Source organism: Bradyrhizobium monzae (assembly GCF_021458635.1).
Classification (GTDB): domain Bacteria; phylum Pseudomonadota; class Alphaproteobacteria; order Rhizobiales; family Xanthobacteraceae; genus Bradyrhizobium.
This window is the reverse complement of record NZ_JAIRDQ010000002.1, coordinates 915,646-972,854: the sequence shown is the minus strand read 5'-3', so window position 1 is coordinate 972,854 and position 57,209 is coordinate 915,646. Positions and strand designations below refer to the sequence as shown.

The 57,209-nt window shown below is 63.7% G+C and carries 49 protein-coding genes and 2 pseudogenes (1 of these 51 running past the window's edge); 33 read left to right on the top strand and 18 right to left on the bottom strand.

Annotated elements, in window-relative coordinates:
* Positions 1-61 precede the first annotated feature (61 nt).
* On the top strand, positions 62-1,135 hold the full coding sequence (locus K3F49_RS13520) for a tartrate dehydrogenase (RefSeq protein WP_234681404.1): 1,074 nt from the start codon (positions 62-64) through the stop codon (positions 1,133-1,135).
* Positions 1,136-1,376: 241 nt separating this feature from the next.
* Here K3F49_RS13520 and K3F49_RS13515 read toward each other — a convergent pair whose 3' ends face one another.
* The 4 genes from K3F49_RS13515 to K3F49_RS13500 are packed head-to-tail and all read right to left on the bottom strand — an operon-like array spanning position 1,377 to position 5,586.
* Positions 1,377-2,450: a malate/lactate/ureidoglycolate dehydrogenase gene (locus K3F49_RS13515; RefSeq protein ID WP_234681403.1), complete on the bottom strand. Its 1,074-nt coding sequence runs from the start codon at positions 2,448-2,450 to the stop codon at positions 1,377-1,379.
* Positions 2,451-2,461: 11 nt separating this feature from the next.
* Complete coding sequence (locus K3F49_RS13510; protein WP_234681402.1) at positions 2,462-3,373, bottom strand: NAD(P)-dependent oxidoreductase; 912 nt, start codon at positions 3,371-3,373, stop codon at positions 2,462-2,464.
* 12 nt (positions 3,374-3,385) lie between these two features.
* Complete coding sequence (locus K3F49_RS13505; RefSeq protein ID WP_234681401.1) at positions 3,386-4,636, bottom strand: Zn-dependent hydrolase; 1,251 nt, start codon at positions 4,634-4,636, stop codon at positions 3,386-3,388.
* 32 nt (positions 4,637-4,668) lie between these two features.
* The gene (locus tag K3F49_RS13500) at positions 4,669-5,586 is read right to left on the bottom strand and encodes a LysR family transcriptional regulator (protein WP_234681400.1); all 918 of its coding nucleotides are present in this window, start codon (positions 5,584-5,586) and stop codon (positions 4,669-4,671) included.
* A gap of 119 nt (positions 5,587-5,705) precedes the next feature.
* On the opposite strand from K3F49_RS13500, the gene K3F49_RS13495 reads away from it, so the two are divergent.
* The 6 genes from K3F49_RS13495 (at position 5,706) to K3F49_RS13470 (ending at position 11,316) form a co-directional block, all read left to right on the top strand.
* Positions 5,706-6,521 carry a putative hydro-lyase gene (locus K3F49_RS13495; protein ID WP_234681399.1) on the top strand — a complete coding sequence of 272 codons (816 nt, stop codon included), beginning with the start codon at positions 5,706-5,708 and terminating at the stop codon, positions 6,519-6,521.
* Between the two features lie 90 nt (positions 6,522-6,611).
* Entirely contained in the window at positions 6,612-7,856 is a 1,245-nt protein-coding gene (locus K3F49_RS13490; RefSeq protein ID WP_234681398.1) for an ABC transporter substrate-binding protein, read from the top strand.
* A gap of 182 nt (positions 7,857-8,038) precedes the next feature.
* A complete protein-coding gene (locus tag K3F49_RS13485; RefSeq protein ID WP_276575369.1) occupies positions 8,039-8,917 on the top strand; it encodes a branched-chain amino acid ABC transporter permease in 879 nt (292 codons plus the stop codon).
* Positions 8,917-9,900, top strand: coding sequence for a branched-chain amino acid ABC transporter permease (locus K3F49_RS13480; RefSeq protein WP_234681397.1), 984 nt, complete (start codon positions 8,917-8,919; stop codon positions 9,898-9,900). Before K3F49_RS13485 ends, K3F49_RS13480 begins: the two co-directional genes overlap by 1 nt.
* Positions 9,897-10,628 (top strand): ABC transporter ATP-binding protein, encoded by a 732-nt coding sequence (locus K3F49_RS13475; protein WP_234681396.1) that lies wholly within the window; start codon positions 9,897-9,899, stop codon positions 10,626-10,628. The genes K3F49_RS13480 and K3F49_RS13475 overlap by 4 nt, the downstream gene beginning before the upstream one ends.
* Positions 10,612-11,316, top strand: coding sequence for an ABC transporter ATP-binding protein (locus tag K3F49_RS13470; protein ID WP_234681395.1), 705 nt, complete (start codon positions 10,612-10,614; stop codon positions 11,314-11,316). Before K3F49_RS13475 ends, K3F49_RS13470 begins: the two co-directional genes overlap by 17 nt.
* A 158-nt stretch (positions 11,317-11,474) precedes the next feature.
* On the opposite strand, the gene otnC is transcribed toward K3F49_RS13470, so the two are convergent.
* Entirely contained in the window at positions 11,475-12,146 is a 672-nt protein-coding gene (otnC, locus tag K3F49_RS13465; protein WP_452101010.1) for a 3-oxo-tetronate 4-phosphate decarboxylase, read from the bottom strand.
* A gap of 126 nt (positions 12,147-12,272) precedes the next feature.
* Here otnC and ltnD point away from each other — a divergent pair, with 126 nt between their 5' ends.
* From ltnD to K3F49_RS13435, 6 genes are all read left to right on the top strand, one after another.
* Complete coding sequence (ltnD, locus tag K3F49_RS13460) at positions 12,273-13,190, top strand: L-threonate dehydrogenase (RefSeq protein ID WP_234681393.1); 918 nt, start codon at positions 12,273-12,275, stop codon at positions 13,188-13,190.
* Between the two features lie 12 nt (positions 13,191-13,202).
* Complete coding sequence (gene otnI, locus K3F49_RS13455) at positions 13,203-13,985, top strand: 2-oxo-tetronate isomerase (protein WP_234681392.1); 783 nt, start codon at positions 13,203-13,205, stop codon at positions 13,983-13,985.
* The gene (gene otnK / locus K3F49_RS13450) at positions 13,982-15,259 is read left to right on the top strand and encodes a 3-oxo-tetronate kinase (RefSeq protein ID WP_234681391.1); all 1,278 of its coding nucleotides are present in this window, start codon (positions 13,982-13,984) and stop codon (positions 15,257-15,259) included. The genes otnI and otnK overlap by 4 nt, the downstream gene beginning before the upstream one ends.
* A gap of 163 nt (positions 15,260-15,422) precedes the next feature.
* Positions 15,423-17,114 carry a methyl-accepting chemotaxis protein gene (locus K3F49_RS13445; RefSeq protein ID WP_234681390.1) on the top strand — a complete coding sequence of 564 codons (1,692 nt, stop codon included), beginning with the start codon at positions 15,423-15,425 and terminating at the stop codon, positions 17,112-17,114.
* 245 nt (positions 17,115-17,359) lie between these two features.
* Positions 17,360-20,539, top strand: a complete 3,180-nt coding sequence (locus K3F49_RS13440; protein WP_234681389.1) for an efflux RND transporter permease subunit — start codon at positions 17,360-17,362, stop codon at positions 20,537-20,539.
* Entirely contained in the window at positions 20,526-21,722 is a 1,197-nt protein-coding gene (locus K3F49_RS13435; protein WP_234681388.1) for an efflux RND transporter periplasmic adaptor subunit, read from the top strand. The genes K3F49_RS13440 and K3F49_RS13435 overlap by 14 nt, the downstream gene beginning before the upstream one ends.
* A gap of 103 nt (positions 21,723-21,825) precedes the next feature.
* On the opposite strand, the gene K3F49_RS13430 is transcribed toward K3F49_RS13435, so the two are convergent.
* Both K3F49_RS13430 and K3F49_RS13425 read right to left on the bottom strand, forming a co-directional pair.
* Entirely contained in the window at positions 21,826-23,337 is a 1,512-nt protein-coding gene (locus K3F49_RS13430; RefSeq protein ID WP_234681387.1) for an acetyl-CoA acetyltransferase, read from the bottom strand.
* Between the two features lie 167 nt (positions 23,338-23,504).
* Complete coding sequence (locus K3F49_RS13425) at positions 23,505-24,638, bottom strand: nitronate monooxygenase (RefSeq protein ID WP_234681386.1); 1,134 nt, start codon at positions 24,636-24,638, stop codon at positions 23,505-23,507.
* 221 nt (positions 24,639-24,859) lie between these two features.
* Between K3F49_RS13425 and K3F49_RS13420 the strand changes: the two genes are divergently transcribed.
* Together K3F49_RS13420 and yghU are read left to right on the top strand one after the other, a co-directional pair.
* Positions 24,860-26,518: a flavin-containing monooxygenase gene (locus K3F49_RS13420; protein ID WP_234681385.1), complete on the top strand. Its 1,659-nt coding sequence runs from the start codon at positions 24,860-24,862 to the stop codon at positions 26,516-26,518.
* Positions 26,519-26,629: 111 nt separating this feature from the next.
* Complete coding sequence (yghU, locus tag K3F49_RS13415; RefSeq protein WP_234681384.1) at positions 26,630-27,508, top strand: glutathione-dependent disulfide-bond oxidoreductase; 879 nt, start codon at positions 26,630-26,632, stop codon at positions 27,506-27,508.
* 123 nt (positions 27,509-27,631) lie between these two features.
* Here yghU and K3F49_RS13410 read toward each other — a convergent pair whose 3' ends face one another.
* From K3F49_RS13410 to K3F49_RS13400, 3 genes are all read right to left on the bottom strand, one after another.
* Positions 27,632-28,909, bottom strand: a complete 1,278-nt coding sequence (locus K3F49_RS13410; protein WP_234681383.1) for an acyl-CoA dehydrogenase family protein — start codon at positions 28,907-28,909, stop codon at positions 27,632-27,634.
* Between the two features lie 301 nt (positions 28,910-29,210).
* Positions 29,211-29,591, bottom strand: coding sequence for a VOC family protein (locus tag K3F49_RS13405; RefSeq protein ID WP_234681382.1), 381 nt, complete (start codon positions 29,589-29,591; stop codon positions 29,211-29,213).
* A gap of 111 nt (positions 29,592-29,702) precedes the next feature.
* Complete coding sequence (locus K3F49_RS13400) at positions 29,703-30,482, bottom strand: SDR family NAD(P)-dependent oxidoreductase (RefSeq protein WP_234681381.1); 780 nt, start codon at positions 30,480-30,482, stop codon at positions 29,703-29,705.
* Positions 30,483-30,711: 229 nt separating this feature from the next.
* Here K3F49_RS13400 and K3F49_RS13395 point away from each other — a divergent pair, with 229 nt between their 5' ends.
* The 3 genes from K3F49_RS13395 to K3F49_RS13385 are packed head-to-tail and all read left to right on the top strand — an operon-like array spanning position 30,712 to position 32,863.
* Entirely contained in the window at positions 30,712-31,500 is a 789-nt protein-coding gene (locus K3F49_RS13395) for an enoyl-CoA hydratase/isomerase (RefSeq protein ID WP_234681380.1), read from the top strand.
* Positions 31,497-32,483 carry a phosphotransferase family protein gene (locus K3F49_RS13390; protein WP_234681379.1) on the top strand — a complete coding sequence of 329 codons (987 nt, stop codon included), beginning with the start codon at positions 31,497-31,499 and terminating at the stop codon, positions 32,481-32,483. The genes K3F49_RS13395 and K3F49_RS13390 overlap by 4 nt, the downstream gene beginning before the upstream one ends.
* Positions 32,484-32,485: 2 nt before the next feature.
* Positions 32,486-32,863, top strand: coding sequence for a DUF6285 domain-containing protein (locus K3F49_RS13385; protein WP_234681378.1), 378 nt, complete (start codon positions 32,486-32,488; stop codon positions 32,861-32,863).
* A gap of 111 nt (positions 32,864-32,974) precedes the next feature.
* Here K3F49_RS13385 and K3F49_RS13380 read toward each other — a convergent pair whose 3' ends face one another.
* Positions 32,975-33,754, bottom strand: a complete 780-nt coding sequence (locus K3F49_RS13380; protein WP_234681377.1) for an enoyl-CoA hydratase-related protein — start codon at positions 33,752-33,754, stop codon at positions 32,975-32,977.
* Between the two features lie 211 nt (positions 33,755-33,965).
* On the opposite strand from K3F49_RS13380, the gene K3F49_RS13375 reads away from it, so the two are divergent.
* Positions 33,966-35,240, top strand: coding sequence for an acyl-CoA dehydrogenase family protein (locus K3F49_RS13375; RefSeq protein WP_234681376.1), 1,275 nt, complete (start codon positions 33,966-33,968; stop codon positions 35,238-35,240).
* Between the two features lie 89 nt (positions 35,241-35,329).
* Here the strand turns inward: K3F49_RS13375 and K3F49_RS13370 are convergent.
* Together K3F49_RS13370 and K3F49_RS13365 are read right to left on the bottom strand one after the other, a co-directional pair.
* Positions 35,330-36,909, bottom strand: a pseudogene (locus K3F49_RS13370) (fatty acid--CoA ligase).
* Between the two features lie 133 nt (positions 36,910-37,042).
* Positions 37,043-37,915, bottom strand: coding sequence for an SDR family oxidoreductase (locus K3F49_RS13365; RefSeq protein ID WP_234681375.1), 873 nt, complete (start codon positions 37,913-37,915; stop codon positions 37,043-37,045).
* 104 nt (positions 37,916-38,019) lie between these two features.
* Between K3F49_RS13365 and K3F49_RS13360 the strand changes: the two genes are divergently transcribed.
* Positions 38,020-38,829 (top strand): crotonase/enoyl-CoA hydratase family protein, encoded by an 810-nt coding sequence (locus K3F49_RS13360; protein WP_234681374.1) that lies wholly within the window; start codon positions 38,020-38,022, stop codon positions 38,827-38,829.
* Positions 38,830-38,966: 137 nt separating this feature from the next.
* A complete protein-coding gene (locus K3F49_RS13355; protein ID WP_234681373.1) occupies positions 38,967-40,511 on the top strand; it encodes an acyl-CoA synthetase in 1,545 nt (514 codons plus the stop codon).
* Positions 40,512-40,605: 94 nt separating this feature from the next.
* Here the strand turns inward: K3F49_RS13355 and K3F49_RS13350 are convergent, their stop codons facing one another.
* Positions 40,606-42,171, bottom strand: coding sequence for a winged helix-turn-helix domain-containing protein (locus K3F49_RS13350; RefSeq protein ID WP_234681372.1), 1,566 nt, complete (start codon positions 42,169-42,171; stop codon positions 40,606-40,608).
* A gap of 163 nt (positions 42,172-42,334) precedes the next feature.
* Here K3F49_RS13350 and K3F49_RS39405 point away from each other — a divergent pair, with 163 nt between their 5' ends.
* The 8 genes and pseudogenes from K3F49_RS39405 (at position 42,335) to ppc (ending at position 49,734) form a co-directional block, all read left to right on the top strand.
* Positions 42,335-42,589 carry a DUF1127 domain-containing protein gene (locus K3F49_RS39405; protein ID WP_346657316.1) on the top strand — a complete coding sequence of 85 codons (255 nt, stop codon included), beginning with the start codon at positions 42,335-42,337 and terminating at the stop codon, positions 42,587-42,589.
* 12 nt (positions 42,590-42,601) lie between these two features.
* A pseudogene (locus K3F49_RS39400) lies at positions 42,602-42,697 on the top strand (enoyl-CoA hydratase/isomerase family protein); the annotation flags it as partial.
* An 87-nt stretch (positions 42,698-42,784) separates the two neighbouring features.
* Positions 42,785-43,870 carry a rhomboid family intramembrane serine protease gene (locus K3F49_RS13340; protein WP_234681371.1) on the top strand — a complete coding sequence of 362 codons (1,086 nt, stop codon included), beginning with the start codon at positions 42,785-42,787 and terminating at the stop codon, positions 43,868-43,870.
* Positions 43,871-43,933: 63 nt separating this feature from the next.
* Positions 43,934-44,338: a YccF domain-containing protein gene (locus tag K3F49_RS13335; protein ID WP_234681370.1), complete on the top strand. Its 405-nt coding sequence runs from the start codon at positions 43,934-43,936 to the stop codon at positions 44,336-44,338.
* 100 nt (positions 44,339-44,438) lie between these two features.
* Positions 44,439-44,843 (top strand): VOC family protein, encoded by a 405-nt coding sequence (locus tag K3F49_RS13330; protein WP_234681369.1) that lies wholly within the window; start codon positions 44,439-44,441, stop codon positions 44,841-44,843.
* A 229-nt stretch (positions 44,844-45,072) separates the two neighbouring features.
* Positions 45,073-45,288: a hypothetical protein gene (locus K3F49_RS13325; protein ID WP_234681368.1), complete on the top strand. Its 216-nt coding sequence runs from the start codon at positions 45,073-45,075 to the stop codon at positions 45,286-45,288.
* A 176-nt stretch (positions 45,289-45,464) separates the two neighbouring features.
* Entirely contained in the window at positions 45,465-46,106 is a 642-nt protein-coding gene (locus K3F49_RS13320; protein WP_234681367.1) for a glutathione S-transferase family protein, read from the top strand.
* An 838-nt stretch (positions 46,107-46,944) separates the two neighbouring features.
* Positions 46,945-49,734 carry a phosphoenolpyruvate carboxylase gene (gene ppc, locus K3F49_RS13315; RefSeq protein ID WP_234681366.1) on the top strand — a complete coding sequence of 930 codons (2,790 nt, stop codon included), beginning with the start codon at positions 46,945-46,947 and terminating at the stop codon, positions 49,732-49,734.
* Positions 49,735-49,795: 61 nt separating this feature from the next.
* On the opposite strand, the gene K3F49_RS13310 is transcribed toward ppc, so the two are convergent.
* From K3F49_RS13310 to K3F49_RS13295, 4 genes are all read right to left on the bottom strand, one after another.
* Positions 49,796-50,965 (bottom strand): SMP-30/gluconolactonase/LRE family protein, encoded by a 1,170-nt coding sequence (locus tag K3F49_RS13310; protein ID WP_234681442.1) that lies wholly within the window; start codon positions 50,963-50,965, stop codon positions 49,796-49,798.
* Between the two features lie 117 nt (positions 50,966-51,082).
* On the bottom strand, positions 51,083-51,997 hold the full coding sequence (locus K3F49_RS13305) for an SDR family oxidoreductase (protein WP_234681365.1): 915 nt from the start codon (positions 51,995-51,997) through the stop codon (positions 51,083-51,085).
* Positions 51,998-52,002: 5 nt separating this feature from the next.
* Positions 52,003-53,142, bottom strand: coding sequence for a thiolase C-terminal domain-containing protein (locus tag K3F49_RS13300; protein ID WP_234681364.1), 1,140 nt, complete (start codon positions 53,140-53,142; stop codon positions 52,003-52,005).
* Positions 53,143-53,145: 3 nt separating this feature from the next.
* A complete protein-coding gene (locus tag K3F49_RS13295) occupies positions 53,146-53,559 on the bottom strand; it encodes a Zn-ribbon domain-containing OB-fold protein (RefSeq protein WP_234681363.1) in 414 nt (137 codons plus the stop codon).
* Positions 53,560-53,735: 176 nt separating this feature from the next.
* Between K3F49_RS13295 and K3F49_RS13290 the strand changes: the two genes are divergently transcribed.
* From K3F49_RS13290 to alkB, 4 genes are all read left to right on the top strand, one after another.
* Positions 53,736-55,085 (top strand): amidase, encoded by a 1,350-nt coding sequence (locus K3F49_RS13290; protein ID WP_234681362.1) that lies wholly within the window; start codon positions 53,736-53,738, stop codon positions 55,083-55,085.
* Positions 55,078-55,764, top strand: a complete 687-nt coding sequence (locus K3F49_RS13285; protein ID WP_234681361.1) for a DUF2848 domain-containing protein — start codon at positions 55,078-55,080, stop codon at positions 55,762-55,764. The genes K3F49_RS13290 and K3F49_RS13285 overlap by 8 nt, the downstream gene beginning before the upstream one ends.
* A 159-nt stretch (positions 55,765-55,923) precedes the next feature.
* Entirely contained in the window at positions 55,924-56,670 is a 747-nt protein-coding gene (locus tag K3F49_RS13280) for a 2OG-Fe(II) oxygenase (RefSeq protein WP_234681360.1), read from the top strand.
* A gap of 9 nt (positions 56,671-56,679) precedes the next feature.
* Positions 56,680-57,209, top strand: the 5' portion of a protein-coding gene (alkB, locus tag K3F49_RS13275) for a DNA oxidative demethylase AlkB (protein WP_234681359.1). The gene runs 124 nt beyond the window's last position; 530 of the gene's 654 nt are visible here — the first part of the coding sequence; it begins with the start codon at positions 56,680-56,682; its stop codon lies off the right edge, out of view.

Sequence of the window (57,209 nt, the reverse complement as noted above, 5' to 3'; positions counted from 1 at the left end):
TTAGTCCATTGCAGTGCGGTCAAAAAGACGGCGGCTGCCGGACCAACCAAGGACGTTCTCGATGAGCAAAAAACAATATCGGATCGCAGTCATCCCCGGCGACGGCATCGGCAAGGAAGTGATGCCCGAGGGCCTGCGCGTTTTGGAGGCAGCAGCGAAGAAGCACGGGGTCTCCCTGCATTTTGATCATTTCGACTTCTCGTCCTGGGACTACTACGAGAAGCACGGCCAGATGATGCCGGACGACTGGAAAGAGAAGATCGGCAAGCACGACGCGATCTATTTCGGCGCGGTCGGCTGGCCGGCCAAGATTCCGGATCACGTCTCGCTGTGGGGCTCGCTGATCAAATTCCGTCGCGAGTTCGACCAATATGTGAATCTGCGCCCGGTGCGGCTGATGCCCGGCGTGCCGTCGCCGCTGGCTGGCCGCAAGCCCGGTGACATCGATTTCTGGGTCGTGCGCGAGAACACCGAAGGCGAATATTCCTCCGTCGGCGGCCGCATGTTCCCGGACACCGACCGCGAGTTCGTCACCCAGCAGACGGTGATGACCCGCACCGGCGTCGACCGCATCCTGAAGTTCGCCTTCGAGCTCGCGCAATCGCGACCGAAGAAGCACCTGACCTCGGCGACCAAGTCCAACGGCATCTCCATCACCATGCCTTATTGGGACGAGCGCGTGGAGGCGATGGCGAAGAAGTTTCCCGGCGTGAAGTGGGACAAGTACCACATCGACATTCTGACCGCGAACTTCGTGCTGCATCCGGACTGGTTCGACGTCGTCGTCGGCTCCAACCTGTTCGGTGACATCCTCTCCGACCTCGGTCCGGCCTGCACCGGCACCATCGGCATCGCGCCGTCCGGCAACATCAATCCCGAAGGCGATTTCCCCTCGGTGTTCGAGCCGGTGCACGGCTCGGCGCCCGACATCGCAGGGCAGGGCATTGCGAACCCGATCGGCGCGATCTGGTCAGGCGCGATGATGCTCGAGCATCTCGGCGAGAAGGTCGCCGGCAAGTCGATCGTCGACGCGATCGAGCGCACGCTGGCCGAGCGCACGCTGCGCACCAAGGATCTCGGCGGCAATGCCGACACCACCGCCTGCGGCACGGCTGTCGCGGACATGGTTGATTAAGGCTCTGCTTTCCCTCTCCCCTTGTGGGAGAGGGTGGCTTCGATGCGAAGCATCGAAGACGGGTGAGGGGTTCTCTCCGCGGAGATGAGCCTCTCGGTTGAATTCTTTTCCCGGATAGAACCCCTTATCCGGCGCCATAGCCGAAGCTTCGCTTCGGCGTTCCTGAGAACGGCGGCCGAAGGCCGCCTGCGCCACCTTCTCCCGCAAGGGGAGAAGGGAAGAGCAGCGCGCTCTGCCTCGTTCACCCCGCGATCTTCTCGATCGCCGCCTGATCCAGCCCGAACTTCGTCCCGGCTTCCAGAATTTCCTGCCAGGTGGTCGGATCGACCTGAATGCCTTCGGCGAGCCGCTTCTTCTTGGTCTCACGCTCGGGCTCGCCGGCGATCCTGACCTTGTCGACGCCGGGGCCGGGCGGTGAGCCGGTGTGCCAGGCGACGAAGCTCTCGACTTCGCGCGCGAGGTTTTCACCGGTGCCCAGCTTGCCCGGATCGATGATGATCGAGAGCATGCCGTTGAGGACGTTGTACTTGCCGTCGGACGGGCCCTTGACCACTTGCCCGCCGGAGAGCGCGCCGCCGAGGATTTCGCACACCAGCGCGAGCCCCGAACCCTTGTGCTCGCCGAAAGGCAGGATGGCGCCGTGTGGCGGGATCACGGTGTAGCGCGGATTGACGGTTGGCTTACCTTCATTGTCGATAATGGTGCCGGGCTCGAGTTCGACGCCCTTGTTGTGCGCGACGCGGGTCTTGCCCTGTGCGATCCTGCTGGTGGCGAAGTCGAGCACGATCGGCTCTTTGCCCCTGCGCGGGATGCCGACGCAAAACGGGTTGGTGCCGTGGCGCGCGTCGCTGCCGCCCCAGGGCGCCACGATCGGGCGCGAGATCACGTTGACGAAGTGGATCGACACCAGCCCGTGCTCGATGCACTGCTCGGCCCAGTGGCCGATGCGGCCGATGTGGTGGGCGTTGGAAAGGCCGACGAGGCAGACGCCGTTGCTCTTGGCGCGTTCTGCCGCCAGCTCCATCGCTTCATGGCCGATCACCTGGCCGTAGCCGGTGAGGCCGTCGAGGGTGAGGAGCGGGCCGGTGTCGAGCACGATCTTGACATGCTGGTTCAACGCGAGGCCGCCGTTGGTGACACTCTGGACATAGCGCGGGATCATGCCGACGCCGTGCGAATCGTGTCCCTTCAGGTTGGCCTCGACGAGATTGGTGGACACGAGCTCGGCTTCGCGGTCCGTAGACCCGCCCGCCTTGACGATGGCGCGGATGACGTTGGTGAGCGGCTCTGCCTTGATGGTACGATAGTCGGCCATTGTTGTTGCTCTTATCCTTTCACGATCCGGCGGCAATGGACCCATGCCGCTTCAATCAGGTTCTCGCTGGCCTCCGGCGTGCGGAAGGCAGAATGCGCCGACAGCGTCACGTTCGGTATCTTGGTCAGCGGATGGTTGGCCGGCAGTGGTTCGATGTTGAAGACATCGAGGCCGGCGTGGCGGATGTGGCCCGACTTCAGTGCGTCGATCATTGCCTGCTCGTCGACGATCGCGCCGCGCGCGGTGTTGATGAAGACGACGCCCGGCTTCATCTTGGCGATTGTCTCGCGCGTGATCATGCCGCGCGTCTCGTCGTTGAGCAGCAGGTGCAGCGACACCACGTCGCTCCGTGCCAGCAGCGTGTCGAGATCGGTGAACTCGACGCCCGGATGAGTCTTCGGCGAGCGGTTCCAGGCAATCACCTTCATGCCGCTGCCGGAGGCAATGCGCGCGACTTCCGCGGCGATGCCGCCGAAGCCGATCAGGCCGAGCGTCTTGCCGGTGAGCTGCATGCCATCCTCGCGCAGCCAGTTGCCGGCGCGCATTTCGCGGTCCATCATCGCGATGACGCGCGCGGAGGACCACATCAGCGCGATCGCGGACTCCGCCACGGCTGTGTCGCCATAGCCCTTGATCAGATGCACGGAGATGCCGAGTTCGGCGAGCTCCTCCGGATTCATGTAGCTGCGCGCGCCGGTGCCGAGGAACACGACGTGCTTGAGGGCCGCGCACTTCTTCGCGACCTCGGTCGGCAGCGCGGTGTGGTCCACGATCGCGATCTCGGCGCCGTCGAGAATTTCGGGATATTGCTCGGGCTTGATATCGGGATCTCGGTGAATCCGCACCTTGGGATCACCGGGCTTCTCCAGCCGCTCCATGATCACGGCGAGTGCTTCGTTGGCGTCGACGAAAACTCCGCGCATGTCTGTCTCCGATCAGGATGCGACGCCAGCGATCGCCAGCACGGTGTGCATCAGCACGTTGGTGCCCGCGGCGCAGTCGGGCTGCGTGGCGTCTTCCAGCTCGTTGTGGCTGATGCCGTCCTTGCAGGGCACGAACACCATCGCCGCCGGCATCACCGTATTGAGGTTGCAGGCATCGTGGCCAGCGCCGGAGGTGATGCGGCGGGAGGAATAGCCGAGCGTCTTGGCTGCATTTTCGACTGCGGAAATCAGCTTGGGATCGAAATGCGTCGGCGGCTTGCGCCAGACAAGGTCAATCTTCACGTCAACCTTGCGGCGCGCCGAGATCTCGGCAATGGCAGCGCGCAAATCACGATCGAGCGCATCCATGATGGCGCCGTCAGCGCTGCGGCAATCCATGGTGAAGGCGATCTCGCCGGGAATGACGTTGCGCGAGGGATTTGCGATCACGGCCTCGCCGATGGTGCCGACCGCATTCGGCCCGTGCTTTTTCGCGATGGCCTCCATCGCCAGCACGATTTCGGACAGCGTTGCCAGCGCATCGCGCCGCAACGGCATCGGCGTCGATCCCGCGTGGCTCTCGAAGCCGGAAATCTTGCCGTCGTACCACAGCACGCCCTGGCCGGAATCGACCACGCCGATGGTCTTGCCCTCAGCCTCCAGGATCGGGCCCTGCTCGATGTGCAGCTCGACGAAGCAGCCGAGCTTCTGGAAGCCGACCGGCTTGTCGCCACGATAGCCGATGCTGTCGAGCGCCTGGCCGACGGTCGTGCCCTCGATATCCTTGCGCGAGAGAATGTCGTCCGTGGTGAAATCGCCGACGTAGGCTGCGGACGCCATCATCGCCGGTGCGAAGCGCGAGCCTTCCTCATTGGTCCAGTTGACGATGCAGATCGGCGCCTCAGTCTCGATGCCGGCATCGTTCAGCGTGCGGATCACTTCCAGCGCGCCGAGCGTGCCGAGAATGCCGTCATACTTACCGCCGGTCGGCTGGGTATCGAGATGCGAGCCGATGCCGACGGGCAGCTTCGACATGTCGCGGCCCTTGCGCAGGCCGAACTGCGAGCCGAGCGCATCGACATGCACGTCGAGGCCGGCTTCCTCACAGGCCTTCCGGAACCAGTCACGAACCTGCTTGTCTTCGCCACTCAGCGTCAGCCGCCGCACACCGCCCTTGGCCGTCGCGCCGAATTGCGCGGTCTCGTGGATGGAGCCCCAGAGGCGGGCGGAATCGATTTGTAGATTGGTGGCGGCTCGGCTCATGCGGTCGGTCTCTCGATTATCCGGCGCCTTTTTCAATGACCCGCCAGCGCGGGCGCGTCAACCGCGAGGCTGCTCTGCGCAATCTGACATGCCAGCTCGGCGACGCGCTCCACCGCGACGACGTCGGGCGAGGCGAGCCAGCTTGCCGTGAACGTCAGTGGCGCAATCTCCAGATCAGTGTCGAGCAATTGCAGCCGGCCATCGGCGAGCTCGTTCTCGACGATAGCGTCAGGGATCACGGCGATGCCGAGCCCTTCCACCGCCATGTGGATCACGGTGGCGAGCGAGGCCGAGGCGTGGAGACGGATCGGCGGCAAGTCCGGCCGGTCAAACACCTCTCGCACGACCTCGTAGGGCCTGGTCTTGCGCGGAAAAGTGATGATCGGAAACCGCGCGAGATCGGCGGGCGTCACCGGGCCGTTGCCGAGCCCGAGCGACGGGCTTGCGAGAAAGCCGATCGGATAATCGGCGAGCACGCGGTTGTGCACGCCCGAGGCCGACAGCGGTCCGACCACGAAGGCCAGCTCGATCTCCTGCGCCAGCAGGCGCGCGGTGAGGTTCGGCGTGATGTCGACCTCGATCTCCAGCGACAGGTTCGGATAGACCTCGTTCATGCCCTTCACCAGCCGCGGCAGCCAGGTGTGCACGATGGTCTCGGCAACGCCGAGCCGCATCACGCCGCGCATCGCCGAGCGGTCGCCGATCTCGGCCATCATCTGGGCGCGGAGGCCGATCAGCTTTTCCGCATAAACCATCATCTGGCGGCCGCTCGGGGTGGGCGACGCCACGCGATGATCGCGGTTCAGAAGCTTGACGCCCATCTCGCGCTCGAGCTGGGCGATGCGCTGGGAGATCGCCGGCTGGGTCGTATTGAGCCGTGCTGCGGCGCCACGGAAGCTGCCGAGCTTCACAACCCAGAGGAAGGTTTCGATCGATCTGAAGTCCAGCATTGGAAGGATTTTCCTGATCGATAAAATAGATTTATCGATATCGATTAGAAAGGACGATTAGACTTTATAGTATGCTTGATGTTGGCTACGCTTGTCGAGTTCATAGGCAGGTCGATCACATGACTGTTTTGGTGGCAGCGCAGCAAACTGAAACGCCCGACACTCTCCCGAGCCGCCAGGCGCGGCTCGCCTATCGTGGCGGTGAGGTCGGTTCCACCGCGGGGGTCGCACCCGGCTTCGTCCAGGGCAATCTGGCGATCCTCCCGGCGGAATTTGCCGGGGCATTTCACCGCTTCTGCCAGCTCAATCCGAAACCGTGCCCGATCATCGGCATGTCCGACGTCGGTAGCCCGCACATCCCGGCGCTCGGCGCCGATCTCGACATTCGGACCGATGTGCCGCGCTACCGCGTCTGGCGCGACGGCGAAGTCGTGGACGAGCCGACCGACGTCACCAAGCACTGGCGCGACGACCTCGTGACCTTCGTGCTCGGCTGCTCGTTCTCATTCGAAGAGGCACTGCTCGACGAGGGCATGCCGATCCGGCACATCGAGCAGAACGTGCGGGTGCCGATGTACCGCACCAACATCCCCTGCGGCGAGGCTGGTCCGTTCGCGGGGCCGATGGTGGTGTCGATGCGCCCGTTCAAGCCGGCGGATGCGATCCGTGCGGTGCAGATCACCTCGCGCTATCCCGCCGTCCACGGCGCGCCCGTGCATCTCGGCCATCCGCATCTGATCGGCATCAAGGACATCGCCAAGCCCGACTATGGTGATCCCGTAGCTGTCGCCGATGACGAGATCCCGGTATTCTGGGCCTGCGGCGTGACGCCGCAATCGGTCATCAATGCCGCCAAGGTCCCGTTCGCGATTACGCATTCGCCCGGCCTGATGCTGGTGACAGATCTGAAGAACAGGAACATGGCCGTGATTTAGTGGGCAGCATTTGCTGCTTCTTCAGGCTTTACGCTCTCCACCAATCGCTTCATTCGATACGCGCAAAATTCAGTAACAGGGAATTCACCGATGACGATCACTCGCCGCGACGTTCTGCTCGGAGCCACTGCAACCGCCGCGCTTGTGCCGCTAGCCGCGCGGGCGCAGACATCGGAAGTCGTGATCGGCGTCATCTATCCCTTCTCGGGCGGCAGCGCCCAGCAGGGGGTCGACGCGCAGAAGGCCTATGAGACCGCGCTCGAGGTCATCAACAAGGACACTGATTTCGATCTGCCGCTCGCGAAGGGCGAGGGTCTGCCGGGCCTCGGCGGCGCCAAGGTGCGTCTCGTGTTCGCCGACCACCAGGCCGATCCGCAGAAGGGCCGCGCCGAGGCCGAGCGCCTGATCACGCAGGAGAAGGTCTCCGCCATCATCGGCACCTATCAGAGCGCGGTCGCCGTCACCGTCAGCCAGATCTGCGAACGCTACCAGATCCCGTTCGTCTCCGCGGACAACTCCTCGCCGAGCCTGCACCGCCGCGGCCTGAAATATTACTTCCGGGCCGCGCCGCACGACGAAATGTACTCTGCCGCGATGTTCGACTTCTTCGATGCCTTGAAGAAGAAGGGCACCAAGATCGAGACGTTGTCGCTGTTCCACGAAGACACCATCTTCGGCACCGACTCCGGCAACGCCCAGGCCAAGATCGCCGGTGAGCGCGGCTACAAGATCGTCTCCGACATCAAGTACCGCGCCAACTCGCCCTCGCTCTCGGCCGAGGTGCAGCAGCTCAAGACCGCCAACGCCGACGTGCTGATGCCCTCGAGCTACACCACCGACGGCATTCTGCTGGTCAAGACCATGGCCGAACTCGGCTACAAGCCGAATGCGATCGTGGCGCAGGACGCCGGCTTCTCCGAGAAAGCGCTGTACGACGCCGTCGGCGACAAGCTCGAAGGCGTCATCTCGCGCGGCACCTTCTCGCTCGACCTCGCGCAGAAGCGTCCGATGGTCGGCAAGGTCAACGACATGTTCAAGGCGAAGTCGGGCAAGGATTTGAACGACCTCACCTCGCGCCAGTTCATGGGCCTGATCATCCTTGCGGATGCCATCAACCGCGCAAAGTCGGCCGATGGCGAGAAAATTCGCGATGCGCTGGCTGCGACCGATATCCCGGGCGAGCAGACCATCATGCCCTGGAAGCGGGTCAAGTTCGACGAGATGGGCCAGAACAACGACGCCGACCCGGTGCTGCTGCAATATATCGGCGGCAAGTTCGTCACCATCTTCCCGCCGCAGGCTGCGATCGCGGAAGCGACCTGGCCGATGAAGTAAGCGCTGCGCGGTCGGGGGACCAGGCGCGGTGAGAGTAGGACGACCAAGCTGCCCTCACACCGTCATTGCGAGGAGCAAAGCGACGAAGCAATCCAGACTGCTTCCTTGAAGACATTTCTGGATTGCTTCGGTTCGCGCGCAATGACGGAGCAGACGATGACGGTTCGAACGGGGGACTAGAGTTGACAGCCCAAGCCATTATCCAGAGTCTCGCGAGCGGCCTCCTGATGGGCCTGCTCTACGGGCTGATCGCGGTCGGCCTCGCGCTGATCTTCGGCCTGATGGACGTCGTGAACTTCGCCCATGGCGAGTTCCTGATGATCGCGATGTATGTGAGCTTCTTCCTGTTCACGTTCCTCGCGATCGACCCGTTGCTGTCAGCGCCGCTGGTCGCCGCCGCGCTGTTCGTGCTCGGAGCCGTGGTCTACCTGTTGGTTGTACGCTTCGCGATGCGGGCCAAGGCCAACGCCGGCATGGTGCAGATCTTCTCCACCTTCGGCCTCGCCATTGTGATGCGCGGGCTCGCGCAGTTCTTCTTTACCCCCGACTACCGAAGCATCCCGCACTCCTGGGCCGGCGGTAAGACCATCTCCGTCGCCGGCATCTTCCTGCCGGAACCGCAGCTGATCGGTGCGCTGGTTGCGATCGCGGCCTTTGCCGGTCTCTACTTCTTCATCCACCGCACCGATTTCGGCCGCGCGCTGGAGGCGACTCGTGAAGATCCCGGCGCAGTCGCGCTGGTCGGCATCGACAGGAATCGCGTGTTCGCGCTCGGTTGGGGCCTCGGTGCCGCGCTGGTCGGTCTCGCCGGCGCGATCATGGCGGTGTTCTTCTACATCTATCCCGACGTCGGCGCGTCCTTTGCGTTGATCGCCTACGTGACCGTCGCGCTCGGCGGCTTCGGCAGCGTATTCGGCGCGTTCGCCGGCGGCATCATCGTTGGTCTTGTCGAAGCGACCACCGCCTTGGTGCTGCCGCCGTCGCTGAAATCGGTCGGCATCTATGCGGTGTACCTATTGGTCGTCTTCATCCGGCCGCGTGGCCTGTTCGGGTCGATGTAATGGACAAGGATTTTGCAGCGCGGCGCCGCCGCGATCTCATCATCGCCGCGGTCCTGGCCGCGCTGGCGGCGCTCGCGCCGCTATTCGTCAAGGACGTCTACGTCCAGAACATCCTGATCCTGACCCTGATGTATGCGGCGCTGTCGCAGAGCTGGAACATCCTGTCGGGCTATTGTGGGCAGATCTCGCTGGGACACGCGCTCTATTTCGGTATCGGGGCCTACACGACCGAGCTGCTGTTCACCAAGTTCGGCGTGCTGCCCTGGTTCGGCATGCTTGCCGGCGGCGTCATCGCAGCTGTGATCGCGATGGGGCTTGGCTATCCCTTCTTCCGCCTGCGCGGCCATTACTTCGTGATCGCGACCATCGTCATCGCCGAGATCGGGTTGTTGCTGTTCCAGAATTGGGAATGGGCCGGGGCTGCGATGGGGATCACCATTCCTGTGCGCGGCGACAGTTGGGTAAAATTCCAGTTCCTGCGCAGCAAGCTGCCTTACTTCTATTTCGCGCTGGCGCTGTGCAGCCTCGCCTGGTTCGTCACCTGGTGGCTAGAGGACTCCAAATGGGGGTTTTGGTGGCGCGCGGTGAAGGACAATCCGGAAGCGGCTGAGAGTCTCGGCGTCGTCGTGTTCAATTCCAAGATGGGCGCGGCCGCCGTCTCCGCTTTCCTCGTTGCCGTCGGCGGCGCGTTCTATGCGCAGTTCCTCGCTTATATCGATCCCGAAAGCGTCATGGGCTTCCAGTTCTCGCTGCTGATGGCGCTGCCGGCTGTGCTCGGCGGCATCGGCACTCTCTGGGGTCCCGTGCTAGGGGCGGCGATCCTGATCCCTATGACCGAGCTGACGCGCTCCTATATCGGCGGCTCCGGCCGCGGCGTCGACCTCATCGTCTATGGCGCGCTGATCGTGGCGATCTCTCTCGCTCTGCCGCAAGGCTTGGTGAGCCTGTTCTCCCGTTCGAAGGCAAAAGGAGCCACGCGATGACCGCGCTCCTTGAAACCCGCGGCGTCTGGCAGCGGTTCGGCGGCCTCGTCGCCAACAGCGATGTCTCGATCTCGGTCGGGCGCGGCGAGATCGTCGGCCTGATCGGCCCCAACGGTGCCGGCAAGTCGACGCTGTTCAATCTCATCGCCGGCGTGTTGCCGCCGACGCAAGGTTCGATCTGGTTCGACGGCGAGGACGTGACAAGGCTGCCGGCGGCCGAGCGCTGCCAGCGCGGCGTCGGACGCACTTTCCAGGTGGTCAAGAGCTTCGAGACCATGACTGTCATCGACAATGTCATCGTCGGTGCACTCGTGCGCAACACCGTCATGCGCGTGGCGCGCCGCAAGGCGCATGAGGTGCTGGAGTTCACCGGCCTTGCCGCGCGCGCCAACGTGCTCGCGAGCGACCTCGTGCCGGCCGAGAAGCGCCGTCTCGAGGTTGCCCGCGCGCTCGCGACCGAACCGAAACTGTTGCTGCTCGACGAGGTCCTCACCGGCCTCACACCGACCGAGGCACAGACCGGTGTGGCGCTGGTGCGAAAAGTACGCGATGCCGGCATCACCGTTCTGATGGTCGAGCATGTGATGGAGATCGTGATGCCGCTGGTCGATCGCGCCATCGTGCTCGACCTCGGCAAGGTGCTGGTCGAGGGCAAGCCCGCCGACGTGGTCCGCGATCCCAAGGTGATCAGCGCATATCTGGGAGATCGTCATGCTGTCGGTGCATGAAGTCACGACCGCCTATCAGGGCCTGGTCGCGATCTCCGCGGTCTCGATCGAGGTTCAGAAGGGCGAGATCGTCTGCGTTGCCGGCGCCAACGGCGCGGGCAAGTCGACACTGCTGAAATCCATCGCCGGTGCCGAACGTCCGCGCTCGGGCACGGTCACGTTCGACGGCAAGCGCATCGATGGCATGGCGCAGCATCACATCACCGCCACCGGCATCGCCTATGTGCCGGAGAACCGCCGCCTATTCCCGCGCTTGTCGGTGCGCGACAATCTCCGCCTCGGCAGCTATCTCTATCGCGGCGAGGCGGATCGCGAGGGGCCGCTCGATCTCGTCTTCAGGCTGTTCCCGCGTCTTTCGGAACGTCTGGAGCAGCGCGCCGAGACGCTCTCCGGCGGCGAGCAGCAGATGCTCGCGATCGGCCGCGCCCTGATGACGCGTCCGCGGCTTCTGATGCTCGACGAACCCTCGCAAGGCATCATGCCAAAACTGGTCGATGAAATCTTCCAGGCGGTGAAAACCATCCGCGACGCCGGCATGACCGTGCTGATCGTCGAACAGCGCATGGCCGAGTGCCTCGAGATCGCCGACCGCGCCTATATCCTGCAGACCGGCCGCGTGCTGATGCAGGGCCCGGCGGCGGAGATCAGGGGCAATCCGGACGTGCGGAAGGCGTATCTGGGGCTGTAGGCGTCGCCGCGAGCTCAGCCGTCATCCTGAGGTGCGCGCCTTTGCGCGCCTCGAAGGATGAGCCGCAGGCACGCCTAGCTAGCACATCCTTCGAGGCTTCACCTTGCGATGCAGGCATCGCAAGGCTCGCACCTCAGGATGACGGCGGTGCATGCGGCTCAATGTCCGTGATCATGCCCATGCTCCGGCAGCGTGACCCCGAACACCTTCACCAGATCCTTGACCTGCTCCGGCGACAGATACCGCGGGTTCATCCCGCGCAGCAGCAGATAGAGCTTCGCCGTCTCTTCCAGCTCCTCCGTTGCGAACACGGCGGCTTCCAGCGTGTCGCCGGCGACCACCGGGCCGTGATTGGCGAGCAGCACGGATGAATATTTTCCCGCCAGCCCCTTGATCGCGTCCGCGACCGCGGGATCGCCAGGGCGGTAATAGGGCACGAGCGCGGTGGCGCCGCATTTCATCAAATAATAGGCCGTCATCGGCGGCAGAGCGGCGCGCGGGTCGATCTCAGGCAACATCGAGAGCGCGACCGAATGGGTGGAGTGCAGATGCACGATCGCCCGCGCGTTTCCGCGCGTATCGTAGAGCGCGGTGTGCAGCGGAACTTCCTTGGTGGGCGCATCGCCGGAGATGAGCCGGCCCTGGTCGTCCAGTCGTGACAGCTTTGCCGGATCGAGGAAGCCGAGCGAGGCGTTGGTCGGCGTCACCAGCCAGCCGCCGCCGTCCAGTCTGACACTGATATTGCCGGAGGAGCCCGGCGTCAGCCCGCGCTCGAACAGGGACCGTCCGAAGCGGCAGATATCCTCACGCAGCCTTGTCTCGTTGCTCATGGCCGTCATGCCCGCTTGTCTCACGCTTTGGCAGCGCGGCCAAGCCGTGTTATTCGAGATCACGAGCCGCCGCAAAGGCCAGCCGTCCGGGAAACGTTCGCAAGAATAAGTTGAAGGGTTAGTTGCATGTCCGCCTCCAATTCACCAAATCAGCGCATCGCCGTCATCGGGCTCGGCTCGATGGGGTACGGCATGGCGACCTCGCTGAGGCGCGCCGGCCATACCGTGACCGGCTGCGACGTTTCGGCTGATGCGGTGGCGCGTTTTGTCAAGGACGGCGGTGCCGGCGCCGCAACGCCGGCCGAGGCGGCGAAGAGCGCGGACATCGTCGTCAGCGTCGTCGTCAACGCCGCGCAGACCGACGCGATCCTGTTCGGCAAGGACGGCGCCGCGGAGACCCTGCCGAAGGACAGCGTCTTCATCTCCTCCGCCACGATGGATCCCGACGTGGCGCGGCGCCTGGCAAAACAGCTGGAAGCGACCGGCCGAAATTACCTGGACGCGCCGATCTCTGGCGGTGCGCAACGCGCGGCGCAAGGCGAGCTGACGATCCTTGCCTCGGGCAGTCCCGCAGCGTTCGCCAAGGCGCGCCCCGCGCTCGATGCCATGGCCGCAAAGCTTTACGAACTTGGCGACGCCGCAGGCCAGGGCGCGGCATTCAAGATGATCAACCAGCTCCTTGCCGGCGTGCATATCGCGGCCGCCAGCGAAGCGATGGCGTTCGCCGCCAAGCAGGGCCTCGACATCCGCAAGGTCTATGAGGTGATCACGGCGTCTGCCGGCAATTCGTGGATGTTCGAGAACCGCATGCCGCACGTGCTCGACGGCGACTACACGCCGCGTAGCGCGGTGGAAATCTTCGTCAAGGATCTCGGCATCATCCAGGACATGGCGCGCAGCGCCAGATTCCCGGTGCCGGTTTCCGCCGCGGCTTTGCAGATGTTTCTGATGACGGCTGCCGCGGGCATGGGCCGCGACGACGACGCGTCGGTGGCGCGAATGTATGCGCAGGTCACCGGCGTAAAACTTCCCGGCGCCAAGTAGAAGAGGATTCCAATGCCCCGTTTCGCCGCCAACCTCTCGATGATGTTCACCGAGGTGCCGTTCCTCGATCGCTTCGACGCCGCAGCGGCAGCCGGCTTCACCGCTGTCGAGTTTCTCTTTCCCTATGAGCATCCGGTCGAAGCGGTCGGCGAGCGGCTCAAGCGCAACGGCCTCACACAGGCGCTGTTCAACCTGCCGCCGGGCGACTGGAATGCCGGCGAGAAAGGTTTCGCCGCACTGCCGGCGCGCTTTGCCGACCTCAAAGCGAGCCTGGAGACGGCGTTGCCTTACGCCAAGGCGACCGGCGTCAAGCGACTACACTTGATGGCGGGCATCGCCAACCGCGGCGAGCGGGTCGCCATCGAGGCTTTCTACAAGTCGGTGGCCTGGGCTGCGGAATTCTTCGCGCCGCATGGCATCGACATCGTGCTCGAGCCGATCAATGCGCGCAACGTGCCCGGTTATTTCCTAAACGATTTCGGCTTTGCGCGCGATCTGATCCAGGAGTTGCGGCTTCCGAACCTGAAGCTGCAGTTCGACATCTATCACTGCGGGATCATCCATGGCGACGTCACCATGCGGCTGCGCGAGATGATGCCGATCATCGGCCATATCCAGATCGCCAGTATTCCATCGCGCAACGAGCCCGATGGTGAGGAGCTCAATTATCCGTTCCTGTTCGAGGAGCTCGACCGCCTCGGCTATGCCGGCTTCGTCGGCTGCGAATACAATCCGCGTGGCAAGACCACAGACGGGCTCGCCTGGTTCAAGCCCTATGCGGGAGTGAAGCCGTGACACTTGCGCTGGGCTGCATCGCCGACGACTACACAGGCGCCTCGGATCTCGCCAATACGCTGACGCGCGCCGGCCTGCGCACGGTGCAGACCATCGGCGTGCCCGCTGACGATCTGAAGCTGCCGGAAGTGGACGCCGTCGTGGTGTCGCTGAAAAGCCGATCGATCGAGGCGGAGCTTGCGATGTCGCGCTCGCGCGCGGCCGAGAAATGGCTGCGCGGGCGCGGCGCGAGCCATGTGCTGTTCAAGATCTGCTCGACCTTCGATTCCACCGATGCGGGCAATATCGGTCCGGTGATGGATGCGCTGCGCGCCGATTGCGGCGAGTCCGTCGTGCTGGTGACGCCGGCTTTTCCTGAAACCGGCCGCACCGTCTACCAGGGCAATCTATTTGTTGGCGCCGTGCCCTTGAACGAGAGCCCGCTCAAGGACCATCCGCTCAACCCGATGCACGATTCCAACCTGGTGCGCGTGCTGGCGCGCCAGAGCAAGACGCAGATCGGTCTCGTCGACCTCGCGACCCTTTCACGTGGAGCGGAGGCCGTGCGGGCTCGGCTCGCTGAATTGTCAAGCAAGGGCATCGGAGCCGCGATCATCGACGCCGTGTTCGACCGCGACCTCGAGACCATCGGCCTTGTCGCCGCGGCGCACCGGCTATCGGTTGGTGCCTCCGGTATCGGCCTGGGCCTCGCCCGCGCACTGGTGTCGACCGGCAAGGTCAGGTCAGCCCCGGCCAGCAGTGAGCAGGGCGCCGCCGTCGGCGGGCAGGTGGCGTGCCTCGCCGGAAGCTGCTCGCAGGCCACCTTGCAGCAGATCGCGAAGGCGGAATCCGTCATGCCGGTGCTCCGTCTCGACCCCGACCGTATTCTTACGGGCGCGAACGAAACGCAGCGTGCGCTGGACTGGGCGAAGGATCGATTGGCCCACGGTCCCGTGCTGATTGCTTCGAGCGCGACGCCGGCTGATGTCGCTGCGCTCCAGGCGCGTCATGGCCGCGACGCTGCTGGTCACGCGATCGAGCAGACGATGGCCGACATCGCCGAAAACCTAGTGAAATCAGGCGTACGGCGATTGATCGTCGCAGGCGGCGAGACGTCCGGGGCCGTCGTCGACCGCCTCAAGATTCCCGGCTTTCTCGTCGGTGCGGAGATCGCTGCGGGCGTGCCGGTGCTTCGGGCCGTCGGTGCTGAGGCAGGCGACATGTTGCTCGCTTTGAAGTCGGGCAATTTCGGTGGACCGGAGTTTTTTGTCGACGCGATGAGGCTCATGCGCTGAGCGCAGAGCATTTTTAGTCCCTCGTTCACTTCTTTAAGGTTCCGTACTCGTACGGAGTCGTAGTTAACAACTGCTCAGTCGCTTTGTTGTTGGATGTCGGCGCCGCCGCTTTTGGTTGATCCATTCCGGGCGCATCACTGTGCCAACGCAAAGAGACCCGATTATGCTCGCCACCATCTCCATCCGCGCCAAGATCATCAGTGTCGTGGCGTTCCTGCTGGTCGCGATGGCCGGCATGGGCCTGCTCGCCGTCATGAAGATGCGGACGATCAACGCCAACACCGTCGACATCACCACGAATTGGATGCCGAGCGTGCGCGTGATCGGTGATCTGCGCGCCGGCGTCATCACATATCGCAACGTCATTCGCGAGCACATGCTGGCGGAAACGCTGGAGGAGAAGCTCGCAGCGGAAAAGACGCTAGCGACCGTGGTCGAGGCCAACACCAAGTTCCGCAAGTCCTATGAGGCGATGATCACCTCGCCGGAGGAGAAAGCTCTCTATGGCCAGTGGTCCCAGACCTGGGAAAACTACAAGAAGGGCACCCAGGAAGTCATGGCGCTGTCGCGTCAGGAGGCTGGCAAGATCCCGCATGAAGCGCACGAGCTGAACACCAAGACGGTCAACAAGATCGGGCTCGAGGCCGACGCAATCCTGGCCAAGGACATCGAGCTCAACACCAAGGGCGGCGATCAGGCGTCCGCGGACGCCTCCGACACCTACTACTATGCCTTCGTGCTGGTCGCGATCATCCTCGGTGCTGCCGTCGTCGCCGGCATCGGCGTCAGCTTCTATCTGGTCCAGGACGTCTCCGCCGGCATCAACTCGATCATCCAGCCGATGCAGGCGCTGGGTCGTGGGGACCTCTCCGCTGAAGTGCCGCACCGCGGCGAGAAGACTGAGATTGGTTCGATGGCCGACGTGCTCCAGGTCTTCAAGGAGGCGCTGATCGCCAAGAAGGCCGCCGACGAGGTTGCGGCGGCCGACGCCGAGGCCAAGATCGAGCGCGGCCGCCGCGTCGACGGCATTACCCGTGACTTCGAGACCATGATCGGCGAGATCGTCCAGACCGTGTCGTCGGCCTCGACGCAGCTCGAAGCCTCGGCCTCGACGCTGACCTCCACCGCCGACCGCTCGCAGCGGATGGCGACCACGGTTGCCGCTGCTTCGGAAGAAGCCTCCACCAACGTCCAGTCGGTGGCCTCTGCCACCGAAGAGATGGCCTCTTCGGTCGGCGAGATCAGCCGCCAGGTGCAGGAATCGGCGCGGATGGCGGGCGACGCCGTCGGTCAGGCCCGTGCCACCACCGAGCGCGTCAGCGAGCTGTCCAAGGCTGCCTCCCGCATCGGCGACGTCGTCGAGTTGATCAACACCATCGCCGGCCAGACCAATCTGCTGGCGCTGAACGCGACCATCGAAGCGGCGCGCGCCGGTGAGGCGGGCCGCGGCTTCGCGGTAGTCGCCTCCGAAGTGAAGGCGCTTGCCGAGCAGACCGCCAAGGCGACCGGCGAGATCGGCCAGCAGATCTCCGGCATCCAGGCGGCGACCAACGACTCGGTCGGCGCGATCAAGGAGATCTCCTCGACCATCGAGCGGCTCTCGGAAATCTCCTCGGCCATTGCCGCGGCGGTGGAAGAGCAGGGCGCCGCGACCCAGGAAATCGCCCGCAACGTCCAGCAGGCGGCTCAGGGCACCCAGCAGGTCTCGTCCAACATCACGGATGTGCAGCGCGGAGCCACCGAGACCGGCACGGCCTCCTCGCAGGTGCTGTCGGCGGCGCAGATGCTGTCCAACGACAGCACCCGGCTGAAGACTGAGGTCAGCAAGTTCCTGACCAACGTCCGCGCGGCCTGAGCCGGCACGCGATAGCAGTTCGGAAAGCGGCGCCTCCGGGCGCCGCTTTTTTACGTGGTTGAAAGCCGCCTCTGTCATCTTCCCGTTAGAGGCTGCATATCTGGAATGCGATTTCGCTGTGCGATAGCAGGGAAGTGACCGCACGTGACGTGCTGCCATTAGCCATTTCGGCGGTGTTCGGGTAAATCAGCCGAGGAACCCGCGGGGGCGGTTTCCCTGTCCCCTGATTTGGATTTGCCTGACGAATGATTGCTCTGGTTCGTATTGCCCTGAGCCGACCCTACACGTTTGTCGTGCTGGCGCTCCTGCTTCTGATCATTGGACCGTTGGCGGCACTACGAACGCCGACCGACATCTTTCCGGATATCCGGATCCCCGTGATCGGTGTGGTCTGGCAGTATACCGGTCTGCCGCCCGACCAGATGTCCGGCCGCATCACCACGCCGTTCCAGCGGGCGCTGACGACGACGGTCAACGACATCGAGCACATCACCGCCAATTCCTATAACGGCTTTGGCATCATCAAGATCTTCTTCCAGCCCAATGTCGACATCCGCACCGCCAATGCGCAGGTCACCGCGATCTCGCAGACGCTGCTGAAGCAGATGCCGCCGGGCGCGACGCCGCCATTGATCCTGAACTACTCCGCCTCGACCGTGCCGATCATCCAGGTGGCTCTGTCGGGCGATGGCCTGACCGAGCAGAACCTCGCCGACATCGGCATCAACAATCTGCGTACCCCGCTGGTCACCGTGCCCGGCGCGGCGATTCCCTATCCGTTTGGCGGCAAGCAGCGCCAGGTCCAGATCGACCTGGACCCGACCGCGCTGCAAGCCCGCGGCCTGTCCGGCCAGGACGTCGCCAATGCGCTCGCGGCTCAAAACCTGATCACGCCGGTCGGCACCCAGAAGATCGGCACCTTCGAGTACAGCATCCAGCTCAACAACTCGCCGCTCAAGATCGACGAGCTCGGCAATCTGCCGATCAAGACCGTCAACGGCGCGATGGTCTATGTGCGCGACGTCGCCACCGTGCGGGACGGCAATCCGCCGCAGACCAACATCGTCCACGTCGACGGCAACCGCTCGGTGCTGATGATGGTGCTGAAGGCGGGCGCCACTTCGACGCTCGATATCATCGCCGGCATCAAGCAGAAGGTCATCGACGTCAAGGATCAGTTGCCGGATGCGCTGAAGATCGGCTTCATCGGCGACCAGTCGGTATTCGTCCGCGGCGCGATTCAGGGCGTCGCCTTCGAGGGCGTGATCGCCGCGCTGCTCACCAGCGTGATGATCCTGCTGTTCCTCGGCAGCTGGCGCTCGACCGTCATCATCGCGGTCTCGATCCCGCTGTCCGTGCTCGGTGCCATCGTCATGCTGTCGGCGATCGGCGAGACGCTCAACATCATGACGCTCGGCGGCCTTGCGCTCGCAGTCGGCATCCTCGTCGACGACGCCACGGTGACCATCGAGAACATCAATTACCATCTCGAGCAGGGCAAGCCGGTCGAGCAATCGATCCTCGACGGCGCCAACCAGATCGTGACGCCGGCCTTCGTCTCGCTGCTCTGTATCTGCATCGTGTTCGTACCGATGTTCTTCCTCACCGGCGTCGCGCGCTTCCTGTTCGTGCCGATGGCCGAAGCGGTGATGTTCGCGATGATCTGGTCGTTCATCCTGTCGCGCACGCTGGTGCCGACCATGGCGAACTTTCTGCTGCAAGCGCACGTTCATCATGAGGGCGAGCCACCGAAGTCGCGCAATCCCTTGGTCTGGTTCCAGCGCGGATTCGAGACGCGGTTCGAGCGCATTCGCGGCGGTTACCACAACTTCCTCGGGCTCGCGCTGGCGCATCGCGCAGTGTTCGTGATCGGGTTCCTCTGCGTCGTCGGTGCGTCCTTCGCGCTGGTGCCGTTCCTGGGGCGCAATTTCTTCCCTGCCGTCGATGCCGGCAACATCCTGATGCATGTGCGCACCCAGGTCGGCACCCGCGTCGAGGAGACCGCCAACCAGCTCGCGGATGTGCAGAAGGCGGTGCGCAAGCTCGTTCCCGGCGAGATCGAGACCATGACCGACAACATCGGCATGCCGATCTCCGGCATCAACATGACCTACAACAACACCGGCGTGATCGGTCCGCAGGACGGAGACATCCAGATCAAGCTGAAGGAAGGTCACAAGCCGACCGAAGAGCATGTGAAGGTGCTGCGAGAGCAGCTGCCACGGCTGTTCCCGGGCGTCAGCTTCGCCTTCCTGCCGGCGGACATCGTCAGCCAGATCCTGAATTTCGGGGCACCGGCGCCGATCGACCTGCAGATCCGCGGCGCCAATCTCGACGGCAATTTTGCTTATGCCAACAAGTTGCTCGCCAGGGTCCGCCGGATTCCAGGCATTGCCGATGCACGTATCCAGCAATCGCCGAACCTGCCAACCTTCAACATCGATGTCGATCGTACCCGCGCGCAATATGTCGGCCTGACCGAGCGCGACGTCACCAACAGTCTCGTGGTCAATCTCGCCGGCTCGTCACAGGTCGCGCCGACCTACTATCTCAACCCGGACAACGGCGTGTCCTATTCGATCGTGATGCAGACGCCGCAATATCAGATCGATTCGCTCAGCGCGTTGCAGACGCTGCCGATTACCGCCGCCGGCGCCTCGCAGTCGCCGATCCTCGGCGGCATCGCCGACATCAAGCGTGCGACCTCGAGTGCCGTGGTGTCGCAATACGACATTCAAAACCTCGTGCAGATCTTTGCCACGACGTCGGGCCGCGATCTCGGCGCGGTCGCGACCGACATCCGCCAGGCCATCGCCGACACCGCCAAGGACGTGCCGAAGGGCTCCTCCGTCGCATTGCTTGGTCAGGTGCAGACCATGAACAGCGCCTTTACCGGTCTGCTGTTCGGCCTGCTCGGCGCCGTCGTGCTGATCTATTTCCTGATCGTCGTGAACTTCCAGTCCTGGTCCGATCCGTTCGTGATCATTACCGCGCTGCCGGCCGCGCTTGCCGGCATCGTCTGGATGTTGTTCACGACCCAGACCACGCTGTCGGTGCCGGCGCTCACCGGCGCCATCATGTGCATGGGCGTGGCCACCGCCAACAGCGTGCTGGTCATTTCCTTCGCCCGCGAGCGCTATGAGGAGCTGGGTGACCCCATCGCTGCCGCCCTGGAAGCCGGCTTCGTCCGATTCCGGCCGGTGCTGATGACCGCGCTCGCCATGATCATCGGCATGGCGCCGATGGCGCTCGGGCTGGGCGAGGGTGGCGAGCAGAATGCGCCACTTGGCCGCGCCGTGATCGGCGGCCTGATCTTTGCAACTTTCGCCACGCTGATGTTTGTTCCCGTGGTGTTCAGTATGGTACACAAGAAACAAGGCGCCAAAGCCGCCGCCCCATTGGAGACTCCGCATGTCGCCCACTGAACCCCGCTCCCCGGTGTCGCACCGGAAACTGGGCATTTTCAGCGTGGTGGCGCTGATTGCGGCAGGCCTCGTGGTCGGCACCGGTATCCGGGCCCGCGAGGACCAGGGCTCCAAGCTGAAGGAATGGACCGACGACCAGGCCGTTCCCAGCGTTGCAGTGACGCTGCCCAACGCGAAATCGCTCAACTCCACCATCGACCTGCCGGGCCGGCTCGAGGCCTATTACCGCGCGCCGATCTTCGCCCGCGTCTCCGGCTATCTCAAAAGCTGGAGCGCCGACATCGGCGCCCGCGTGAAGGCCGGCCAAGTGATCGCCGAGATCGAGGCGCCCGACCTCGATCAGCAGCTCCTGCAGGCCCGCGCCGACCTCGCCAGCCAGCAGGCCAGCGCCAGGCTGTCGGAAGCAACCCTGAACCGGCGCAAGACGCTGGTCGCCTCCAACTTCGTCTCGGCGCAGGAGATCGACGAGCGCACCGCCGACCTCTCCAACAAGAACGCCGCTGTCCATTCCGGGCAGGCCAATGTCGAGCGGCTCGAGGCGCTTGCCGGCTACAAGAAGATCACCGTGCCGTTCGACGGCGTGGTCACGGCGCGCGACACCGACGTCGGCGCGCTGATTAACGCAGGCGGCGGCTCGGGGCCGGCGATGTTCGTGGTCTCCGACATCACCAAGCTGCGCGTCTACGTCAACGTCCCCCAGAACTACGTGCCGGCGATCAAGATCGGCGCCAAGGCGACGATGGTAATGCCGGAATACCCGAACCGGACGTTCCAGGCGACCGTGGAAGCATCCTCGCAGGCCGTCGACGTCGCCTCGGGCACCACGCGCATGCAGCTCGGCCTGGACAATTCGAGCGGCGAGCTGATGCCCGGCGGCTACGCCAGCGTGAAACTCAATTTGCAGCGCGACACCGCGCCGCTGAGCATTCCCGCCAGCGCTTTGATCTTCAACAGCAACGGTCTGCGCGTTGCAACGGTCAGCCCGAACGACAAGGTGCAGTTCAAGACCGTGACCATCGCCCGCGATCTCGGCAAGGAGATCGAGCTCGCCTCAGGGATCGCGCCGGATGACCGCGTCATCACCGCGCCGCCGGACGGTCTGTCCGACGGCGATGCGGTTCGTGTGGTCGGTGCCGGCGGCAAGCCGGCGACGGCGTCGGAGAAGCAGGCGCCAAAGAGCTAAGACGGTCTCGTAGGGTGGGCAAAGGCGCCTTGCGCCGTGCCCACGTCTTCTCATCAAATAGGCAAGACGTGCGCACGCTTCGCTTTGCCCACCCTTGAGCGACCTACGCCACGCGCCACTCCGGTACGCCATCCGCGGCCATCGTGATCTCACCGAGTGAACCCACCGGCGTACGATTCATGTCAAGCAAGCGCGCCAGCGTCGCATGATCGCTCGCCGGGATTCGCGCCAGCGTGCGCCGGTCATCCACCGTGCGCAACATCACCACGCCGTGTTCGGCATCGCCGCCACGGCCGTAGAGCACCGTAAAGCTCTCGACCTTCCCCTTGCCTGAAGCCTCCGCGACGAACTCCGGCACCGCACGCTTGTTGCGGTCGGCCTCGCCTTGCACGCTGGTCTCCTGCGCCAGCGCATCCGGCCGCGGTGTCTTCGAAACGACCAGAGCGTGATGCTTGGTGACGAAGCCGCCCTGGCCGTAGAGCAGGCCGAGCTTGTCGCCACCGCGCAGGCGCCGCACCATCGCGCAGGCTGCATGCGTCATGTAGGTGTTGAGCGGCGCGCCGAAGAAGGTGAGCCCGCCGTTCACGGTGGGCTGCACGTCGGCGCCGAGACCCAGCGTCCGCCGCGCCATCTTCGGTACGCAGGGGAAGCAGCTATAGAGCTCGATCGCGTCGAATTTTTTGCCGCCACCGGCGATGTCCATCACGGCCTTCAGCACCGCGTTCTGCGGATGGCTCTCGTAAAACTGGTCGCGCACGAGATAGTCGGGCGGCTCCTCGGCCGAAGCGCCACCGAGCGGATAGACCAGCCTGTCCTCGGGAATCCCGGCCGCGCGTGCCTTGGCAAGGCTGGTGAGCAACAGCGCGCCGCCCATGTTGACGCTGGGGTTGGCGACCATGAGCTTGTTATATGGCCAGGCAATGAGCCGGTTGTCCGCGGTTGGTGTCGTGATCTCGTCCGGCGCATGGCGCCGCTTCAGCCAGGAATTGGGATTTTGCGCGGCGGCCTCAGAATAGCGCGACCACAACGTGCCTGATTCCGCCATCGCCTCGCGCGGCGTCTGGCCCCAATGCGCGGACGATGCCGCTTCATAGAACGGATAGACCGTGACCGGGCGGAACACGCCGAGCTTCACGGCGAGCGGCTTCTGGAACGCCGCGCCGCGCTTCGGCTCCGGGGCATCGTGAGCGAACGGTGTCCATGGCAGCTCGACGCCCGCGCGCTCGGCCTTGGTTGCCGTCGATTGCGCTTCAGCGCCGCAGACCGCGGCGACGGTACATTCGCCGCGCGCGATGCGCTTTGCGGCTTCATGAATGAAACGGATCGGGCTCTCGCCGCCGACCGGCCCGTAATAGCAATGCGCGGGCGAGATGCCGAGCCGTTGCGCCAGCAGCTTCTCCGGATTGCGATAACGCCAGCTCAGGAAGTTGACGACGTCGAGCGACTGTACGTCGCCGAGCAGTTTTGCGCCGGCATCTCGCTCTGCACGTCGCAGTGCCTGTTCGAGCAGATCGAGCGGCTCAAGGCCCTCGGTGATCTCCCTGGGGCGATCGACGATCTCGCCGATGCCGACGATGACGGGGATGCGGTCTTCGGGGGTAGTTGTCTTGGTCATTTCTTCTTGCTTCACGTTTCAGATTTTTGGCACGCCGTCGTCCTTCGAGGGCCGCTGAAGAAGCGGCCACCTCAGATGACGGCTACGGGTACAGCGTCATCCTGAGGTGCGAGCCGAGTGACGCTTGCGGCGCTTGGCGAACCTCGAAGGATGGGCCGCACATACCTCTACTCCGCCACCAGAGCATTCATGTGCTCGACGGCTTCGGCAAACTCTTCCTTGAACTCCTGCACCACGGCGCCCGCCGACTTCACGCTATCGATCAGGCCGACGCCCTGGCCGACGAAATAGCTGACGAGGTCGCGCGCTTTGGCGTTGCCGGCGGCGGCGGCGCGATCAATGGAGTTGAAGGCATCGCGGCTGATGATGCTCTGCAGCGGCATCGGCAGGGCGCCGGGGCTCTCTGGCGCGCGATCCCAGGCATCGGTCCAGACCGAACGGAGCTGTCGCGCCGGCTTTCCGGTGCGGCCCTTCGAGCGGATCGCATCACGGGAGGATGCAGCGATCATCTTCTCGCGAAAGATCTCGGACGTTTCGGACTCGACGGTGGCAAGCCACACCGAGCCGGTCCACGCACCGGCGGCGCCCATGGCCATGCAGGCCGCCATCTGCCGTCCCGTCATGATGCCGCCGGCTGCCAGCACCGGCACGTCGCGAATCGGCTTGATCGCCTTGATCACCTCCGGCACCAGCACCATGGTCGAGACCTCGCCGCAATGGCCGCCGGCTTCGGTGCCCTGCACCACGAGGATATCGACACCGGCTGCGACCTGGCGCAACGCGTGCTCCTTGGCGCCGACCAGGGCTGCCACCGGCACGTTGTGCTTCTTGCCCATCTCGATCATGGCTTTCGGCGGCACGCCAAGCGCGTTCGCGATCAGCCGGATCGGATGATTGAACGAGACTTTCAGCAGCTCCAGGGCGGTCTCGGCGTCGAACGGCTGCGGCTGGTTGTCGCCCACATCGGTTGTGGTCAGCTCGATGTCGTACTTCTTCAGGAGGTCGCTCGTGTATTTGCGGTGCTCCTGCGGCACGCGCGCTTCCAGGCTCTTCCAGGTGACGTCCTTCTCGCCCGCGGTCGAGATATTTTCGGGGATCAGCACGTCGATGCCGTAGGGCTTGCCGTCGACATGGTCGTCGATCCATTTCAACTCGCGTTCGAGCGTATCGGGCGTGTGCACGGTGGCACCGAGCACGCCAAAGCCGCCAGCACGGCTGACGGCAGCAACGACATCGCGGCAATGGCTGAAGGCGAACAGCGGGAACTCGATGCCCAGCATGTCGCAGATCGGCGATCTCATGGTTCTCTCCCGGCGGCGTTCGATGACGCTAGCCTATCGTCATTTGCGATGCCATGCCGGATTCCCGCGCGCATCTTGCGTGCAGGCGTTACGTCATTCGCGGAGCCATTCCGTCGCGCAAAATAAGCGGGAGAGGGGCTGCGGATTAGCCTCTTGCACTTTCGCTGATGTCAGAGAATGCTGGATCACAACAACAGAAAACAATCAGGGAGCGCCAACCGATGTCGCCAGCGCAAGCAAGCCAGGCTCAAGCCGCCGAGGCCTACGATGTGGTTGTCGTCGGCGCAGGCTTTGCCGGCATGTACATGCTGCATCGTCTGCGCGGGCTGGGTTTCTCGGCACGGGTCTACGAGCAGGGCGGCGGCGTCGGCGGCACCTGGTACTGGAATCGCTATCCCGGTGCGCGCTGCGATGTCGAGAGCATGCAATATTCCTATTCGTTCTCGGAAGAGCTCCAGCAGGAATGGGACTGGAGCGAGCACTATGCGCCGCAGGCAGAGATCCTGAAATACGCCAATCACGTCGCCGACCGTTTTGATCTGCGCCGCGACATCCAGTTCAGCACCCGCGTCGAACGCGCCGTATTCGACGAACGCGCGAACAGATGGTCGGTCACGATATCCGAGGGCGGGCCAGTTCAAGCGCAATTCGTCGTGCTCGCAACCGGCTGCCTCTCGAATGCACGCAAGCCCGACATCAAGGGCCTCGAGAATTTTAAAGGTCCCGTCTACCACACCGGAAACTGGCCGCATGAAGACGTCGACTTCACGGGCTTGCGCGTCGGTCTGATCGGGACGGGATCGTCAGGCATCCAATCCACACCTGTCATCGCCGAACAGGCCAGACATCTCACAGTGTTCCAGCGTACGGCGAACTTCTCGATTCCTGCCCGCAATGCCGCGCTGACGGAAGAGGAACGCGACGCGTTCCGCAAGAAGTATCCGGAGATCCGTCAGTTTGCCCGTGAGGTCGCGCGCAACGGCATCTATGCCGAGCAGCCCGATCGCGGTGCGCTCGACGACGGCGACGAGACCAGAAACGGAAAGTACGCCTCGCGTTGGGAGCGCGGCGGACTCACGTTCATGTATGTCTACAACAATCTCGGTCTCGACCGGACCGCCAACGACACGGCCGCCGATTTCGTCCGCGGCAAGATTGCCGAGATCGTCAAGGATCCCACGACGGCAAAGCTGCTGCAACCGCACAACCATCCGATCGGCACCAAGCGCATCTGCATCGACACCGATTATTTTGCGACGTTCAACCGGCCGAACGTCTCGCTGGTCGACATCAAGACCAATCCGATCGAGGAGATCACGGCGAACGCGGTGCGTGTCGCCGGCAAGGACCACGAGGTCGATGCGCTGGTGATGGCGACGGGTTTCGACGCCATGACCGGATCGGTGGCGAAGATCGACATCAGCGGCCGCGGCGGTGAGATGCTGAACCAGAAATGGGCGGAGGGCCCCAAGACCTATCTCGGGCTGATGAGCGCAGGTTTTCCGAACCTCTTCATCATCACTGGTCCCGGCAGCCCGTCCGTGCTCTCGAACATGATCGTGTCGATCGAGCAGCACGTTGACTGGATCGCCGATTGCCTCGTGCACATGCGCAAACAGGGCCTCGCAACCATGGAGGCGGGCAGGGACGCCGAGGAGAAGTGGGTGGCGCATGTCAACGAGGTCGCCCATGGCACGCTCTATCCGCAGGCCAATTCCTGGTACATGGGCGCCAACGTCCCCGGCAAGCCGCGCATCTTCATGCCCTATATCGGCGGAGTCGGCGTCTACCGGCGGATCTGCGACGAGGTCGCGGCGAAGGGATACGAGGGCTTTGTGATGGAGGCCGAAGCGCGGCCGCGCAGTCTGGTGCCGGGCTAGGTTGCATGACGACGGCCTGAGGCCCGCGCGGGACGCAGAGCCGGCAGGGCTTGCCATCGGCCGTCAGCGGGCTAATTAATGCAGGCGCATCTTTTTCGCCGGAGCCTCCCCATGACCGATACCCCTTACGTGCCGCCCAAAGTCTGGACCTGGAACAAGGAGAATGGCGGCCAGTTCGCCAGCATCAACCGACCGATTGCCGGCGCGACCCACGACAAGGAGCTGCCGGTCGGCAAGCATCCCTTCCAGCTCTATTCGCTGGCGACCCCGAACGGGGTGAAGGTGACGGTGATGCTCGAGGAGCTTCTGGCGCTTGGCCACAAGGGCGCCGAATACGACGCCTGGCTGATCAAGATCGGCAATGGCGACCAGTTCGGCAGCGGTTTTGTCGACATCAATCCGAACTCGAAAATCCCGGCGCTGATGGACCGGTCCGGCCCCGAGCCGATCCGCGTGTTCGAATCCGGCTCGATCCTGTTCTACCTCGCCGAGAAATTCGGCGCCTTCCTGCCGAAGGAGATCAAGGCCCGGACAGACGCCATGTCCTGGCTGTTCTGGCAGATGGGCAGCGCGCCCTATCTCGGCGGCGGGTTTGGCCATTTCTACGCCTACGCGCCGTTCAAGATCGAATACGCGATCGATCGCTTCGCGATGGAGGTCAAGCGCCAGCTCGACGTGCTCGACCGGCGCCTTGCGGACCACGAATACCTCGCAGGCAAGGAGTACACCATCGCCGACATGGCGGTGTGGCCCTGGTACGGCGCACTCGCCAAGGGATTGGTCTATGGCGCCGGCGAGTTCTTGTCGGTGCAGGACTACAAGAATGTGCAGCGCTGGACCGACCAGATCGCGCAGCGGCCCGCGGTGAAACGCGGCCGCATGGTCAACCGCGTCTCCGGCGACCCCGCCAGCCAGCTCCACGAACGCCACGATGCGTCCGACTTCGAGACCAAGACCCAGGACAGGATCGAGTCGGCGACGACTGCGTAAAGTCGCTCGCGGATATCGCAGGGTGGGCAAAGCGAAGCGTGCCCACCACTTCTTTTGCAGGCCATGACGGTAGGCACGGCGCACGAAGAGCGCGCCTTTGCCCGCCCTACGGCACCTCGGAGGTTACGCCATGCTCAGCTCATGGCGTCCCACCACCATCCAGTGCACCTCGTCCGGACCATCGGCAAAGCGCAGGTGGCGAACGTCCTGGTACATCTCGGCAAGCGGGGTCCAGTGCGAGATGCCGGTGGCGCCGTGCATCTGGATCGACTGGTCGATGATCTTGCAGGCCCGCTCCGGCACCATGGCCTTGACCATGGAGACCCAGACGCGAGCCTCCTTGTTGCCGAGCACGTCCATGGCCTTTGCCGCCTTCAGCACCATCAGCCGCATCGCCTCGATCTCGCAGCGCGCCTGCGCCATGATCTGCATGTTGCCGCCGAGATGCGCGATCTTCTTGCCGAACGCTTCGCGCGTGAGGCCACGCTGCACCATCAGGTCGAGCGCCTTCTCGGCCTTGCCGATGGTGCGCATGCAGTGATGGATGCGGCCGGGTCCGAGGCGGAGCTGGGAGATCTCGAAGCCGCGGCCTTCGCCGAGCAGCATGTTCTCCTTCGGCACGCGCACATTGTTGAAGCGCATGTGCATGTGACCACGCGGCGCGTGGTCCTGACCGAACACGTACATCGGCCCGAGTACCTCGACGCCGGGCGTGTCGCGCGGCACCAGGATCTGCGACTGCTGCTTGCTCGGCGCCGCATCCGGATTGGTCTTCACCATCACGATGAGGATCTTGCAGCGGGGATCGCCGACGCCGGAGATGTAGTATTTCTCGCCGTTGATGACCCATTCGTCGCCGACGAGCTTGGCCGTGGTCGAGATGTTCTTGGCGTCGGAGGAGGCGACGTTCGGCTCGGTCATGACATAAGCCGAGCGGATCTCGCCGTTCATCAGCGGCTTCAGCCACTTTTCCTTCTGCTCCTTGGTGCCGACGCGCTCCAGCACCTCCATGTTGCCGGTGTCGGGCGCCGAACAGTTCATGGTCTCGGACGCGAGCGGGCTCTTGCCGAGCTCGGAGGCGATATAGGCGTAGTCGAGATTCTTCAGGCCTTGGCCGGTCTCGTCATCGGGCAGGAAGAAGTTCCAGAGGCCTTCCTTCTTGGCCTTGTTCTTGGCCACTTCCAGCACCTCGAGCTGCTTCGGCGTAAAGCTCCAGCGATCCTGTTTGCCTTCGCCGGCCTTGGCGAACTCGATCGACATCGGCTCGACCGTCTCGCGAATGAATTTCCTGACGTGATCGTAGAGCGGCCGGACCTGGTCCGACATGCGGAGGTCGTTGAGTTCGTCGCCGGGATTGAGCGTGTAGTTGGTGGTGCGGGGAATGTAGGTGTGCTTTGTCATTGTTCCTCCCGGGGGTCACTGAGATCGCGTTGGGTCGGAGAATAGTCGCAGCGCGCACAAAGTGCGAGCGCGCATTTTCTCACGCGAGCCATGCCATGCGATGGAATCTCGCAAGAGCGTTTGAAATGTTGTTTGAATGGTGTGGGCGCGCTGGTAACGCTCGCACCACACTCTGCGCTGTCATCGCCCGGCGAAGACCGGGCGATCCAGTATTCCAGAGACAGCGATGATTGAATCGAGAGGCTGCAGCATACTGGATTCCCCGCTTTCGCGGGGAATGACAGCGATGGATGCTGCTAGCTCAGTTCGGCATCCGGTGCATCGCGCAGATCTTGTTGCCGTCGAGATCGCGCAAGTACGCCAGATAGAGCTTGCCGCCCGGGCCCTGGCGCGCGCCGGGCGGGTCTTCGCAGGTCTTGCCGCCAGCGGCGAGACCGGCCGCGTGCCACGCATCCACCTGCTCTGGCGAGTTTGCGGCAAAGCCGATCGTGCCGCCATTGGCGTGCGTTGCCGGCTCGCCGTTGATCGGCTTCGACACCGAGAATACGCCGGTCTTGGTGAAGTAGAAAATGCGATGGCCGTCGACCTTGGCAGGCCGCACCTCGAGCGTGTTCAGCAGATTGTCGTAGAACGACTTAGCCTTATCGAGGTCGTTGGTGCCGATCATGATGTGTGAGAACATTGCCCATTCCCTCAGAGTATGTAACCCGGATGGAGCGCAGCGAAATCCAGGTCTGTTGCTTTTGGTGGTCCCGGATTGCACTGCGCTCCATCCGGGCTACGAACCAGAAAATCAAAACGCCGTATAGCCGCCGTCGATCACGAACGTATCCGCAGTGTGATACGACGACGCCTTGCTCATCAGGTACACCGCTATGCCGCCGAAATCGCTGGCCTCGCCGAAACGCCGCATCGGAATCCGTGGCATCACGTTGGCGACGAATTTTTCGTTGGCCATGATGCCCGCGGTCATGTCGCTCTTGATCCAGCCGGGCAGGATTGCGTTCGCTGTCACGCCGTGGCGGGCGAGCTCGACGCCGAGCGCGCGCACCAGCGCGTTGATGGCGGCCTTGGTCGCAGCGTAATGCTCGTTGCGCGCAGTGCCGAAGATCGAGGCGAGGCTCGAGGTCGCGACCAGACGGCCGAAGGGATCGCCGGCATTGGCGCGATCGGTCATGTGTTTTGCGGCGGCCTGGAAGGCGTGGAACACGCCGTCGAGATTGGTCGCGAACATCGTCCGCCATTCCTCTTCGGTGCGCTCGATGAAGGACCTGCGGCCGCCGCCGCCGATGCCCGCATTGGCGAAGCAGCCGTCGACGCGGCCGAAGGTATAGAGCGTCGCCTTCATCGCGGCATTGACCGAGGCCGGATCGGTGACGTCGCAGACGCGGCTGTCGACCTTGCCGGAGAGGCCCGCCATGCTCGCGGCAGCAGCCTTGTTCTTGTCAGCATTGCGGCCCCAGATCGAGACGTTGCAGCCCTGGCCGGCGAGCGCTTGCGCGATGCCGAGCCCGATACCGCCATTGCCGCCGGTGATCACCGCGACGCGGCCGGTGAGGTCGAAAAGGTTCATGGCGCGTTTCCTGTTTTTGGCAAGGTTTCTTGGTAGGGTTTCTTGGCAAGTTTCTTGGCAAGGTTTCTTGGTATGCCGCGCATCAGCCGGTGCGCGCAAGATCATGCGATATGGCGGTGGGGTATGCTTTCGCCACCATGGACAAGACCGCGCCAAAAATCAAATATGCGCCCCGGCAAACAAATTCCGGTCTGCGAAACTGACGCAGGCGGCAACTGACGAGGAAACGATGCAGTTCAAACACGTCACGCTCGAAGTCGATGGTTCGGTCGCGATCCTCAGGCTCGACCATCAGGAGGTGATGAACGCGGTCTCCATGGACATGCTCGGCGGGCTCTCCGATGCGCTCGACGCGATCGAGGAGAAGAGGGACGAGGTGCGCTGCGTCGTGCTGACCGGCGCCGGGCGCGCGTTCTGCACCGGTGCCAACCTCCAGGGCCGCAACAACCAGTCGAAGAAGACCAGGGCAGGCCTGACGCTCGAGACCGGGTTTCATCCGTTCCTGCGCCGCATCCGCAATCTGCATTGCCCGATCGTCACCGCGGTCAACGGCCCGGCCGCCGGTGCCGGCATGAGCTTCGCGCTGCTCGGCGACATGATTTTGTGCGCGCGCTCCTCCTACTTCCTTCAGGCATTCCGGCGCATCGGTCTGGTGCCGGATTGCGGCTCGACCTGGCTGCTGCCGCGCCTGATCGGCAAGGCGCGTTCGGTCGAATTGTCGCTGATGGGCGAGCGGCTGCCGGCCGAGAAAGCGCTGGAGTGGGGCCTGGTCAACCGCGTCTATGACGACGGCGTGCTGATGGAAGAGGCGATGAAGCTCGCACGCGACCTCGCCAGCGGCCCCACGATCGCGCTGTCGCTGATCCGCAAGCTCTACTGGGACAGCCCCGAAAACTCCTTCGAGGATCAGCTCAATCTCGAATTCCAGTGCCAGATCCGCGCCGGCGATACGCAGGATTTCCGTGAAGGCGTCGGCGCCTTCCTGGAGAAGCGGCCTGCGCAGTTCAAAGGCAAATGATCGAGGCGGAGCTTTCCCGCAGCGTCCAGCGCTGGTGTCCCGGTGCGACCGGCGTCACCGGCGCGGCCAAGCTTTCGGGTGGCGCCAGTCAGGAGACCTGGCGCTTCGACATCATGCATCCCGATGGGCCGATCGGCGCGATCCTGCGCCGCTCGCCGAAAGGCTATGGCGCCGCGCCAACGCGCGCGGCGGGTCTTGCCGCGGAGGCCCAGCTGATGCAGCTTGCCTATGAGGCGGGCGTGCCGTCGCCGCGTGTGATGCATGTGCTGACGCCGGACGAAGAGCTCGGCACCGGCTTCATCATGCAGCGGGTCGAGGGCGAAACCATCGCGCGCAAGATTCTTCGCAACGAGGAGTTCGCAGCGGCACGGCCGCTGCTCGCGCGGCAGATCGGCGGCGTGCTTGCGGGCTTGCACAGGCTGCCGCAGGACAAATTGCCCGAGCTGCGCAGCCGCTCCGCGACCCAGGAGATCTCCGAGTTCGATCGCGACTATCGCAGCCTGAACTGGCCAAAGCCGGTGTTCGAGCTGGCGCTGCGCTGGCTGCGCGACCACGATCCGGGCCTCTCGGCCGAGACCACGCTGGTGCATGGTGATTTCCGCAACGGCAATCTCATCATCGGCGCCGACGGCGTTCGCGCGGTGCTGGATTGGGAGCTCGCGCACCTCGGCGATCCCATGGAGGATCTCGGTTGGGTCTGCGTCAATTCCTGGCGCTTCGGCGAGATCGACAAGCCCGTCGGCGGCTTTGGTTCGCGCGAAGAGCTGTTTGCGGGCTATGAGGCTGCGGGCCGCAAAGTCGATCCCGCGCGCGTCAAATTCTGGGAAGTGATGGGCACGTTGCGCTGGGGCATCATGTGCGGCGGCATGATGCAGCGGTTTCGCGAGGGGCCGGATCATTCGATGGAGCGCGCCATGATCGGTCGCCGTGCGTCCGAGACCGAGATCGATCTGTTGCGCCTGCTTGCGCCGCGGGGGAGTTGACGATGCAAGACGAACCGACACCGATCGAGCTGACCAGGGCGGTCGCCGATTTCCTCCGCAACGACATCACGCCGCTGATCTCCGGCCACCAGGCTTTCAAGCTGCGCGTCGCCATCAACATCCTCGACCTCGTCACGCGGCAGCTGACACGGGAGGAGGGGAGCGATGCGAACGAAGTGGAGCGGCTGCGCGCGCTGCTCGGCATGGATGGCTCGGTGACCGATCTCAACCGCGCGCTAGCGGAGCGTATCGCCAAGGGGGAGGTTGATCTCGCAACGCCGGGGCTTGCGGGGCACCTGTGGGCAACCACGATGGACAAGCTCGCGGTCGATCAGCCGAATTACGCGTCGTACAAGCGAGAGATGGGGCGAGGCGAGTAGCTCTCCCCCCATCATTGCGAGGAGCCCTTGCGACGAAGCAATCCAGACTGCTTCCGCGGATGCATTTCTGGATTGCTTCGCTGCGCTCGCAATGACGGGCGGAGAGAACGTCTACTTCCCCACCCATTTCGGCGGCCGTTTCTCGGAAAACGCCTTCGGGCCCTCGATGTAATCCTGCGACGCCACCATCGCCTTCACCGCCGGATACTCGCGCTGCTCCTCGATCGCCTGCTCCAGCGACACGGCAAGTCCCTTCCGGATGGTCTGCTTCGATGCCCGGATCGACATCGGCGAGTTCTTGGTGATCATCTCCGCCCAGCGCAGCGCGCCCGCAAGTGCCTCGCCCTGCGGGACCACCTCGTTGACGAAGCCGAGCTCAAGACCCTCCTTGGCGCTGACATGGCGCGCGGTGAGGATCATGCCCATGGCGCGCTTCAGGCCGATCTGCCGCGGCAAGCGGTGCAGGCCGCCGGCAAGGGCAGCGAGGCCGACGCGCGGCTCGGGCAGCGCGAAGGTTGCATTCTCGGACGCGATGATCAGGTCGCAGGCGAGCGCGATCTCGAAGCCGCCGCCCATGGCGACGCCGTTGACCGCCGCGATGATCGGCTTGTCGCAATCGAAGCGCGCAGTGAGGCCGGCAAAGCCCCCGTTGTCCCAGCCGCGCTTGCCTCCCGCCGCCTGCCATTTCAGATCGTTGCCGGCGCAGAACGCCTTGTCGCCGGCGCCGGTGACGACCGCGACCCATTGCTCGGGATCGGCGGCGAAATCGTTAAACACCTTGTTGAGCTCGAAATGCGCATCGATATGCAGCGCGTTGTAGACCTCCGGCCGCGACAACGTGATGATCGTGATCGGCCCCTTGCGTTCGACCTTTGAGAATTTCAGCTCCATCGCGCGCTCCCGCAGTTTCTCGTGAAGGAATATTGGCGTCATACTACCGCGCGTCAGCGCCGGAGCACCATCGAATTGCGCGGGCGCGCCTTGCGCCTCTCACACGCCTCGCGTTGCTTGACTCGCGCGCGCTCTTCTCACCTTAATCGTGCGAAGCAAAATGCGCCTAGCGCCTTAACGCAAAACGATAAAATCAACCCGGGAGAGAACCGTGGATTTCTCATTGCCTGCCGATCTCGTCGCCTATCTCGGAGAGCTCGATCGTTTCATCGAACGCGAGATCAAGCCATTGGAACAGGCGGACGACAACATCCGCTTCTTCGATCATCGCCGCGAATGGGCGCGTACCGATTTCGAGAATGGCGGCCTGCCGCGTCACGAATGGGAAGCGCTGCTGCGCAAGGCAAAAGACCTTGCGGATGCCGCCGGCCATTTGCGCTTTCCGGTGTCGAAGCAATATGGCGGCAAGGACGGCTCCAACCTCTGGATGGCCGTGATCCGCGAGCATTTTGCAGCAAAAGGCCTCGGCCTGCACAACGACCTCCAGAACGAGCACTCCATCGTCGGCAATTTCCCCGTCGTGACCATGCTCGACCGCTACGGCCGCGACGATCAGAAGGCGATGATCGACGGCTCGATCAAGGGCAAGTACCGCATCACCTTCGGCCTCACCGAACCGCATCACGGCTCGGACGCCACTCACATGGAGACGCGCGCGGTGCCGGCGACCCGCGACAACGTCAAGGGTTGGATCATCAACGGTGAGAAGATGTGGACCACCGGCATGCACGTCGCCACGCATTGCGCGCTGTTCGCGCGCACGTCGGGCAATGACGGCGATGCCCGCGGCATCACCTGCTTCCTGGTGCCGGCCAAGAGCCACGGCGTGAAGGTCGAGGAGTACATGTGGACCTTCAACATGCCGACCGACCATCCCCGCGTCAGTTTTACGGATGTGTTCGTGCCTGAGGACGCGCTGTTCGGCGAGGTCGGCCGCGGCCTGTCGCTGGCGCAATGTTTTGTCCATCAGAACCGCATTCGGCAGGCTGCGAGCTCGCTTGGTGCCGCCGTCTACTGCATCAACGAGAGCGTCAAATATGCGCGCGAGCGAAAACCGTTCGGCAAAGCGCTCGCCGAAAACCAGGCAATCCAGTTCCCGCTGGTCGAACTCGCAACGCAAGCCGAGATGCTGCGCCTGTTGATCCGCAAGACCGCCTGGGAGATGGACCAGCTCAATGAGGAGCAGATCGAGCGCTCGCTCTCCGACCGCGTCTCGATGTGCAACTACTGGGCAAACCGCCTTTGTTGTGAGTCGGCCGACCGCGCCATGCAAGTCCACGGCGGCATGGGCTATTCACGCCACAAGCCGTTCGAGCACATCTACCGCCATCACCGCCGCTACCGGATCACCGAAGGCAGCGAGGAGATCCAGATGCGCAAGGTGGCGGGGTTCCTGTTCGGCTATATGGGGCCGGGGAAGCACTAGCCGTCATTGCGAGCGAGGCGAAGCAATCCAGAAATGTTGCCGCGGAGGGCTTCTGGATTGCTTCGTCGCTGTGCTCCTTGCAATGATCGTCAGTTCACCCGCCGGTCCTTCCCCGCCCAGTACGGCTCGCGCAGCTGCCGCCGCAAGATCTTCCCGGAGGGATTCCTCGGCAGGGCCGGCAGAAACTCCACGCTCTTCGGCGTCTTGAAGCCGGCGATGCGCTCGCGGGTGAAGTTGATGATGTCGGTTGCGGTCGCCTCTTTGCCCGGCTTCATCACCACGACCGCCTTCACGGCCTCGCCCCATTTGTCGTCGGGGATGCCGATCACCGCGGCCTCCGCGACATCAGGATGATCGCATAGCGCGCTCTCGACCTCGGCCGGGTAGATGTTCTCGCCGCCGGAGATGATCATGTCCTTGATGCGGTCGTGGATGTAGAGATAGCCGTCCTCGTCCATGTAGCCGGCATCGCCCGTGCGCAGCCAGCCGTCGCCGCGCAGCGTCGCGGCGGTCGCTTCCGGCAGATTCCAGTAGCCGGCCATGTTGGAGCCCGACCGTGTCGCGATCTCGCCGACCTCGCGCGGCGGCAGCGGCTTGCCGTCGGCGTCGAGAATGGCGATCTCGACGCCCGGCAGCGCCCTGCCGGCGGAACGCATCCGCTCCAGGCCCTCGACGTGATCTTCAGGCGGCAGCGCGACGATGGTGCCCGTCGTCTCCGTCATGCCGTACATCTGCACGAAACCGCATTTGAAGATCTCGATGCATTCCTTCAGCAACGCCGCCGGAATCGGGGAGGCGCCGTACAGCATGTATTTCAATCGTGAAAAGTCGACCGTCTTCGCGCGCGGCTGCCGCACCACGAACTGCATCGCCGCCGGCACCATGAAGAGTTTCGTGATGCCGGATTGCTCGAAGAAATCCAGCACCCTGGTCGGATCGAACTCGCGCGCGATCACGCCGCGGGCGCCGTGATAGAGCCCCATCACGCCCCAGCCGGAGCCGCCGATATGGAAGATCGGCATCGCCACCAGCGACACGTCGTTGGTCGACCACCGGTTCCACTCCGGCTTGTCCTCGGCGTTGCCGGTCTGCACCAGATTGAGAAAGTTCGCGTGGCTCAGCATCGCACCCTTCGGCTTGCCCGTGGTGCCCGACGTGTAGAGCTGGATCGCGATGTCTTTGGTGTCGATCGGCACCCTGGGATCGTCGCCGCTCTGCGCATCGCGCCACGCGGTAAAATCCTGCCATTCCGGCGCACCGCCTTCGGTGGTGATGACGGTACGCACGCCCGGGAGCTGATCCTTGATCTGCGAGACCAGCGTGATGAATTCCGGCCCGACGAACAGCACGGGCGCCTTGCATCGGCGACGATGAAGGCGACCTCGGGTCCCGCGAGCCGCCAATTCACCGGCGCCATCACCACGCCGGCCTTCATCGCGCCCATCAGCAGTTCGAAATAGAGGTCGCTGTTCTTGCCGAGATAGGCGATGCGATCGCCTTTCTTCACGCCCATCGCGATCAACGCGTTGGCGACCTTGTTGGTCTTGATGTCGAACTCGGCAAAGCTGGTGACGCGGCCCTCGAACTCATAGGCGGTAGCGTTGCCGCGGCTTTTGGCGCGCTCGCGCACCATGTCGGCGAGGTTCGCCAATGGCTGTGTGGTAGACATGTCTCTCCCGGGGCGTTTTGCTTTTATGCCGCGGAGTGTGGCGTCATCCGCGTGCAAAAACAATACGGCAGAGGGAAGGGCGCGGTCTTGTGTCTTGAGCGCGCTGCACCGCCACAAGCGTGTTCGGGTGACGTCAACCTCTCTTCGCCCGGTCCTTCTCGTTCTGCGCCATGATGCTTTCGCGCGCCGTCTTCCAGTCGTCGTCGCTCCAGTCGCGGAGCTGATAGAAATTGCCGCCCATCGCGAGCGCCTGCGCGCCGTCCATGGCGATGGTCTCGCCGGTGATCCAGTCGCAGCCGCCGGAGATCAGGAACACCGCGAGGTTCTGCAGCTCCTCCATGGTGCCGACGCGGCCCATCGGGTTCATCGCCTTGGTGCGCGCGCCGGCTTCGTCACCCGGCTTGATGCGCTTGCTCATGCCCTCGGTCGGGATCTCGCCCGGCGCGATGGTGTTGAGGCGGATGCCGTGCCGGCCCCATTCGGTCGCGAGCGACATCGTCATGGCGTGGATCGCCGACTTGCTCATCGCCGACGGCACCACGTAAGGCGAGCCGTTGCGCACCCAGGTCACGGTGATCGAGACGACGTTGCCGGGCTGCTTCAAGGCGATCCAGCGCTTGCCGACCGCATGCGTCACGTAGAACGTGCCGTGCATGACGATGTTGGCGACGGCATCGAAGCCGCGCGGCGAGAGTTCCTCGCTGCGTGAGATGAAATTGCCGGCGGCGTTGTTGATGAGATCGGTGAGCGGCGCATCGCGAAAGATGGTCTCGATCATCTCCTCGACCGCGAGCGCATTGCGGATGTCGACACCGTGGCTGGTGACGCGGCCGCCATACTGATCCATCAGCTCGGTCGCGGTCTCGTCGCAGACGATCTTGCGCCGGCCGCAGATGTGCACCTCGGCACCAAGCTGGAGAAAGCGCGCCGCCATCGACTTGCCGAGGCCGGTGCCGCCGCCGGTCACGAGAATGCGGCGTCCCGCCAGAAGATTTTCCTTGAACATGGCTGTTTCTCCCGTACGGATTGTCAGTTAATTGGTCGATTGACTAAATCCGGCCGTCAGCTTTCTGTAAAGCGGCACCGAACAAGAACAGGGAGAATTCATCCATGGAAGAGCGCGTCTCGATTTCGATCTCGGAAGGCGTCGCCGATGTGCGCCTGGTGCGCGCGGACAAGATGAATGCGCTCGATCAGGCCATGTTCGAGGCTCTTGTCGCGGCAACCGAACGGCTTTCGAAGGAAAAAGGCGTGCGCGCCGTCGTGCTGTCCGGCGAGGGCCGCGCCTTCTGTGCCGGTCTCGACATGGGGCGTTTTGCCGCCATGAAGGAGAAGGGCGGCAACGGAATTCCGGGTGGCGAAAATCGTGACCTCACCAAGCGCACGCATGGCCAGGCGAACTTTCCGCAAGCCGCGGTATGGGGATGGCGTCAGCTTCCGGTTCCCGTGATCGCGGCCGTGCATGGCGTTGCCTTCGGCGGCGGCTTCCAGCTCTCGCTTGGCGCCGACATGCGCTTCCTCAGCCCCGATGCGCGGATGTCGGTGATGGAGATCAAATGGGGCCTCGTGCCCGATATGGCGGGCACGCCGATCCTGGCCTCGCTCGTGCGCGACGACATCTTGCGCGATCTCACCTACACCGGCCGCATCTTCTCCGCGCAGGAGGCGATGACGTACGGTCTCGCCACGCGCGTCTGCGACGATCCTCGCGCTGCTGCGCTCGAAGTCGCGCGTGAGATCGCCGGCAAGAGCCCCGATGCGATCCGCGCCGCCAAGCGCTTGCTGAACAATCTCTCGGTCGATCCGGGTCCCGCGCTGCTGGCGGAGTCGGTCGAGCAGCAGAAGCTGATCGGCAGTGCGAACCAGACCGAAGCGGTGCGCTCGAATCTGGAGAAGCGCGCAGCGAAGTATGCGGATTGATAGCCTCCGTCATGGCCGGGCCTGTCCCGGCCATCCACGTTCTTGATGCAAGCGACGAAGCAAGGACGTGGATCACCGGGACAAGCCCGGTGATGACGACTAACTCGCACCGTCGCTGAACAACGAAGAAAAAGCAAATGAGCGAAACGCCCAACTTCCTCGGCATCGTCTCTGGCGAGCGCCGCCGTGCCCATACCGAAGTCGCTGCCCGTTCCGACCTCATCGCGTCCGGCCTCGCCAGGATCGGCGTCAGGCAAGGCGATTGCGTCTGCATGCTGATGCGCAACGACATCGCCTTCCTGGAAGCGGCCTACGCCGCGATGCGGCTGGGCGCCTACGGCGTTCCGATCAACTGGCATTTCAAGCCGGAGGAGATCAACTACATCCTGAACGACACCGGCACGTCTGTGCTGATCGGGCATGCCGACATGCTGCACGCCTTGCGCGATGCGATTCCCGCGGGCGTCACCGTGCTCAGCGTGCCAACGCCGCCGGAAATTTTGAAGAATTACAAGATCGATCCCGACCTTCTGTCGACACCGGACTTTGCGGTCGATTTCGAGCCCTGGCTCGCGCAATACCAGCCCTATGACGGCCCGGTCGTGCCGCAGCCGATGAACATGATCTACACCTCAGGCACGACAGGCCATCCCAAGGGCGTGCGCCGCAACGCCCCGACGCCGGGGCAGCAGGCCGCTGGCGAGCGCATGCGCGCGATGATCTACGGGCTCAAGCCCGGTGCCCGTGCGATCCTGCCGGGCCCGCTCTATCACTCCGCGCCGAATTCGTTCGGCATCCGCGCCGGAAAACTCGGTGGCGCGCTGGTGCTCATGCCGCGATTCGAGGCGGAAGAGTTTCTGCAGCTGATCGAGCGCTACAAAATCGACACCATTTTCATGGTGCCAACCATGTTCATCCGCCTGATGAAACTGCCGGAGGAGGTGCGCAGGAAATACGACGTCTCTTCGCTCCGCCACATCATCCACGCCGCCGCGCCGTGCCCGGCGGATGTCAAGCGCGCCATGATCGAATGGTGGGGGCCGGTGATCTACGAATTCTACGGCTCGACCGAGTCCAGCGCCGTCACCTTCGCGACCTCCGAGGACGCGCTGAAGAAGCCCGGCACCGTCGGCAAGATATCGCCCGGCGCCGAATTGCGTTTCATCGGCGATGACGGCCGCGTGCTGGGCGTGGGTGAGATCGGCGAGATCTATTCGCGCATGCGCGGGATGGCGGATTTCACCTACCACAACAAGCCGGAGAAGCGCGCCGAGATCGACCGTGACGGTTTCATCACCTCCGGCGACGTCGGCTACATCGACGAAGACGGTTATGTCTTCATCTGCGACCGCAAGCGCGACATGGTGATCTCCGGCGGCGTCAACATCTATCCGGCCGAGATCGAATCCGTGCTGCACGCCGTGCCCGGCGTACATGATTGCGCGGTGTTCGGCATTCCCGATACGGAGTTCGGCGAGGCGCTGATGGCCGTAGTTGAGCCGCAACCTGGCATCACGCTCGACGCCGCCGGCATCCGCGCGCGGCTGAAGGCGTCACTCGCTGATTACAAGGTGCCGAAGCACATCGAGATCCGCAGCGGTCTGCCGCGCGAAGATTCCGGAAAAATCTTCAAGCGCCGCCTCCGCGATCCCTATTGGGAGCAGGCGGGGCGCAAGATCTAGCTTTTCGTCGTCCTGGCGATGGCCCGGACTATGGCAGGGAAATGACACAACCGGCCAAAAGTGGTCACGCGCACATCTGATCGGTATTGCAGAGCTACTCGGGCAACCCTGCTTTCCGAAGCCCCTCGATCAAGAGCTTCGCCTTTGATTGCCCGCCACGAGCGATGTAAGTGGATATTGTAAAGGAGGGATCGTGCTCGAGCACACCAACCGCGGCCTGGCGAGCCTCAGTATCGCGTCCGAGATGGGCAAAAGCGCATGCCAGACACCGGTATGAGGCCGAATGAAAGGGGTTCTGACGAACTGCTTTCCTTGCTGCCACGATGGCCTCGTCGAAGCGGCCAAGTTCAATAAGGGCCATCGCCATTCCGATGAACGACCGATGGAGTAGCGGATCGACCGGGCTTACGCGAATGGCACGTTCAAAGCTCCTGATTGCCTCTTCCGGCAGCCCCGCTATTCGATACACCCAGCCTCTGCCATGCCACGCCTCAAATGCGTTCGGGTTGAGGGCTACCGCGCGATCTGCCATCTCGATCTCGCTTTCACAATCGCCAACCATGAAAGCCGAGACGGTAGCGGCGTTCGCCAACGTTACGGGATCGCTGTCGTCGATACTCAGTGCCAGGCGAAAAAGTCGAATCGCTTCCTTGCGGTCGAATTGAGGATCGACAGCATAGCCCATGGTCACGTTGAGCGTGTGGCACAGACTTGCCAAAGCCGCGATGAAGCTGAACCCGGGGTCCAGCTCCAAGGCGCTATGAGCAAGCCTTGTGGCCTCGGCGAACCCTTCGCGGGTTGACGCGTAATAATGCGGCAGTGCCCGAAGGTAGAAATCATAGGCCGTAAGGTTCTCTGGCCGTCGCCGCGTTGCCATGGCAATTTCTGTTTGAAGCAATTTCGGCTCGATGGCCGAAACAACGGCGACCGCGACTTCGTCCTGGAGGGCGAAAACGTCCGTCAGGTCGCGCTCGAACCTGTCCGCCCAGATGTGCGCGCCTGTAATCGCGTCAATCAACTGCCCTGCGATGCGCACCTTGTCCGACGATTTGCGCACGGACCCCTCAAGCACATAGCGCACGCCCAGCCTGCGCCCGACTTCCTTGATATCGACCGCTCTGCCCTTGAACGTGAAGCTCGAGTTTCGGGCGATGACGAACAGCCATTTGAATCGCGAAAGCGCTGTCGTGATCTCCTCGACCATTCCGTCGGCAAAATATTGCTGCTCTGGATCGCCGCTCATGTTCTCGAACGGCAATACCGCGATCGAGGGTTTGTCGGGGAGCGCAAGTGCGGGAGTTGAAGAATCCACGTGGCCGGATGAGTCCGCCGTGATGGTGGATGGCCTACCCCCCTCGTGCACCAGGCCGACGAAACGAAAGCCCTTTCGTGGCAGCGTCTTGATGAGGCGCTGTTCTTCGCCGGAATCGCCGATCGCGCTTCGGGCAGCGTTGAGACGCGTGGTCAGCGCCACATCGGATACGATGCGTCCATTCCAGATGGCGTTCACGAGGTCGTCTTTGCTGACGACACGCTCCTTATTTCGGATCAGGTAATCGAGCAGATCGAAAACCTGCGGTGCGGTAGGAACGACGTTGGAGCCACGATGCAGCTCGCGCCGGTCGGTGTCGAGAGCGTAGTCCTCGAAGAAATAGCGCACGCTACCGCTCCTTGGTCCCCCGCTGATCGTCTAACGTGCCCAGCACCGTTTGGCGCTCAAAGAATAAGCCGCAGGTAAGGAAAATGTAAGCCGGATATCAAGCGCACCCTTCGGGGTCCTGACATCCTTGTTCGGGAAAAGGTAGGTACCGAGGAGATGTCAAATGGCTACAACCTACAATGTGTCCACGCCGAGACATACGGTCGCGCCTACCCGACCCGGCCTCAGCCCGTTCGGCGATTGCTGCGTCGCCCTTTGCGTCGCCCTTGGCGAATGGTACGAGCGCCAAAGGATACGAGCCAAGTTGTTCGACTTGAGCGACAGGGAGCTCCACGATATCGGTATTTCGCGCGGCGAAATCGACTACGTCGCCTCGAACCGAGATATCGATCCACGAGGCATCCGGTCCGCAGGATGACCGCCCACGTTCTATCTCCAGCTCCTGCCGCTGTTCAAAACCCAGGACATGGCCGAAGGCATGAAGGCCTTCATGGAGAAGCGCGAGCCGAAATTCGAGGGGCGGTAGGGGACGCGGGATCACGCACGCTGGAGTAGCAATTAGTGATCGGCTCGGCTAGTTTGGCGTTCCCAAGCCAACCGCATGCGATCACCGATGCCCTCATATCGCGCCAGCTCCTTCGAAGTCCCTCATGCGGCCGTCTACGCGCTGATGACGCTGACTGTCCTTGCATCAGGATTTTGCTTCATCCAGGCGGGCGGTCCGGCGGCGTCGGCGGAGCTGCTCTATCGCTATGGCGGCATGTATTCGGGCGCGATCGGGCGGCATGAGTACTGGCGCCTGCTCGCCTATGGCTTCCTGCACGTCAACTTCGTCCACCTCACCATGAACATGCTGTGCCTCGTGCTGTGGGGTGGGCATCTCGAGCGGCGGGTCGGGCCGGCCTATTTCCTCATCATCTATCTCAGCGCGATGGTGTTCGGCGCCGTCATCGGCAATGGCATCCATTCCACGCCCTATTTGACCGTTGGCGCGTCCGGCGCCACGTCGGGCATTTTGGGCGCGCTGCTCTGCCTGTGGATTCTCGGCAAGCTCGATGTCGGGTTCGACTTCTTCGCGATCAACATCGGATTGAACATCGCGTTTGCGCTCGGCAATTCGCGGATCGACTGGGGTGTCCATCTCGGTGGTTTTGCGGCCGGGTTGATAGCCTGCGCATTGCTGGACCTGATCGAGAAGGCGAATCCTTACGCGCTTCGTTGCAAGTTTCCCGAAGTCGTGAAGGTCAATCTCACCCTGTTGGCCTGTGTGGCGGCAGTGTGGGCCTGGAACGGTCAGGCCCAGGCCATCGCCGCCGGGATGTCCGGATGGGGCCCGGCCATCGTCGTCGTGGTCGCAGGCTGTGCGGTCGTGAAGGCGGTTGATCTCGTTCTCTCCATGAGGAAGGGTCTTGCGATCGTCGTGATCGCCCTGGCTGGAGCGAACGCCGTCACCATCCTGCTTTGCGGTTTGGCTTTGGCATCGTCTTGCAGTCCGGGCTGGCCAACCGGGTCCGGTCCGCTCGATAATGTTCTCGTCATATTCTGTCCCAATCCTGTTCTCATCTCGGGTCTGGCGGCGATCGGTGCGGCCGCAGTGACGCTGTGGCTTTGCGCGAAGGAAATTTCGCGCGGGATCGAGGATGTTGGATTTGTCGCCACATCGCTGCGTGCCGAACGCAGCCGGCGTCATGGACTATGACTGCGGAGGTTGTGCTATAAGAGGGCTCATTGATCCCGGATCATCCCAAGGTTCCCAAGTCTCATGGCCCCCGTTTCCCTTCTGCTCAACGTGCTCTGGATCCTTGTCGGCGGCGCCTGGATGGCGTTCGGCTGGCTGGTGGCGTCCGTCATCATGGCCATCACCATCATCGGCCTGCCCTGGGCGCGGGCGGCGTTCAACATCGCCATTTATACGCTGTTGCCGTTCGGCTCGCGAGCGGTTAACCGCGACCAGGTCACCGGCGCGGGCGATATCGGCACCGGCCCGCTCGGGGTGATCGGCAACATCATCTGGTTCGTGCTGGCCGGCTGGTGGCTGGCGCTCGGCCACGTCCTGACGGCCGTGATTTTCGCCATCACCATCATCGGCATTCCCTTCGCCTGGGCCCACCTGAAGCTCGCGGGCATCGCGCTCTGGCCGATCGGCAAGGTAATCGTGCCGGCCTAGGCTCCCGTTTCGCAGGCGTCAGCTTTTGGCGATGAAGTGGACCTCGCCGCGCCTGATCTTCGACGCGCCCAACTCTTGTTGAACTCAGAAGGAGAGAAGGATGCTAGGGAAAGCGAAGGTGGCCACTCGTCTTCCAGCCAAGGACCTGGATCGGGCGCGGGCGTTCTATTCCGAGAAACTCGGGCTCGACCCGGTCGAACAACGCGAGGGTGGACTACGCTACATCTGCGCAAGTGGCGAGTTTGCAGTATTCGTCTCGGCCGGAGTGCAATCGGGCACGCACACGCAGATGGGCTGGGAAGTCGAGGACGTCGAGGCGACGGTGCGCGAGCTTCGCGTGCGGGGAGTGAAGTTCGAGGACTATGACCTGCCGGGCCTGAAGACTGTCGATGGAATTGCCGAGATAGCCGGGAATTACGCCAGCAAGGGTATTGGTGAGCGAGGCGCCTGGTTCCGCGACAGCGAAGGCAACCTTCTTGCAATCGGGCAGCCGGTTCGGTCCTGACGGAGGGCAGGATCCCTCATGTTGTCGACGCCCCCACCAGCCGTGACGAATGCCACGGTGATTGTAGCGCGACACAGGACCAGACGTGTCTCCGCATGAGGTGCTCGTTGAATCGAGAGTGCGGTTGATGGGACGATACGGCAGGCCGTCAAAATGGTTGGGAAAAAACGGCAAAAAGCGAGGAACGCTGAAACGTGGATCGGGTTGATCGAGCACCGTGGAGCGCTCGATGGACAGAACCTCGATCTATGACGAATTGAGCCGTGTTGAGCGCGACGTGGTCGCAGGAGAGCGCCAGCTTGCAGAACAGGAGCGGCTGGTTCTCGACTTGAAACGGGAAGGTCAAAATACTGCAAGCGCTGAAAAGGAGTTGGAACGGCTGCGTGAATGCCAGCGCCTGCGCGATCAAGACCGTCAAAGGCTCCTATCGCTCCTGCAGCCCTGAGACAGCGAAAATGCCCCCGGCCTCGCTCGTGAACCTGTAAAGCGGGAAGGGCCCGCGCTGTAGGATGACGAATATGCGTCAAGCCTTGAGCGTATGATGCGCCATCGATAATCCATTGCACGACCGGATCACCTCTGCGAATTTGTACATCTAGCCCAATCCGGGAACGCTCAACTATGCTCACCGTCTATGGCGAAGGTCGTGGCTTCCGCGTTATTTGGCTCCTCGAAGAATTAGGATTGGCTTATCGGCTGCGCCCGGTCGATCTGCTCGCAGTCGAGAATGATCGCGATTTCCTCGCGATCAACCCCGCAGGCTTCATTCCCGCACTGCAGGACGGCGAGACGATCATGGTCGAATCGATCGCGATTCTTGAGTACCTGCTCGCCCGCCACGGCTCAGGTTCGCTCGCCGTCGCCCCGGACGATCCCGCCTTCGCTTCCTATCTGCAATTTCTCCATTTGGGCGAGGCTGGGCTCGCCGGGCCGATGAACGCCGTCTTTGTCGGTCGCGAACTGGCGCCCGAAGCCGAGCGAGATGCCCGGGTTACACGCTGGGCACGCGAGACATTCGAGAGCCGGCTGGGTTTGGTTATCCGCCGCCTCGCGGATTGCCCCTATCTCGCCGGCAACCGATTCACGGCTGCCGATATCTCGGTGAGCTACGCCCTCCTGCTCGGCCTGCGAACTGGCAATTACGTCCCCGGTTCGACCGAGCGGGACTATCTCGCCCGCACGACGGCACGCCCGGCCTACGCCCGGGCGATGGAAAGCTGCCAGGCCACCAAGGCTTGGGCGGCGAGGTCACCCGGAGTGTAGTGCTCGCTTCAGCACGGCCAGACAATGCTGCGTCCACCGAGTCTCGCGTCATCCGACGGGCAAAACAGCCATATGAAGGTCAAGGACGGAACATCAAATATTCTGATTGACCGAATTCGTAGTTTCGGGTAAACCGCAAAGCATCCCGGCCCGTCAGAGGGGCGTTTCGCGATCGTCACGATACGTAGGCCGGGATGCGATGGACGCGGCAGCGCCGACGCGTGACGGGATGGCAGGGCGGGCTAAACCCGTGAACCATCGCGATCCGCGGGATCGACACGACGCCGTCACAGCGTTTCTTTCGGCTTCGGAGGCGAGCACGCGCGAGCTTCCGAATGATTGGGGAGGGACGTCCGCGGACGGCAAAAGCGTGTGGTCCTGACGCCCGGAGTCTGTTGCGTCAAGGCTTGCGGCGATGTGAGCTGCCCGACCGGGCGCGCGCATCGGTCATCCGCAAGGCGACGGGGGCAATAGTGCATCGCTCCCCGGGGAGAGCGCGCCATACGCCGTAAAACCATTGCGCAGGGAAGGCCGGGATGTCCCGGCGTCACCTGTGGTCAACCCGCGTGCGTTTCTCGCGTGCGGACCCTGGGTGCCTGCCGGCGCCCGGCCTTCCCTGCGCCCCTTCTTCTCGATGAGGGCGAAACCGGACAGCAAAGCTTCGAGCGCCTGCGCTGCGAGACGGAGAAAGTGTGCGCGCGCCGCTGTGCGAGACCCATCCTGCCAGGGTCAGCCGTGTTGCCGCGCCGCCACCAAGTTCATCTTGCACCGCGGTAGACAAATATCGCACACTCGTTAGGCCGGGGAGCCATTGGGAGCTCTACAAGAGGAGCCAGCCATGTCCCTCCAGACAGTACCGTCCGACGCCGCTGAGCCGCGCTCCAACCGCCCTGAGGACGCCCAGGCGCTGGAAGCTGATGTGCGGCTGCGGGACGATATCCGCCTGCTCGGGCGCATCCTGGGCGACACGGTGCGCGACCAGGAGGGCGCAGATGTGTTCGACCTGGTCGAGCGCATCCGGCAGACCTCGATCCGGTTTCACCGCGACGAGGACCGGGTAGCGCGCCGCGAGCTCGAGCAGATCCTCGACAGTATGTCGACCTCCGAGACGGTGCGGATCGTCCGTGCCTTCAGCTACTTCTCCCACCTCGCCAACATCGCCGAGGACCAGAACAACATCCGCCAGATGCGTGCCGGCAAGGGCGGCGGCTCCGGCGTGCTGGCGGAGACGCTGGCCAAGGCCAAGGGTGCGGGAATCAGCACCGACATGCTGCGCAATTTCTTCAAGAGCGCGCTGGTCAGTCCGGTGCTGACGGCCCACCCGACCGAAGTCCGCCGCAAAAGCACCATGGACCGCGAGATGGAGGTCGCTAGCCTGCTCGATCGCCGCGAGCGGGTCTCCTTGACCGCGGACGAGGCCGACGCGAGCGACGAGCAGCTGCGCCGCGAGGTGCTGACGCTGTGGCAGACCAATCTGTTGCGCCGGACCAAGCTCACCGTGCTCGACGAGGTCGCCAACGGCTTGTCGTTCTACGATTACACCTTCCTGCGCGAGGTGCCGCGGCTGGTCAATGTGCTGGAAGACCGGCTGGAGGAGGGCGGCGAGCAGGCGGCCAGCGAGCTCGCCTCGTTCCTGCGCATGGGCAGCTGGATCGGCGGCGACCGCGACGGCAATCCCTTCGTGACCGCCGACGTGATGCGCGGCACGCTGCGCCTGCAGTCAAGCCGCGTGATGCAGTTTTATCTGAACGAGCTGCACGTGCTCGGCTCGGAGCTGTCGATCGCAGCCCATCTCGCCGACGTCTCGGAAGAGCTGCGCACGCTGGCGGAGCGCTCGCCCGATACGTCGCCGCACCGGAGCGGCGAGCCCTATCGCCTGGCGGTCTCCGGCATCTATGCCCGCCTGACGGCGACGGCCGAGAAGCTCGAGGTCGAGATCACCCGCCGTCCCGTCGGCAAGGGCGCGCCCTATGAGAGCGTCAAAGAGCTTCAGGCCGATCTCGACGTGCTGCACCGCTCGCTGATCTCCAACAACGCCCGCGTCATCGCCCGCGGCCGGCTGCGGCTGTTGCGGCGCGCAGTGGATTGCTTCGGCTTCCATCTGGCGCGGCTCGACATCCGCCAGAACTCGGCGGTGCACGAACGCACCATCGCCGAGCTGATGGATGCCGCCAATCCCGGCATGTCCTATCTCGCGCTCGGCGAGGACGCGCGCATCTCGCTGCTCACCAACGAATTGCGTTCTACGCGCGCGCTGGTGTCGCCGTTCGTCAAGTACAGCGACGAGACCATGGGCGAACTGAACGTCTTCCATGCCGCAGCAGAAGCGCATGCGAAGTTCGGCTCGGATGCCATTCCCCAATGCATCATCTCGATGTGCAAGGGCATGTCCGACATGCTCGAGGTCGCGGTGCTGCTGAAGGAGGTGGGCCTGGTCCATCCGTCCGGCCGCAGCGCCATCAACATCGTGCCACTGTTCGAGACCATCGAGGATCTGCAGGCGTCAAGCGGCATCATGGATCGCATGCTGTCGCTGCACGATTACCGCCGCCTCGTCGACAGCCGCGGCAGCGTGCAGGAGGTCATGCTCGGCTATTCCGACTCGAACAAGGATGGCGGCTTCGTCACCTCGGGCTGGGAGCTCTACAAGGCCGAGATCGGCCTCGTCGACGTGTTCGAGCGCCATGGCGTCCGCCTGCGCCTGTTCCACGGTCGCGGCGGCTCCGTCGGCCGCGGCGGCGGACCGAGCTACGACGCCATCGTCGCCCAGCCGGGCGGCGCGGTGAACGGCCAGATCCGCATCACCGAGCAGGGCGAGATCATCTCGTCGAAATATTCCAACGCGGAGGTTGGTCGCAACAATCTCGAAATCCTGGCGGCGGCGACGCTGGATGCGAGCCTGTTGCAGCCGAGCCAGAGCGCGCCGCGCCGCGAATATCTCACTGCGATGGACGAGCTTTCAAATCTCGCCTTCAAGGCCTATCGCGGCCTCGTCTACGAGACCGACGGTTTTGTCGATTATTTCTGGGGCTCGACCGTGATCAACGAGATCGCGACGCTGAATATCGGCAGCCGTCCGGCCTCGCGCAAGAAGACCCGCGCGATCGAGGATTTGCGCGCGATCCCCTGGGTGTTCTCCTGGGCGCAGTGCCGCCTGATGCTGCCGGGCTGGTACGGCTTTGGCAGCGCGGTCGAGCAATGGATCGCGGAACATCCGGACAAGGGCATGCCGTTCCTGAAAGAGCTCTACAAGGAATGGCCGTTCTTCCGCATGCTGCTGTCGAACATGGACATGGTGCTGGCGAAAAGCTCGATCGCGATCGCCTCGCGCTATGCCGAGCTGGTGCCGGACGAAGCCCTGCGCGAGAAGATCTTCGGCCGTATCCGCCGCGAATGGCATTCCTGCATCGAGACGTTGCTCGACATCATGGATCAGGACCGGCTGCTGCAAGGCAACCCGCTGCTGGAGCGCTCCGTGCGTCACCGCTTCCCTTATCTCGACCCGCTCAACCACGTGCAGGTCGAGCTTTTGAGGGCGCACCGCGCGCAGAACCCGGACGAGCAGGTGCTGCGCGGGATTCAGCTCACGATCAATGGTATTTCGGCGGGGCTGAGGAATACGGGTTGAGGGGGAGTAGCGAACAGAAGGGCGTGCCGCCAACTATTCGCCGCTCCCACTCGCTATTCGCTCATGGCTTCATTGCGCCCTGCACACCCGTATAGACCGCGTAGAGTGAACTCGATCCGCAGATGTACAGCCGATTTCGCTGCTGGCCGCCGAAGCAGAGGTTGGCGACGGTTTCCGGAATGTGAATCTTGCCGAGCAGATCACCCTCCGGAGTGTAGCAACGCACCCCGTCTTCATTCGGATCGCCCCAACCGACGGAGCACCAAACGCGTCCGGCTGTGTCAGTTCGCAATCCGTCGGTAATGCTGGGCTTTGGCATCTCAGCAAAGACCTTGCCGTTCGATATCTTTCCGCCCGCGACATCGAGATCGAACACGCGGATATGCGACGGGTTCTCCGGCCCGTCCGTAAAGCCGGTGTCGATGACATAGAGCTTCTTCTCGTCGGGCGAAGCCGCGATGCCATTGGGCTCCACGAAATCGTCGGCAACAACCTTGACGTCTCCGGATTTCGGATCCACCCGGTAGACGTTGTGCTTTTCCTGCTCAGGATCGGCCTTGACGCCTTCGTAATAGCCGCCGATGCCATAGGCCGGATCGGTGAACCAGATCGCGCCATCGGAGGTGACGATCACATCATTCGGCGAATTCAGCTTCTTGCCATTGTATTTGTCGGCGATGATCGTGATCGAGCCGTCGAGTTCGGTGCGAGTGACCCGTCGGCCGCTATGCTCGCATGTAAGCAAACGTCCTTCGCGATCGATCGTGTTACCGTTCGAATTCATCGACGGTTGGCGGTACACACTGCAGTGACCGTCATCCTCCGAGAAGCGCATGATCCGGTTGTTGGGAATGTCGCTGAACAGCACGTACCGCCCGGCCGGGAAGTAGACCGGGCCCTCGGCCCATCGGAAGCCGGTTGCGACACGCTCGACCGCCATGGTGCCGGCGAAGGCCGGGAAACCGGGGGGGCCGAACGTTGGCGGTCCTCCCTTCTTGGCGGATTCGAGGTGGGAGTCCGGGTAGCGGCTGCCGGGAAGTGGTCCCAGGGGCAATGGCGCCGTCGACCTCGTCGGCGTGCCGGTCTGGCCCAACGGCGCGACGGTGGCCGCCAAGGCCGCGTTCATGGTGACGCCTGTCGCGGCCACCGCAGCCGCCGCGCCTTTCAGGAGAGTGCGGCGCCCGAGATGGGGCTCGTCAGTGCCGGTAGCAATGGTCAGTGATTTTGTCATAGTCGCCTCCCATTTTTGTTTGTTGGAAGGAAACCATTCGCCCGCAATCGGGCGTAATGCGGGCGATCTCCGGTCGGACAACCGGAGATCGCAGCGCAACAAAAGCCGGGAATCCGTTTAGACCGGATCCCACGGGAAGATGTCGGCCGAGCGGTCGAGCCTGTAGAACGAGCCCTTCAGCGCCGGCATGCCATGTTCCGCGATCGATTGCGGCGTCCAGCCTTCGCCGCGATGAACCGAGCGCAGCGGGCGGTTCTGGCTGAACAGGAACAGCTCGTTCATGCGCGCGCCGAAGATCTGGCCGGAGACGTCCTTGGCGGCATCAGAGAGCAGGTAAGCGCAGATCGGCGCGATCTTCTCGGGGCCCATCTGCTTGATCTTCTCGACGCGCGCCTTCTCGGCCTCGGTCTCGGTCGGGATGGTACCGATCATGCGGGTCCAGGCGAACGGCGAGACGCAGTTGGAGCGGACGTTGAAGCGGCCCATGTCGAGTGCGATCGACTTGGACAGGCCGATGATGCCGAGCTTGGCGGCGGCGTAGTTGGCCTGGCCAAAGTTGCCGATCAGGCCGGAGGTCGAGGTGAAGTGCACGAAGGAGCCGGACTCCTGCTCGCGGAAGATGCGTGCGGCGGCGTGCGAAACGTAGAACGAGCCCATCAGATGCACCTTGATGACGGCCTCGAACGCCTCCACGCTCATCTTGTGGAAGATCATGTCGCGCAAGATGCCGGCATTGTTGACGACGCCGTCGAGCCGGCCGAAATGATCGGTCGCGGTCTTCACGATCTTGCTCGCCGGGACGGCTTCCGCCACCGACTCGAAGTTGGGGACGGCAATGCCGCCGCGCTTCTTGATCTCCTCGACCACTTCCTCGGCGGGCGTGGCGCTTGTACCGGCACCATCGGCGGCCCCGCCGGGATCGTTGACGACGACCTTGGCGCCTTCGGCTGCGCAAAGCAGCGCGATCTCGCGCCCGATGCCGCGGCCTGCGCCGGTGACGATGATGACCTTGTCCTGCAGTGATTTGCTCATGTGGGTTACCTCTCGTTCGTAAACACGATCGTGCCACTCGCCGCGAACATGCCGCCGACGCCGTGGCACACCGAAATCTTCGCATTCGGCACCTGTGCCGGCGCGATGCCGCGCATCTGGCGCACACTCTCTTGGAGCGCATACATGCCGTACATGCCGGAATGCATGTAGGACAGGCCGCCGCCATTGGTGTTGAGCGGCAGCTTGCCGCCGGGGCGCGTATTGCCGTCCGCGATGAACTTGCCGGTCTCCTCGTGCGGCATGAAGCCGAGGTCGCCGAGGCCGAACAGCGGCAGATGCGCGAATGCGTCGTAGATCATGAGATGATCGACGTCCTTGTGGGCGATTCCGGCCTCCTTGAAGGCGAGGGGACCTGCCGTCTTGAAGGCACGCGAGGAATTAAATGTCTCCATCTGGCTGACCATCGGCGTCTCGACGCTCTCGCCGGTGCCCATGATGTAGACGGGCTTGCGCGGAAAATCCTTGGCGCGGTCGGCCGAGGTCAGGATCAGCGCGCCGCCGCCGTCGGTGACGAGGCAGCATTGCAGCAGGCGGAACGGATAGGCAATCATGCGCGAGTTGAGGACGTCGGCGACCGTGATCGGGTCCTTCATCATCGCCCGCGGATTCTTCGCCGCCCATTCGCGCTGGACGACCGCGACCGAGGCGATCTGCTCATGCGTGATGCCGTAGGTCTTCATGAAGCGCAGCACGGGGATCGGGAACATGCTGGGCGGGCCGTAAACTCCGAACGGTGCCTCGAACTGGCCTTGCAGGCTGTCTGCAGGGATCGAGCGTGGCGCCTTGCCGATCATCGACTTGCCGCTCTCGGCATGCGTGATCAGCACCGTCTTGCAGAGACCAGCCTCGATCGCCGCCGCGGCATGGCGGACGTGCAGCATGAAGGAGCAGCCGCCGACCGAGGTGCCATCGACCCAGGTTGGCTTGATGCCGAGATAGTGACAGACCTGCTGCGGTGTCTCGACCGCGGTGGCAAAGCCGTCGATGTCCGAGAGTTTCAGTCCGGCATCAGCGATGGCGTTGAGCGCCGCATCCGCGTGAAGCTGGAGCTGTGAGGCGTTGGGGATGACGCCGAGCTCGGTGGTCTCGGCCGCACCGACGACGGCAACCTGGTTCTTGCGCATGGTTTATCCCTTCGCCGGACGGAACACGGGGAGGGTGATCTTGTCGTCAAGTGCCTCGAACGCGACCTCGAGCTTCATGTCAAGCTCGAGCGCCTCCGGCGTCTGCGGGCAATCGATGATATTGCTCATCATCCGCGGCCCCTCGGCCAACTCGACCACCGCGATCGCGTAAGGCGGCGTGAAACCGGGCGCGGCGGGGCGGTGGTTGATCACGTAGCTGTAGAGAAAACCCTTGCCGCTCGCCTTGAACACGGAGACCTTGCGCGCGGCGCAGGACGGGCAGAACGGCCGCGGAGGGAAGTAGACATGTGCGCAGGCGTCGCAGCGCTGCAGGCGCAGTTCGCCCGCTTTCGTGCCATCCCAGAAATGCTGGGTTTCCGGCGTCGGTTTCGGTCGCGCACGCTGCGGTTCGGCCATCTCGGAAAACCTCCCAAAGGACAGGCTTCGCGCCCGCCTGTTTCGATCTTGATGCGACAATCGGCTATCGTGCGTCAACGGTCCAGCAGGCAGCATGCATGCCATCATGCGCACAATGCTTGTGTCGAACTGAGCCGGCGCTATAGATTGCGCGTGCAATATTCCGTGAGACAGACATGCCCGATTTTCCGACACTGGCGAAGCTCGCCGACGACCTCGAAAGCGGCCGCACGACCTCCCGAAAACTGGTCGAGGCGTGCATCGCCAAGATCGCCGATCCCGCCGGCGAGGGCCAGCGCACCTTCATCCATGTCGACAAGGACGCCGCGCTTGCGACGGCGGACGCAATGGACGCCTTGCGCAAGGCCAAGGCTGCGCCGTCGCGCTATGCCGGTATTCCGGTCTCGATCAAGGATCTCTTCGACATCAAGGGCCAGGTGACGCGCGCAGGCTCCCGCGCGCTCGACGATTCGCCGCCCGCAGAGCAGGATGCCGCCACCGTTGCGCGGCTCCGCAAGGCTGGCTTTGTCGTGATCGGGCGCACCAACATGACCGAGTTCGCCTATTCCGGCATCGGCATCAATCCGCACTACGGTACGCCGAAAGGCGCCTGGAACCGGGCCGAAGGCCACGTGCCCGGCGGCTCGTCCTCGGGCGCGGCGGTCTCCGTGCTCGACGGCATGGCGCATGGCGCGCTCGGCACCGATACCGGCGGTTCCTGCCGCATTCCCGCGGCCTATAACGGTATCGTCGGCTACAAGCCGACGCAGCGCCGCGTGCCGCTCGATGGCGCGGTGCCGCTGTCGTTCTCGCTCGACAGCATCGGGCCGTTGGCGCGATCGGTCAGCTGCTGTGCCATTCTCGACGCCGTGCTCGCGAACGAGCCGATCGTTGCGCTGAAGCCGCGTCCCGTGAAAGGCATGCGGCTTGCGGTGCCGACCACGATCGCGCTCGACGACCTCGACGCGCCCGTGGCCGATACCTTCGAGCGCGCGCTGAAGTCGCTCGCCGATCACGGCGCCATCATCGAGCGCATCGAGATGGCCGAATTCCACGATATCGGACCGATGAACGCCAAGGGCGGCTTTGCCGCGTCCGAAAGCTATGCCTGGCATCGCTATCTCATCACGTCCAAGGGCGACGTCTACGACCCCAGGGTCTCCGTGCGCATCATGCGCGGCGAGGCGCAGAGCGCAGCCGACTACATCGATCTCCTCAACGAGCGCCGCTCGCTGATCGCCCGCGTCAATGCGCGCATCGCGCCCTATGACGCGCTGGTGCTGCCGACCACCGCCAACACGCCGCCGAAGATTTCGGATCTCGCCGACGACAAGGCGTTCACCACGCAAAACCTGCGCGCGCTGCGCAACTGCACCCTGATCAACATGATCGACGGCTGCGCCATCTCGCTGCCGGCACATCGCGCGGGCGACGTCCCCGTCGGCCTGATGCTTGCGGGCGCGGGCGGATCCGACCGTCGTATCTTTGAACTTGCTGCCGGCATGGAGGCCGTCATTCGTGTTTGACCTGACTTTCACCGTCGATGCCCAGGACACCAACACGCCGCTGACTTTGGCGATCGACCAGATGGTCATCGCCGGCTGGACCGGCCGCGATCCGGTCGCGCGCGACAAGCATATTGCCGAGCTGCAGGAGATGGGCATCGCCCCGCCGGCCTCGACGCCGATCTACTACCGCGCCTCGGCGCGGCGGCTGACCCAGGAGGACAGCATCGAATGCACCGGCGGCGATTCCTCCGGCGAGGTCGAGTTCGCGCTGATCGGCTGGCAGGGCCGCGTCCTCGTCGGCTGCGGCTCCGACCACACCGACCGTAAGGTCGAGGCCTATAACGTCACGGTGTCCAAGCAGATGTGCGACAAGCCGATCGCTTCCACGCTGTGGGAGCTCGAGGACGTCATCGGCCATTGGGACAGGATGATCCTGCGCTCCTACGCCACCATCAAAGGCGAGCGCGTGCTCTACCAGGAAGGCACGCTGGACGCGATGCTGCCGGTCGCCGACCTCATCGCGCGCGGCTTCGAGGGTGGGAAATTCCCCGACGGCTGCGCCATGTTCGGCGGCACATTTGCGGCCAAGGGCGGCATCCGCCCGGCGGATCGCTTCGATTTCGAGCTGGAGGATCCCGTGCTGAAGCGGACGATCAAGCACGGCTACGATGTGGTGACGCTTCCGGTGAGGGGCTGAGACGTCTCTCTCCGCGTCATTGCGAGCGAAGCGAAGCAATCCAGACTGGTTCCGCGGAGGGATTCTGGATTGCTTCGTCGCAAGGGCTCCTCGCAATGACGGGAAGAGAGTCGGGAATCGGGTGGCAAAGGGCGGGATTGCTTTGCGAAGGTGGCGGCCATGACAGCAGCAGCACGCAAATCCCCCGATAAGCTCTCCGTCGACGTCATCGACCACGTCGATGCCCTCGGCTGGCCCCAAATCACCGGCGAACTCGACACCCAGGGCTGCGCGGTCCTGAAGGGCCTGCTGACGCCGGATCAATGTCGCTCTGTCACCGCCCTCTATCCCGACGACGCGCACTTCCGCAGCCGCATCGTGATGGGCCGCCATGGCTTTGGCCGCGGCGAGTACAAATATTTTGCCTATCCGCTGCCTGATCTGATCGCGCAGCTGCGCCCCACGCTCTACGCGCATCTCCAGGATGTCGCCAATCGCTGGAACGAGGCGATGGGGATCGACATCCGCTATCCCACGGCGCATGCGGCTTTCCTCAAGCGCTGCCATGAAGCGGGGCAGGCGCGCCCGACGCCCTTGCTGCTGCAATATGAGGCTGGCGACTACAACTGCCTGCATCAGGACCTCTACGGCGAGCACGTGTTCCCGCTCCAGGTGGCGATCCTCCTGTCCGAGCCCGGTCGCGATTTCAGCGGCGGCGAGTTCGTGCTGACCGAGCAGCGCCCGCGCATGCAGTCGCGCGCCGAGGTGGTGCCGCTGGCGCAGGGCGACGCGGTTGCCTTCGCTGTGCATCATCGCCCGGTGCAGGGCACACGCGGTACGTATCGCGTTAATCTGCGCCATGGCGTCAGCCGGATCAGGTCCGGCCAGCGCCACACGCTGGGTGTGATTTTTCACGATGCCAAATGAGCGGAACCGTTGACGGCAGATTTGTTCGATCATGTTGCCGAGGCGCAGCCGTCGCGCGAAAAAATCGCCGACGGCGCCGTGCTGTTGCGCGGCTTCGTCAAGCCGATCGAGGGTGAGCTGATCGAGGCCGTGCGCGCCATCGTGGCGCAATCGCCGTTCCGCCGCATGACCACGCCCGGCGGTCATCTGATGTCGGTCGCGATGACCAATTGCGGCGAGCGCGGCTGGATCACCGATCACACCGGCTATCGCTATGATCCGATCGATCCGCGGACCGAGGCGCCATGGCCCGCGATGCCGCCGGTGCTCCGTGATCTGGCCCGCCACGCTGCGGAGGAGGGTGGCTTCGAAAACTTTGCGCCCGACGCGTGCCTCGTCAATCGCTACGAGCCCGGCACGCGGCTGTCGCTGCATCAGGACAAGGACGAGCTGGATTATTCGGCACCGATCGTCTCGGTCTCGCTCGGGCTGCCCGCAACCTTTCTGTTCGGCGGACTGGCGCGCAGTGACAAGCCGCGCCGCTTCCGGCTCGTCCATGG

Bases quoted from the DNA above. Each gene is read 5' to 3' on its own strand.
- K3F49_RS13520 (WP_234681404.1), top strand. From the start codon at position 62: ATGAGCAAAAAACAATATCGGATCGCAGTCATCCCCGGCGACGGCATC.
- K3F49_RS13515 (WP_234681403.1), bottom strand. From the start codon at position 2,450: ATGGCCGACTATCGTACCATCAAGGCAGAGCCGCTCACCAACGTCATC.
- K3F49_RS13510 (WP_234681402.1), bottom strand. From the start codon at position 3,373: ATGCGCGGAGTTTTCGTCGACGCCAACGAAGCACTCGCCGTGATCATG.
- K3F49_RS13505 (WP_234681401.1), bottom strand. From the start codon at position 4,636: ATGAGCCGAGCCGCCACCAATCTACAAATCGATTCCGCCCGCCTCTGG.
- K3F49_RS13500 (WP_234681400.1), bottom strand. From the start codon at position 5,586: ATGCTGGACTTCAGATCGATCGAAACCTTCCTCTGGGTTGTGAAGCTC.
- K3F49_RS13495 (WP_234681399.1), top strand. From the start codon at position 5,706: ATGACTGTTTTGGTGGCAGCGCAGCAAACTGAAACGCCCGACACTCTC.
- K3F49_RS13490 (WP_234681398.1), top strand. From the start codon at position 6,612: ATGACGATCACTCGCCGCGACGTTCTGCTCGGAGCCACTGCAACCGCC.
- K3F49_RS13480 (WP_234681397.1), top strand. From the start codon at position 8,917: ATGGACAAGGATTTTGCAGCGCGGCGCCGCCGCGATCTCATCATCGCC.
- K3F49_RS13475 (WP_234681396.1), top strand. From the start codon at position 9,897: ATGACCGCGCTCCTTGAAACCCGCGGCGTCTGGCAGCGGTTCGGCGGC.
- K3F49_RS13470 (WP_234681395.1), top strand. From the start codon at position 10,612: ATGCTGTCGGTGCATGAAGTCACGACCGCCTATCAGGGCCTGGTCGCG.
- otnC (WP_452101010.1), bottom strand. From the start codon at position 12,146: ATGAGCAACGAGACAAGGCTGCGTGAGGATATCTGCCGCTTCGGACGG.
- ltnD (WP_234681393.1), top strand. From the start codon at position 12,273: ATGTCCGCCTCCAATTCACCAAATCAGCGCATCGCCGTCATCGGGCTC.
- otnI (WP_234681392.1), top strand. From the start codon at position 13,203: ATGCCCCGTTTCGCCGCCAACCTCTCGATGATGTTCACCGAGGTGCCG.
- K3F49_RS13445 (WP_234681390.1), top strand. From the start codon at position 15,423: ATGCTCGCCACCATCTCCATCCGCGCCAAGATCATCAGTGTCGTGGCG.
- K3F49_RS13440 (WP_234681389.1), top strand. From the start codon at position 17,360: ATGATTGCTCTGGTTCGTATTGCCCTGAGCCGACCCTACACGTTTGTC.
- K3F49_RS13435 (WP_234681388.1), top strand. From the start codon at position 20,526: ATGTCGCCCACTGAACCCCGCTCCCCGGTGTCGCACCGGAAACTGGGC.
- K3F49_RS13430 (WP_234681387.1), bottom strand. From the start codon at position 23,337: ATGACCAAGACAACTACCCCCGAAGACCGCATCCCCGTCATCGTCGGC.
- K3F49_RS13425 (WP_234681386.1), bottom strand. From the start codon at position 24,638: ATGAGATCGCCGATCTGCGACATGCTGGGCATCGAGTTCCCGCTGTTC.
- K3F49_RS13420 (WP_234681385.1), top strand. From the start codon at position 24,860: ATGTCGCCAGCGCAAGCAAGCCAGGCTCAAGCCGCCGAGGCCTACGAT.
- yghU (WP_234681384.1), top strand. From the start codon at position 26,630: ATGACCGATACCCCTTACGTGCCGCCCAAAGTCTGGACCTGGAACAAG.
- K3F49_RS13410 (WP_234681383.1), bottom strand. From the start codon at position 28,909: ATGACAAAGCACACCTACATTCCCCGCACCACCAACTACACGCTCAAT.
- K3F49_RS13405 (WP_234681382.1), bottom strand. From the start codon at position 29,591: ATGTTCTCACACATCATGATCGGCACCAACGACCTCGATAAGGCTAAG.
- K3F49_RS13400 (WP_234681381.1), bottom strand. From the start codon at position 30,482: ATGAACCTTTTCGACCTCACCGGCCGCGTCGCGGTGATCACCGGCGGC.
- K3F49_RS13395 (WP_234681380.1), top strand. From the start codon at position 30,712: ATGCAGTTCAAACACGTCACGCTCGAAGTCGATGGTTCGGTCGCGATC.
- K3F49_RS13390 (WP_234681379.1), top strand. From the start codon at position 31,497: ATGATCGAGGCGGAGCTTTCCCGCAGCGTCCAGCGCTGGTGTCCCGGT.
- K3F49_RS13385 (WP_234681378.1), top strand. From the start codon at position 32,486: ATGCAAGACGAACCGACACCGATCGAGCTGACCAGGGCGGTCGCCGAT.
- K3F49_RS13380 (WP_234681377.1), bottom strand. From the start codon at position 33,754: ATGGAGCTGAAATTCTCAAAGGTCGAACGCAAGGGGCCGATCACGATC.
- K3F49_RS13365 (WP_234681375.1), bottom strand. From the start codon at position 37,915: ATGTTCAAGGAAAATCTTCTGGCGGGACGCCGCATTCTCGTGACCGGC.
- K3F49_RS13360 (WP_234681374.1), top strand. From the start codon at position 38,020: ATGGAAGAGCGCGTCTCGATTTCGATCTCGGAAGGCGTCGCCGATGTG.
- K3F49_RS13355 (WP_234681373.1), top strand. From the start codon at position 38,967: ATGAGCGAAACGCCCAACTTCCTCGGCATCGTCTCTGGCGAGCGCCGC.
- K3F49_RS39405 (WP_346657316.1), top strand. From the start codon at position 42,335: ATGGCTACAACCTACAATGTGTCCACGCCGAGACATACGGTCGCGCCT.
- K3F49_RS13340 (WP_234681371.1), top strand. From the start codon at position 42,785: ATGCCCTCATATCGCGCCAGCTCCTTCGAAGTCCCTCATGCGGCCGTC.
- K3F49_RS13335 (WP_234681370.1), top strand. From the start codon at position 43,934: ATGGCCCCCGTTTCCCTTCTGCTCAACGTGCTCTGGATCCTTGTCGGC.
- K3F49_RS13330 (WP_234681369.1), top strand. From the start codon at position 44,439: ATGCTAGGGAAAGCGAAGGTGGCCACTCGTCTTCCAGCCAAGGACCTG.
- K3F49_RS13325 (WP_234681368.1), top strand. From the start codon at position 45,073: ATGGACAGAACCTCGATCTATGACGAATTGAGCCGTGTTGAGCGCGAC.
- K3F49_RS13320 (WP_234681367.1), top strand. From the start codon at position 45,465: ATGCTCACCGTCTATGGCGAAGGTCGTGGCTTCCGCGTTATTTGGCTC.
- ppc (WP_234681366.1), top strand. From the start codon at position 46,945: ATGTCCCTCCAGACAGTACCGTCCGACGCCGCTGAGCCGCGCTCCAAC.
- K3F49_RS13310 (WP_234681442.1), bottom strand. From the start codon at position 50,965: ATGACAAAATCACTGACCATTGCTACCGGCACTGACGAGCCCCATCTC.
- K3F49_RS13305 (WP_234681365.1), bottom strand. From the start codon at position 51,997: ATGAGCAAATCACTGCAGGACAAGGTCATCATCGTCACCGGCGCAGGC.
- K3F49_RS13300 (WP_234681364.1), bottom strand. From the start codon at position 53,142: ATGCGCAAGAACCAGGTTGCCGTCGTCGGTGCGGCCGAGACCACCGAG.
- K3F49_RS13295 (WP_234681363.1), bottom strand. From the start codon at position 53,559: ATGGCCGAACCGCAGCGTGCGCGACCGAAACCGACGCCGGAAACCCAG.
- K3F49_RS13290 (WP_234681362.1), top strand. From the start codon at position 53,736: ATGCCCGATTTTCCGACACTGGCGAAGCTCGCCGACGACCTCGAAAGC.
- K3F49_RS13280 (WP_234681360.1), top strand. From the start codon at position 55,924: ATGACAGCAGCAGCACGCAAATCCCCCGATAAGCTCTCCGTCGACGTC.